The 57671-nt window shown below is 72.4% G+C and carries 47 protein-coding genes (1 of these 47 cut by a window edge); 27 read left to right on the top strand and 20 right to left on the bottom strand.

The window, feature by feature from the left end; all coding sequences use genetic code 11:
* The 3 genes from J2S46_RS25785 to J2S46_RS25775 form a co-directional block, all read left to right on the top strand.
* A protein-coding gene (locus tag J2S46_RS25785; protein WP_191289475.1) for a cyanobactin maturation protease PatG family protein crosses the window boundary here: on the top strand, positions 1-901 show its 3' portion. It extends 53 nt beyond the left edge of the window; 901 of the gene's 954 nt are visible here — the last part of the coding sequence; its start codon lies off the left edge, out of view; its stop codon occupies positions 899-901.
* Between the two features lie 39 nt (positions 902-940).
* Positions 941-1192, top strand: coding sequence for a hypothetical protein (locus tag J2S46_RS25780; protein WP_191289474.1), 252 nt, complete (start codon positions 941-943; stop codon positions 1190-1192).
* A 95-nt stretch (positions 1193-1287) separates the two neighbouring features.
* Positions 1288-2250 carry a S8 family serine peptidase gene (locus J2S46_RS25775; protein WP_307351310.1) on the top strand — a complete coding sequence of 321 codons (963 nt, stop codon included), beginning with the start codon at positions 1288-1290 and terminating at the stop codon, positions 2248-2250.
* Here the strand turns inward: J2S46_RS25775 and J2S46_RS25770 are convergent.
* Positions 2244-3239, bottom strand: coding sequence for a hypothetical protein (locus J2S46_RS25770; protein WP_191289473.1), 996 nt, complete (start codon positions 3237-3239; stop codon positions 2244-2246). The genes J2S46_RS25775 and J2S46_RS25770 overlap by 7 nt on opposite strands.
* Before the next feature lie 148 nt (positions 3240-3387).
* On the opposite strand from J2S46_RS25770, the gene J2S46_RS25765 reads away from it, so the two are divergent.
* The gene (locus tag J2S46_RS25765; RefSeq protein WP_191289472.1) at positions 3388-5691 is read left to right on the top strand and encodes an FdhF/YdeP family oxidoreductase; all 2304 of its coding nucleotides are present in this window, start codon (positions 3388-3390) and stop codon (positions 5689-5691) included.
* Positions 5692-5760: 69 nt separating this feature from the next.
* On the opposite strand, the gene J2S46_RS25760 is transcribed toward J2S46_RS25765, so the two are convergent.
* A complete protein-coding gene (locus tag J2S46_RS25760; protein ID WP_191289471.1) occupies positions 5761-7392 on the bottom strand; it encodes a C40 family peptidase in 1632 nt (543 codons plus the stop codon).
* Between the two features lie 337 nt (positions 7393-7729).
* Here J2S46_RS25760 and J2S46_RS25755 point away from each other — a divergent pair, with 337 nt between their 5' ends.
* Entirely contained in the window at positions 7730-8914 is a 1185-nt protein-coding gene (locus J2S46_RS25755) for an inorganic phosphate transporter (protein WP_191289470.1), read from the top strand.
* Between the two features lie 11 nt (positions 8915-8925).
* Positions 8926-9171: a hypothetical protein gene (locus J2S46_RS25750; RefSeq protein ID WP_191289469.1), complete on the top strand. Its 246-nt coding sequence runs from the start codon at positions 8926-8928 to the stop codon at positions 9169-9171.
* A gap of 287 nt (positions 9172-9458) precedes the next feature.
* Here the strand turns inward: J2S46_RS25750 and J2S46_RS25745 are convergent, their stop codons facing one another.
* Positions 9459-10961, bottom strand: coding sequence for an MDR family MFS transporter (locus tag J2S46_RS25745; RefSeq protein WP_191289595.1), 1503 nt, complete (start codon positions 10959-10961; stop codon positions 9459-9461).
* A gap of 277 nt (positions 10962-11238) precedes the next feature.
* Entirely contained in the window at positions 11239-11688 is a 450-nt protein-coding gene (locus J2S46_RS25740; protein ID WP_229912603.1) for a MarR family winged helix-turn-helix transcriptional regulator, read from the bottom strand.
* A 99-nt stretch (positions 11689-11787) separates the two neighbouring features.
* Here J2S46_RS25740 and J2S46_RS25735 point away from each other — a divergent pair, with 99 nt between their 5' ends.
* Positions 11788-12843 carry an ABC-2 transporter permease gene (locus J2S46_RS25735; RefSeq protein WP_307351301.1) on the top strand — a complete coding sequence of 352 codons (1056 nt, stop codon included), beginning with the start codon at positions 11788-11790 and terminating at the stop codon, positions 12841-12843.
* A gap of 50 nt (positions 12844-12893) precedes the next feature.
* Here the strand turns inward: J2S46_RS25735 and J2S46_RS25730 are convergent, their stop codons facing one another.
* The 5 genes from J2S46_RS25730 to J2S46_RS25710 form a co-directional block, all read right to left on the bottom strand.
* A complete protein-coding gene (locus J2S46_RS25730; protein ID WP_191289467.1) occupies positions 12894-14126 on the bottom strand; it encodes an ROK family transcriptional regulator in 1233 nt (410 codons plus the stop codon).
* 14 nt (positions 14127-14140) lie between these two features.
* On the bottom strand, positions 14141-14668 hold the full coding sequence (locus J2S46_RS25725) for a GtrA family protein (RefSeq protein WP_191289466.1): 528 nt from the start codon (positions 14666-14668) through the stop codon (positions 14141-14143).
* 115 nt (positions 14669-14783) lie between these two features.
* Complete coding sequence (locus tag J2S46_RS25720) at positions 14784-16229, bottom strand: NHL repeat-containing protein (protein WP_191289465.1); 1446 nt, start codon at positions 16227-16229, stop codon at positions 14784-14786.
* Between the two features lie 343 nt (positions 16230-16572).
* A complete protein-coding gene (lon, locus tag J2S46_RS25715) occupies positions 16573-18966 on the bottom strand; it encodes an endopeptidase La (protein WP_191289464.1) in 2394 nt (797 codons plus the stop codon).
* Positions 18967-19275: 309 nt separating this feature from the next.
* Positions 19276-20049 carry a rhomboid-like protein gene (locus J2S46_RS25710; protein ID WP_191289463.1) on the bottom strand — a complete coding sequence of 258 codons (774 nt, stop codon included), beginning with the start codon at positions 20047-20049 and terminating at the stop codon, positions 19276-19278.
* Between the two features lie 491 nt (positions 20050-20540).
* Between J2S46_RS25710 and J2S46_RS25705 the strand changes: the two genes are divergently transcribed.
* The 7 genes from J2S46_RS25705 to J2S46_RS25675 all read left to right on the top strand — a co-directional run bounded on the left by J2S46_RS25705 (position 20541) and on the right by J2S46_RS25675 (position 31272).
* Positions 20541-21275 carry a response regulator transcription factor gene (locus tag J2S46_RS25705; protein WP_190209456.1) on the top strand — a complete coding sequence of 245 codons (735 nt, stop codon included), beginning with the start codon at positions 20541-20543 and terminating at the stop codon, positions 21273-21275.
* A gap of 89 nt (positions 21276-21364) precedes the next feature.
* Positions 21365-22495 carry a sensor histidine kinase gene (locus J2S46_RS25700; protein ID WP_190209457.1) on the top strand — a complete coding sequence of 377 codons (1131 nt, stop codon included), beginning with the start codon at positions 21365-21367 and terminating at the stop codon, positions 22493-22495.
* Positions 22496-22838: 343 nt separating this feature from the next.
* On the top strand, positions 22839-26594 hold the full coding sequence (locus J2S46_RS25695; protein WP_073926168.1) for a multifunctional oxoglutarate decarboxylase/oxoglutarate dehydrogenase thiamine pyrophosphate-binding subunit/dihydrolipoyllysine-residue succinyltransferase subunit: 3756 nt from the start codon (positions 22839-22841) through the stop codon (positions 26592-26594).
* Positions 26595-26818: 224 nt separating this feature from the next.
* Positions 26819-28765 (top strand): serine/threonine-protein kinase, encoded by a 1947-nt coding sequence (locus tag J2S46_RS25690; protein ID WP_191289462.1) that lies wholly within the window; start codon positions 26819-26821, stop codon positions 28763-28765.
* Positions 28766-28843: 78 nt separating this feature from the next.
* Positions 28844-29023, top strand: a complete 180-nt coding sequence (locus tag J2S46_RS25685; protein WP_073926358.1) for a DUF6104 family protein — start codon at positions 28844-28846, stop codon at positions 29021-29023.
* A gap of 292 nt (positions 29024-29315) precedes the next feature.
* Positions 29316-30212 carry a DUF4097 family beta strand repeat-containing protein gene (locus tag J2S46_RS25680; RefSeq protein ID WP_073926170.1) on the top strand — a complete coding sequence of 299 codons (897 nt, stop codon included), beginning with the start codon at positions 29316-29318 and terminating at the stop codon, positions 30210-30212.
* 1 nt (position 30213) lies between these two features.
* Positions 30214-31272 (top strand): PadR family transcriptional regulator, encoded by a 1059-nt coding sequence (locus J2S46_RS25675; protein WP_191289461.1) that lies wholly within the window; start codon positions 30214-30216, stop codon positions 31270-31272.
* 94 nt (positions 31273-31366) lie between these two features.
* Here the strand turns inward: J2S46_RS25675 and J2S46_RS25670 are convergent, their stop codons facing one another.
* Positions 31367-32329 carry a zinc-binding dehydrogenase gene (locus J2S46_RS25670; RefSeq protein WP_191289460.1) on the bottom strand — a complete coding sequence of 321 codons (963 nt, stop codon included), beginning with the start codon at positions 32327-32329 and terminating at the stop codon, positions 31367-31369.
* A gap of 130 nt (positions 32330-32459) precedes the next feature.
* Positions 32460-33656, bottom strand: coding sequence for an NAD(P)-dependent malic enzyme (locus J2S46_RS25665; protein ID WP_191289459.1), 1197 nt, complete (start codon positions 33654-33656; stop codon positions 32460-32462).
* 578 nt (positions 33657-34234) lie between these two features.
* On the opposite strand from J2S46_RS25665, the gene J2S46_RS25660 reads away from it, so the two are divergent.
* From J2S46_RS25660 to J2S46_RS25640, 5 genes are all read left to right on the top strand, one after another.
* Positions 34235-35167 (top strand): ABC transporter substrate-binding protein, encoded by a 933-nt coding sequence (locus J2S46_RS25660; protein ID WP_191289458.1) that lies wholly within the window; start codon positions 34235-34237, stop codon positions 35165-35167.
* Between the two features lie 453 nt (positions 35168-35620).
* On the top strand, positions 35621-36559 hold the full coding sequence (locus J2S46_RS25655) for an ABC transporter substrate-binding protein (protein ID WP_073926175.1): 939 nt from the start codon (positions 35621-35623) through the stop codon (positions 36557-36559).
* Positions 36560-36722: 163 nt separating this feature from the next.
* Positions 36723-37592 (top strand): amino acid ABC transporter permease, encoded by an 870-nt coding sequence (locus J2S46_RS25650; RefSeq protein WP_191289593.1) that lies wholly within the window; start codon positions 36723-36725, stop codon positions 37590-37592.
* Complete coding sequence (locus tag J2S46_RS25645; RefSeq protein ID WP_370882243.1) at positions 37592-38392, top strand: amino acid ABC transporter ATP-binding protein; 801 nt, start codon at positions 37592-37594, stop codon at positions 38390-38392. The genes J2S46_RS25650 and J2S46_RS25645 overlap by 1 nt, the downstream gene beginning before the upstream one ends.
* Positions 38393-38531: 139 nt before the next feature.
* Positions 38532-39119 carry a CGNR zinc finger domain-containing protein gene (locus tag J2S46_RS25640; protein WP_073926178.1) on the top strand — a complete coding sequence of 196 codons (588 nt, stop codon included), beginning with the start codon at positions 38532-38534 and terminating at the stop codon, positions 39117-39119.
* A 36-nt stretch (positions 39120-39155) separates the two neighbouring features.
* Here J2S46_RS25640 and sodX read toward each other — a convergent pair whose 3' ends face one another.
* Positions 39156-39596: a nickel-type superoxide dismutase maturation protease gene (gene sodX / locus J2S46_RS25635; RefSeq protein ID WP_191289591.1), complete on the bottom strand. Its 441-nt coding sequence runs from the start codon at positions 39594-39596 to the stop codon at positions 39156-39158.
* 184 nt (positions 39597-39780) lie between these two features.
* Here sodX and sodN point away from each other — a divergent pair, with 184 nt between their 5' ends.
* From sodN to J2S46_RS25610, 5 genes are all read left to right on the top strand, one after another.
* A complete protein-coding gene (gene sodN, locus J2S46_RS25630) occupies positions 39781-40176 on the top strand; it encodes a superoxide dismutase, Ni (protein ID WP_191289457.1) in 396 nt (131 codons plus the stop codon).
* A gap of 515 nt (positions 40177-40691) precedes the next feature.
* The gene (locus J2S46_RS25625; RefSeq protein ID WP_191289456.1) at positions 40692-41066 is read left to right on the top strand and encodes a nuclear transport factor 2 family protein; all 375 of its coding nucleotides are present in this window, start codon (positions 40692-40694) and stop codon (positions 41064-41066) included.
* 66 nt (positions 41067-41132) lie between these two features.
* Positions 41133-41609 carry a GNAT family N-acetyltransferase gene (locus J2S46_RS25620; RefSeq protein WP_190209467.1) on the top strand — a complete coding sequence of 159 codons (477 nt, stop codon included), beginning with the start codon at positions 41133-41135 and terminating at the stop codon, positions 41607-41609.
* A 313-nt stretch (positions 41610-41922) separates the two neighbouring features.
* On the top strand, positions 41923-42336 hold the full coding sequence (locus J2S46_RS25615) for an ATP-binding protein (protein WP_190209468.1): 414 nt from the start codon (positions 41923-41925) through the stop codon (positions 42334-42336).
* Positions 42337-42513: 177 nt separating this feature from the next.
* Entirely contained in the window at positions 42514-43647 is a 1134-nt protein-coding gene (locus J2S46_RS25610) for an RNA polymerase sigma factor SigF (protein WP_370882242.1), read from the top strand.
* A gap of 87 nt (positions 43648-43734) precedes the next feature.
* Here the strand turns inward: J2S46_RS25610 and J2S46_RS25605 are convergent, their stop codons facing one another.
* On the bottom strand, positions 43735-44160 hold the full coding sequence (locus tag J2S46_RS25605) for a hypothetical protein (RefSeq protein WP_191289454.1): 426 nt from the start codon (positions 44158-44160) through the stop codon (positions 43735-43737).
* A 50-nt stretch (positions 44161-44210) separates the two neighbouring features.
* On the opposite strand from J2S46_RS25605, the gene J2S46_RS25600 reads away from it, so the two are divergent.
* Both J2S46_RS25600 and J2S46_RS25595 read left to right on the top strand, forming a co-directional pair.
* Positions 44211-45182: a diacylglycerol/lipid kinase family protein gene (locus tag J2S46_RS25600; RefSeq protein WP_073926185.1), complete on the top strand. Its 972-nt coding sequence runs from the start codon at positions 44211-44213 to the stop codon at positions 45180-45182.
* A 371-nt stretch (positions 45183-45553) separates the two neighbouring features.
* Entirely contained in the window at positions 45554-45805 is a 252-nt protein-coding gene (locus tag J2S46_RS25595) for a WhiB family transcriptional regulator (protein WP_014138019.1), read from the top strand.
* A 450-nt stretch (positions 45806-46255) separates the two neighbouring features.
* On the opposite strand, the gene J2S46_RS25590 is transcribed toward J2S46_RS25595, so the two are convergent.
* The 7 genes from J2S46_RS25590 to J2S46_RS25560 form a co-directional block, all read right to left on the bottom strand.
* Entirely contained in the window at positions 46256-47776 is a 1521-nt protein-coding gene (locus J2S46_RS25590) for a sensor histidine kinase (RefSeq protein ID WP_073926186.1), read from the bottom strand.
* 759 nt (positions 47777-48535) lie between these two features.
* Complete coding sequence (locus J2S46_RS25585) at positions 48536-49597, bottom strand: SIS domain-containing protein (protein ID WP_191289453.1); 1062 nt, start codon at positions 49595-49597, stop codon at positions 48536-48538.
* A 173-nt stretch (positions 49598-49770) separates the two neighbouring features.
* Positions 49771-51081, bottom strand: coding sequence for an extracellular solute-binding protein (locus J2S46_RS25580; RefSeq protein WP_191289452.1), 1311 nt, complete (start codon positions 51079-51081; stop codon positions 49771-49773).
* Positions 51082-51467: 386 nt separating this feature from the next.
* Positions 51468-53021: a glycoside hydrolase family 3 protein gene (locus tag J2S46_RS25575; RefSeq protein WP_229912601.1), complete on the bottom strand. Its 1554-nt coding sequence runs from the start codon at positions 53019-53021 to the stop codon at positions 51468-51470.
* A gap of 5 nt (positions 53022-53026) precedes the next feature.
* Positions 53027-53854 (bottom strand): carbohydrate ABC transporter permease, encoded by an 828-nt coding sequence (locus tag J2S46_RS25570; RefSeq protein WP_191289451.1) that lies wholly within the window; start codon positions 53852-53854, stop codon positions 53027-53029.
* Positions 53851-54816 carry a carbohydrate ABC transporter permease gene (locus J2S46_RS25565; protein ID WP_229912600.1) on the bottom strand — a complete coding sequence of 322 codons (966 nt, stop codon included), beginning with the start codon at positions 54814-54816 and terminating at the stop codon, positions 53851-53853. The genes J2S46_RS25570 and J2S46_RS25565 overlap by 4 nt, the downstream gene beginning before the upstream one ends.
* 145 nt (positions 54817-54961) lie before the next feature.
* The gene (locus J2S46_RS25560) at positions 54962-56230 is read right to left on the bottom strand and encodes an extracellular solute-binding protein (protein ID WP_191289449.1); all 1269 of its coding nucleotides are present in this window, start codon (positions 56228-56230) and stop codon (positions 54962-54964) included.
* Positions 56231-56565: 335 nt separating this feature from the next.
* Here J2S46_RS25560 and J2S46_RS25555 point away from each other — a divergent pair, with 335 nt between their 5' ends.
* Positions 56566-57354 carry a GntR family transcriptional regulator gene (locus tag J2S46_RS25555; RefSeq protein ID WP_073926360.1) on the top strand — a complete coding sequence of 263 codons (789 nt, stop codon included), beginning with the start codon at positions 56566-56568 and terminating at the stop codon, positions 57352-57354.
* Positions 57355-57671 lie beyond the last annotated feature (317 nt).

The raw sequence follows: 57671 nt of genomic DNA, 5'->3' as shown, positions 1-57671 counted from the left end.
CGAGGCCGGCCCGGGCGGGCCGGAGCCCGCCGGCCTGGAGCCGGCCGGAACCACGGACGACCTCCTACCGGCCTGCGGCGGCGGCTGCGGCTGCGGCTCCCGCACCACACGGGGCGGCCGCGAACCGGCACCCCCGTCCTTCGTGTACGCGCTGGGCCGGATCGACTTCCGCTACCCGAGCCTGGGGGTGGAGAAGGAGATCGCCCAGAACGCCGGCCGGGCCGCCACGAAGGGGATGACGGACCGGGAGGCCGTGCACCACCTCGTCTCGCAGCCCGAGAACCGCTACCTGGCGCGGCAGCTCTGCTGGGTGCTGAGCATCCAGGGCATCGAGACGTACCTGCTCAAGCCACGTGACCCGGTCGAACTCGGTCTGCTGGTCGACGCCGTCCGGACCGAGCCCGGGGCCGGCGACCTGGACGTGGTGATCGGGATCCGGGGCGGTCTCGCGCCGCCCGGGCTCTGCGGCGGCCTGACCCTTCCGGTGGTGGCCTACGACCAGATCTACTCCTTCGACAGCGAGGAACTGGTGCGAGCGCTGAAGCGGCCGGCGAAGACCGACGCGGCCGAGTTCGCCCGGTCCTCCCGGGACCTGCTCCGGCGGATCATGCAGCTGGGCGACAACGCCGGCGACACCGACGAGCACCGCGCCCTGAACTACGTCGCGGTCCGCAACCCGCGGATCTACCGGCGAACGGTCAAGGCCTACGCCAAGGGGTCGGCGCTGACCTCGGTCGAGTTCCGGGACTCCCGGCTGAGCGCGACCCGCAGGATCGTCGACATCGTGCTGTCCTACACCGGACGGCGGACGGACGTCACCGAGAAGTACTTCACGCGGGTCGACGTCACCGAGGAGTTCCCCTTCACGGTGACCGCGCTGTCGCCCTACTACGACCGCTGAGGCCGACCCGCGGACGCCCCCAGGAAGAGGTGAGCGGGCATGAGGATTCCAGGATTCACCGCCGAATCGACGCTCCGGCCGACGTGGGAGCACTACCCGGCCGAGCACCGGGGACGCCCCGGGGGCGGACCGGTCGTCCCGCAGGGCCGCGGGCCGGCCCTGCTGTCGGTCTGCGACCTGGAGTGCCGGCAGATCTGCCGGAACACCTGCACCAGGCACCCCGGGAGCGCCGCGTGCAACCGCTGCCGGACGACCTGCGTGAACGAGTGCGAGACACCCGTCCTCCGGTGAACGGACCGAGCCGGTACGCGGAGGAGGTCCGACCCGCGCCGGGCCGGTACCCGCCGGCCCCGCACGCGGCGGGCCCGTACGCACCGGGCGGCCCGGTGCCCGCGTCACCGTACGAGCTGGTCCGGCTCACGCCGCTGATGCGGCGCGGCCCGGGCCGGCCCGGGATCTCCGTGGCGGTGATCGACGGAGCCGTCGCCCGCGACCGTCCGGAGTTCGCCGGGCGGCGCCCGGTCGTCCTGGCCGACGCGGGCGGCACGGACGGTACGGGGGGCGCGGCAGGCGCCAGGAGCTGCGGCCGGGGTGATGTCTCCTGCCTGCACGGGACCTTCGTGGCCGGGCTGCTCGGCGCCCGTCGCTCCTGTGCCACGCCCGGCATCTGCCCGGGCTGCACCCTGCTGGTCCGCCCGATCTTCGCCGCGGCCGGCGCCGGCACCCGGTCGGCGCCCGCCGCGCGGGCGGAGGAACTGGCCGCGGCGATCGTCCGGAGCGTCGACGCGGGCGCCCGGGTGCTGAACCTCAGCGTGGCCCCGGCGCAGCCGTCCGGTTCGGGGCACCGGGCGCTGGAGGAGGCCCTGGACCACGCGGCGGGCCGGGGTGTGATCACCGTCGTCGCGGCGGGCAACCAGGGGGCGGTCGGGACGTCGGTGCTCACCCGGCACCCGTGGACGATCCCGGTCGTGGCCTACGACGCCCGGGGCCGGCCGATGGGCCTGTCGAACCTGAGCGGGGCGATCGGGACCCGCGGGGTGGGGGCGCCGGGCGAGCGCGTCATGAGCCTCGGCGCCGGTGCCCGTCCGCTCGTGCTCACCGGGACGAGCGCTGCCACTCCGTTCGTCACGGGGACGGTCGCGCTGCTGCTCTCCGAGTTCCCGGACGCGTCGGCGGCGGAGGTGCGGGCGGCCGTCGTCGGCTCGGGCCGGGCGGCCTTGGGCGGCTCGCGGCGGACGGTGGTCCCGCCGCTGCTGGACGCCTGGGGCGCCCGGTCGGCGCTGCTGACCGCCCGCCGCCCCCGCTCCGCCGGCCGGCGGGCACCGGCGCCCCTGGGCCGCTCTCAGTAGGCGGAGATCGGCGGCGGCTGCATCGGCGGGGGCGTCATCGGCGGCGGGGGCCCGGGGACGCCGAAGGCCATGGCGGCCACCTGCTCGGCCGTGAAGTGCTCCGGGGCGAGGAAGATCCGGTCCATCAAGTCCCTTGCCCCGGTGCGCCGTTCGAGTTCGCGCAGGCTGGCGTCGGCCTCCTTGTCGGTCTCGAAGTCCCAGACCAGCAGCCGGTGGACCATCGCCACCGCCTCCACCCAGCCCAGTCCGGTGCCCCGGCCGGCCGGGGTCAGCCCCCAGAGTTCCGCGTAGCGGCCGAGGTCCAGCCGGACCTCGGCGAGCAGCGGATGCCCCTCTCCCAGCATCTGCTGCACCAGCGGCACCAGCAGCCGCAGCTGGTTGAGCGCTCCGGCCACGTCCCCCGCGTCGGCGACCTGCAGAGCCAGGTCGTGCTGCGCCTTCAGCACCCGCTCGTCGTAGGGACCGAGCGTGGCGGCCAGCTGCGGGATCAGGGCGTGCAACTGCTGCGCGGCGCCCTGCGGGTCACCCGCCGTGCCGATGAGCACGGCCAGCTCGAAGCGGGCCTGCAGGGTGTCGGGGTCGGCGTGCCCGAGGGCCTGCACCAGGTCCGGGACGACCTGCCGCAGCAGCTGCAGGGCGCCGGCCGGGTCGCCGGCCGCGTCCCGGTACCAGGCCAGCTCGCGCCAGGTGGTGAGGGTGTCACGGTCGTACCGGCCGAGCCGGGCGACCATCTGCCGGGCCGTCCCGTCCAGCATCCCCACGGCCACCGCCGGCTCGACCCGCCGGGCCGCCTCCCGCTGCCGCAGCAGTTCCGCCCGGGCCTCCTCGGCCGGCGGGGCGGCGGCGACGGCGGAGGCGGAGGGCGGTGGCAGGAGCGGCGGCGACGGCGGGGCCGGGGGAACGGCCGGCGGCGGTCCGTAGCCGCCCGGGGGCTCCGGTGCGGTTCCGCTCAGCGGCATGGTCCACGGCTCCTCTGCGTCGGTCGGCACCGCACATTCTGTCCCGCCGCGCCCCGCCCGATCCAGGCGGCCGCCCCTTCCCCTCCCGGGCAGCCGTTCGAACATGGCGGGGTGAGTGGAAGGATGAGAGGACAGGGGCAGGCGACGAGGCGGCCCGCACGATCCGGAGGTGCCAGTCATGGCGAAGCAGGCCCCGCAGGGCGACCCGGCCCAGGACGCCCCGCAGGTGTCCGCCCCGCAGCACGCCGCGGCGGGGCTGCCGGCCGTGGGCCACAGCCTGCGGATGGCCGCCGAGCAGATGGGCGCCCGCCGCACCCTGGCCACCCTCAGCAAGGTCAACCAGCCGGACGGCTTCGACTGCCCCGGCTGCGCCTGGCCCGAGCCGGGGAAGACGCACGCCGCCGAGTTCTGCGAGAACGGCGCGAAGGCGGTCGCCGAGGAGGCCACCGAGCGGCGGATCACCGCCGGGTTCTTCGCCGCGCACCCGGTCGCGGAGCTGGCGGAGCGCTCCGGGTACTGGCTCGGGCAGCAGGGCCGCCTCACCGAACCGATGCTGCTCGACGAGGGCGCCTCGCACTACGTGCCGGTCTCCTGGGAGCGGGCGTTCTCGATCGTCGCCGAGGAGCTGAAGGCGCTGGACACCCCGGACGGGGCCGCCTTCTACACCTCGGGCCGGACCAGCAACGAGGCCGCCTTCGCCTACCAGCTGTTCGCCCGCCGGCTCGGCACCAACAACCTGCCGGACTGCTCCAACATGTGCCACGAGTCCTCCGGCTCGGCGCTGGTGGAGACGCTGGGCGTGGGCAAGGGCAGCGTCAGCCTGAAGGACCTCCACCAGGCCGACCTGATCATCGTGGCGGGCCAGAACCCGGGCACCAACCACCCCCGGATGCTGTCCGCCCTGGAGCGGGCCAAGCGGGCCGGCGCCAAGATCGTCAGCGTCAACCCGCTGCCCGAGGCCGGCCTGGAGCGGTTCAAGAACCCGCAGAACGCCCGGGGGCTGGCCGGCCACGGCACCAAGCTGACCGACCTGTTCCTGCAGATCCGGCTCGGCGGCGACCTGGCCCTGTTCCGGGCCGTGAACCAGCTGCTGCTGGCCGCCGAGGACAGGCACGGCAACGTGGTGGACCACGAGTTCGTCGAGCGGCACTGCCTGGGCTTCGAGGAGTGGGCGGCGGACGCCCGCACCACCGACCGCGACGCGGTGCTCGCCGCCACCGGCCTGCCGTACGCCCAGATCGAGGAACTCGTCTCGATGGTGCTGGCCTCCCGGAAGGTCATCGTCTGCTGGGCGATGGGCCTCACCCAGCACAAGCACGCCGTGCCGACCATCCGCGAGGTGGTCAACTTCCTGCTGCTGCGCGGCAACATCGGCCGCCCCGGCGCCGGGGTCTGCCCGGTGCGCGGGCACAGCAACGTGCAGGGCGACCGGACGATGGGCATCTTCGAGCGCCCGTCCCAGGCCTTCCTGGACGCGCTGGGCAAGGAGTTCGCCTTCGAGCCGCCGCGCGAGCACGGCTTCGACGCGGTGGACACCATCCGGGCGATGCGGGACGGCCGGGTGCGGGTATTCTTCGCGATGGGCGGCAACTTCGTCGCGGCCACGCCGGACACCGACGTCACCGAGGCCGCGATGCGCCGCTGCCGGCTCACCGTCCACGTCTCCACCAAGCTGAACCGCTCGCACGTGGTCACCGGCGCCCGCGCCCTGATCCTGCCGACCCTCGGCCGCACCGACCGGGACGTCACCGCCAAGGGCGCGCAGTTCGTCAGCGTCGAGGACTCGATGGGCATGGTGCACTCCTCTCGCGGCGGGCTGCGGCCGCCGGCCCGGGGGCTGCTCTCCGAGGTGGCGATCGTCTGCCGGCTGGCCCGTGCCACGCTCGGCCCGCAGGACAGCACGCCGTGGGAGGACTTCGCGGACGACTACGACAGCGTCCGGGACCGGATCGCCCGGGTCGTGCCCGGCTTCGAGGACTTCAACGAGAAGGTCCGCCGTCCCGGCGGCTTCGCCCTGCCGCACGGCCCGCGCGACAGCCGCTCCTTCCCCACCACGACCGGGAAGGCCAACTTCAGCGTCAACCCGCTGACCGCGCCCGAGGTCCCGGCGGGCCGGCTGCTGCTGCAGACGCTGCGCTCGCACGACCAGTACAACACCACGATCTACGGCCTGGACGACCGCTACCGCGGCATCACCGGCGGGCGCCGGGTGGTGCTGGTGAACCCGGCCGACGCCGCCGGGCTGGGCCTGACCGAGGGCGGCTACGTCGACCTGGTGAGCGAGTGGCGGGACGGCGTGGAGCGCCGCGCCCCGCACTTCATGGTGGTGCACTACCCGGTGGCACGGGGCGGCGCGGCCGCCTACTACCCGGAGACCAACGTGCTGGTGCCGCTGGACTCGACCGCCGACATCAGCAACACCCCGACCTCGAAGGCGGTCGTGGTGCGCTTCGAGCCCGACAGCGGCCTGCCCGGGGCCTGACCCGCGGGGCCCGGCCGCACCCCTCGTGGGGTGCGGCCGAGGGGTGCGGCCGGGAGTCGCGGTGCGGGCTCAGCGCACGCCGGAGGCGGAGGCCGAGGCGCTCTCCGGCCGCGCCGAGGCCGAGTTCGGCGCGGCGGAGGAGGTGGCCGAGGAGGCAGCGGTGCCGGGGGCGGACGGCGCGGTCGCGGACGGGTCCGGCGTGGCGGTGGACGGCGTACCGGTGCCGGACGGGCTGCCGGTGCCGGACGGGCTGCCGGTGCCGGACGGGGTGCCCGTCCCCGACGGGGTGCCCGTGCCGGACGGAGTACCCGTCCCGGAGGGCGTCCCCGGGTCGGTCGGGGTGCCGGACGGCGTACCGCTCGGGGTGCCGGTGGCGGGGTCGGTCGGCGAGGTCGTCGGCCCGGGCGTCCCCGGGGGCGTGGTGGGCGGCACGGTGGCGCCCGGCGCGGGCACCACGGGCGGCAGCGTGGCCGGCGGGGACGGCGCGATCGGGGTGACGGTGTCCCAGCCGGCGGGGAGGTCCGGCACCTTCCAGACGCCGCCCTGGTCGTCGGCCGCGGTCTCCGGGTCGGGGCGGACGGCCCCGAGGATCGGCATCGACCCGATCGGCGACACCTTGATGACGGCGCCGGGGCGCGGCGCCTGCACCACCAGGCCGCCGCCGATGTACAGGGCGATGTGGGTGGCACCGGCGTAGTAGACGACCAGGTCGCCGGGCCGCAGCTGGTTCAGCGGCACGTGCTGGAGCTGGGCCCACTGCTCCTGGCTGGTGCGCGGCACCGGCCGGCCGGCGTGCAGCCAGGCCTGCGAGGTCAGCCCCGAGCAGTCGAAGACGTCCGGCCCGGCGCCGCCCCAGACATAGGGCTTGCCGAGCTGCGCCAGCGCGTACGCCACGGCCGCGCGGCCGGCCTGCGACGGCGTCCGCTCGCCCTTGCCGAGCGCGCCGGAGGCGAGGAAGGCCAGCTGGGACTGGTCGGCCTGGGCCTTCTCCAGTGCGGCCAGTTCGGTGCGCTGGGCGCCGGTCAGCGAGGTGACCAGCTTCTCGACCTCGGCGAGCTGGGTGGCGACGGTGGCCTTGGCCGCGTCCTGCTGGACGGCCAGCGCCTGCGAGTCCTGGAGCGCCTTCTCGGCCTGCTTCTGCAGCTCGGCCAGGGTGGCTCGGTCCGCCTTGAGGTGGTCCAGGAAGGCCGACTGCGAGCGGCTGGCCTCGGCGAGCAGCTCGGCGATCGTCACCGCCTCGTACGGGTCCTCGGCGAGCAGCAGTTCGGCGTAGGCCGAGGCGCTGCCGTTGCGGTACTGGGCGGCGGCGAGCTGGGCGGCGACGTCGGTGCCGGCGTCCACCGCCTTCTGCTGGCGCTCCACCCGGCCGCGCAGGTCGGTCACGGTGGCCTGCTGCTCGGTGAGCCGGGCCACGGTGCCGTTGTACTGCTCGGTGGCCGCCTCGGCGTTGCCGTAGAGCAGGTGCAGCTGGTCGAGCAGCGGCCCGAGGGTGGCCTTGGCGTCGGCCAGCGGATCGGCGCCCGGCGAGACGGTGACGGCGCCGGCCGAGGGGCTCGCGGAGGGCTCCGGCGCGGCGAACGCGGCCTGGGTCGCGAAGGGCAGCGACAGGGCGGCCACCGCCAGGACGGCTCCGCACCTGAGCGCGGCCCGCACCCACGGCCGCATCGCACTCGACTCGGTGCGCCACAAAGCCCCGCCCATCGGCCCGCCCTCCCCCTCCGGCAGCTCTTCGGTTCGGCCTCCGGATCTCTGCCGAATCCTGTCACGGCGGCCCCGGCCGAGACAGACGGTGCCCGTACATATTGATGAATTCTTCAGAGACTGTGACCCAGATCTCAGCAAACCACCACGAAGTGGCGCGATCCGCTCAAAATGGGGGGTCGCTGACACTCCCTCCACACTTTCACGGGATCTCCGCAACCTCCCGGACATCCCAGGAACCACGACGCCCGACCCTGTTCACCTTCCGTTCATCCACCATCCCTACGGTCGCCCGTGACACCAACGTCAGTGCGACAACTACGACGATTGTTTGGGTATGGAACACATCTCGTTCCTGGTAGCCGTCGTGATCATCACGGCGCTCGCCTTCGACTTCACCAACGGGTTCCACGACACCGCCAACGCGATGGCCACCTCCATCGCCACCGGTGCCCTGCGGCCCAAGGTCGCGGTCACCATCGCGGCGGTCCTCAACTTCGCGGGCGCCTTCCTGTCCGTGAAGGTGGCCACCACCATCTCGGGTGGCATCGTCAACGAGAAGGCGGGCATCCACCCGTCGATCATCTTCGCCGCCCTGGTCGGCGCGATCCTGTGGAACCTGCTGACCTGGCTCAGAGGCCTCCCGTCGAGCTCCTCGCACGCCCTGTACGGCGGGCTGATCGGCGCCACCATCGTCGGTGTCGGCTTCAACGGCGTGAACTTCAACACCGTCGTGACCAAGATCCTCATCCCGGCCGTGGCCTCCCCGATCGTGGCCGGCCTGGCCGCCTGGGGCGCCACCAAACTGGCGTACGCGATCACCCGCCGGGGCAACGAGAAGACCACCACCAAGGCCTTCAAGACCGGCCAGATCGCCTCCTCCTCGCTGATCTCGCTGGCGCACGGCACCAACGACGCGCAGAAGACCATGGGCATCATCACGCTGACGCTGGTCTCGGTCGGCGCCCTGCCCAAGGGCGCGCTGCCCCCCACCTGGGTGATCGTCGGCGCCGGCGCGGCCATCGCGCTCGGCACCTACATGGGCGGCTGGCGGATCATCCGCTCGATGGGCAAGGGCCTGGCCGACATCCAGCCGCCGCAGGGCTTCTCCTCCGAGACGGCGGCCGCCGCGGTCATCCTGACCTCGTCGCACATGGGCTACGGCCTCTCCACCACCCAGGTCTGCTCCGGCGGCATCATGGGCGCCGGCCTCGGCGGCCCGAAGCGCGAGCTCAACTGGAGCATGGCCCGCCGGATGGTCTACACCTGGGGCCTGACCCTGCCCGCCGCCGCCACGGTGGCCGGCCTGGCCGCCTTCGTCGCCGACCAGGGCACCTGGGGCGTCGTCCTGGTGGGTGCGGCCCTGGTGGCCGGCTCCGGCGCGATGTACGTGGTCTCCCGCCGCCAGCCGGTGCATGCCGGCAACGTCCACGACACCGCGGCGGTCGAGGTCACCCCGGTGGCCACCCCGGCGGCTCCGGCCCCCGTCACGGCCCCCGTCGACGCCACCATCGCGGCCTGAGGAGCAACGCCATGAACATCAAGTGGAACGCGCTGGCCCAGACCGCCGGCATCAGCTTCGGCATCACCGTCGCCGTGGTGGCGGTCTTCGCCCTCGGCATCCTCGCCCTGTCGCGCCGGGAGGCCGTGCTGGAGGCCGCCGGCGGCTCCGGCGCCGGCGGCACGGGCCGGGCCAACGCGGTGCTGGCCGGTGCCACGGTCTGCTTCGCCGCCTGCGCGGCGGTGGTGGTCTACGGACTGTCGCTGATCGCGGGGTAGTCACACCCGTACGCCGAACGGCCGGGGCGGTCATCCGCCCCGGCCGTTCGGCGTTCCCGAGGTCGCCGCCCGGGCCCTGGCGCCCGTCGCGCCGTCGCGCCGGCCACAGGCGCCGGCACCGGCCCAGGCTCAGGCGCAGGCCCAGGCCCGGGCCCGGGCCCGGGCCACCCGAGAGTGCGGCCACCCGCCCGGCTCGTGATCGGCGTCCGCTCCGCGGCGGCGGCGACCGCCGGTACGGCGAAGGGCCGGCCGCGGATCTCTCCACGACCGGCCCGGGGGCACGGGTCTCAGCTCTGCGGGCCGCTGCGCAGCGGGATCTCCCGGATGAAGAGCACCACCAGGAAGGCCAGCAGCGCGAACGGCGCAGCCACCAGGAACACCACCCCGACGCCGTGCCCGAACGCGTCGGTCACCAGCGGGACGACCGGCGCGGGCAGCGTGTGCAGGTCCGGGATCTCGCCGCCGCCGGCCGCGCCGGCGTGCCCGGCCGGGACGCCCGCCGCGGCCAGGTTCTCGGTCAGGTAGTGCCCGACCCGGTTGGTCATCAGCGCACCGAGGGCCGAGACGCCCATCGCGCCGCCCATGGTGCGGAAGAAGGTGACCACCGAGCTGGCGGCGCCGAGCTCCTCCCTCGGCACGGTGTTCTGCACCGCGAGGACCAGGTTCTGCATGGTGAGGCCGAGGCCGATGCCGGCCAGCGCCATGTAGAGGGAGAGCGCGCCGTAGCCGGTGTCGTCCCGGACGGTGCCGAGCAGGCCGAAGCCGATCGCCAGCAGGAACGTTCCGGCGACCAGGTAGGCCTTCCACTTCCCGTAGCGGGTGATCAGCTTGCCGGCCACGGTGGAGGAGACGGCCAGGCCGAGGATCATCGGCAGCGTCATCAGCCCGGCCGCGGTGGGCGACTTCTCTCGGGCGAGCTGGAAGTACTGGCTGAGGAAGGTGGTCGCGCCGTACATCCCGACGCCGACCAGCACACTGGCGACGGCGGCCAGGGTGACGGTGCGGTGCCGGAAGAGCGAGAGCGGGATGATCGGCTCGGCCGCCCGGCTCTCGACCAGGACGGCGAGCGCGCCGAGCAGCAGGCCGCCGCCGACCATCGCCAGGGTCTGCCAGGAGAGCCAGGCGTAGTTCTTGCCGGCCAGCGTGATCCAGATCATCAGCAGGCTGACGGCGCCGGTGATGACTGTGGCACCGAGGTAGTCGATCTTCGCCTTGCGCCGGACCACCGGCAGCTTCAGGGTCCGCTGCAGGACGAGGATGGCGACCAGCGAGAACGGGATGCCGACGTAGAAGCACCAGCGCCAGCCGAGCCAGTCGGTGTCCACGATGACACCGCCGATCAGCGGGCCGCCGATGGTGGCGAGGGCGAAGACGGCACCGAAGTAGCCGCTGTAGCGTCCCCGCTGCCGCGGCGGAACCATCGCGGCCAGGCAGATCTGGGCCAGCGCGGTCACGCCGCCGGCGCCTGTCCCCTGCAGGACGCGGCAGGCGATCAGTTCGGCGGTGTTCTGGGAGAGCCCGGCGAGCGCCGAGGAGACGATGTAGATCACCAGGGCGATCTGGACCAGCAGCTTCTTGCTGACCAGGTCGGAGAGCTTGCCCCAGATCGGGGTGGATGCGGTCAGCGAGAGCAGGGCCGCGGTGATCACCCAGGTGTAGGCGGACTCGCCGCCGTGCAGGTCGGTGAGGATCCGCGGCAGGGCGTTGGAGACGACCGTCGAGGAGAGCACCGCGACGAAGAGCCCGAGCAGCAGCCCGGAGAGAGCCTCCAGGACCTGACGGTGGGTCATCGGGGCGTCGTCGTCGGCGACGGCTCCGGTCGGGGCGGGCGAGGTGACGGTCATCGGGGTCCTTCGGCTTTGACGCGAATTCGTTGCCTTGAGCAACCATAGGGTGGATGGTTGACTCGGGCAACTTTATTCAAGCCTAAGTAAAATCCTCGGCGGCCATGGCCCGCACCGATGGTTCGTCCCCGGCTGAGCCGCGACGGAGCGGCACGGCACCCGTGCCGGAACATCGCCGGTCGCCGCGGGCCGGGCCCCGACCGGGCCCGGAGGTGGCGCCGGGTCAGTCCTCCAGCGACTCGCCGGTCAGCTCGTTGAACCGCTCCAGCAGGTCGGCGAAGCGCAGCACGTCGTCCTGCGGCCAGGTCGCCAGCAGTTCGCGGAACCGTCCCGTCCGGGAGTCGCGGACCCTCAGGTAGCGCTCGGCGCCGTCCGCGGTGAGCGACACCAGCGACGCCCGGCGGTCCAGCGGGTCGGCCTCCCGGGCGACCAGGCCGATCTCCTCCAGTGCCTTGATCTGGCGGCTGACGGTGGCCTTGCCGACCGAGAAGTGCGCACCGATGTCGGTCAGCCGCACCCGGCCGGCCTGCTCCACGAAGCCGAGCATGCTGTACGCCATGCCCTCCAGCTCCGGGTGCACCTGACGGGACAGCTCCGCCACCTTGGCCCGGCCCCGCCGGAACAGCAGCGCAATCTCCCGCTCCACCGCCAGCAGAGCCTGCTCGTCACTCACCGGGCCAGTATCCCGCAGGCATCGGCGCGGGATTGGCGGGCAGGCAAGTGGTTGATGATACGAAGTATCCGATTGGTACCTAAAAGTGAGGAGATGTCGATGGCCGCCTCCGGGCAGGGGTTCGTCGCGGAGTTCAAGGACGCGGTGACCCCTCGCGCAGCACTGCTGGTGATCGCCGTCCTCCTGCTCCAGCTGGGCTTCATCGTGTCGTACGTCGGCGCCCTGCATCACCCGAGCCCGCATCAGCTCTCGATCTCGGTGGTCGCCCCGCCCCAGGTGCAGCCGAAGCTGGTCGCCGCCCTGGAGGCGGTGCCGGACGACGCGGTGAAGGCGGGGACGGTGGCCGACCCCGCCGAGGCGACCGCCCTGATCAAGGACCAGAAGATCTACGCGGCCCTGGTCTTCGACCCGGCGGGCACCCAGGACACCCTGCTGGTCGCCGACGCCCGCGGCCCGGCCGCCGCCCGGGCGGCCGAGGAGATCGCCACCGGCATCGCGAAGGGCCAGGGCCGCACGGTCGTCGTCCAGGACGTGGTGCCGCTCGCGCCGGGGGACGCCGAGGGCCTGTCCTCCTTCTACCTGGTGATCGGCTGGTGCGTCGGCGGCTACCTGGTCGCCTCGATCCTCGGCATCAGTGCCGGCTCCCGGCCCGCCAGCACCGGCCGCGCGGTGATCCGGCTGGGCACCCTGGCGCTCTACTCGGTCGCGGCCGGCATCGGCGGCGCACTGATCGTCGGCCCGGTGCTGGACGCGCTGCCCGGCTCCACCTGGGGACTGCTGGGGCTGGGCAGCCTGGTGGTGTTCGCGGTCGGCGCGTTCACCATGGCCCTGCAGTGCCTGTTCGGCATCGTCGGCATCGGGCTGGCGGTGCTGGTCTTCGTGGTGCTCGGCAACCCCAGTGCGGGCGGGGTCTTCCCGCCGCCGCTGATGCCGGCCTTCTGGCGGGCGATCGGCGCCTGGATCCCGAACGGCGCGGGCACCGACGTGGCCCGCTCGATCGCCTACTTCGACGCGACCGGGATCGCCGTACCGCTGATGGTGCTGGTGGCCTGGGCGGTGGTCGGCGTCGCCGTCACCCTGCTCGCGGTGTCCTTCCGGCCGGGGCGCCAGGAGGAGGCGCCGCCGGGCCGCGTCCAGGAGCCGGCCCCGCGCTGACGCGTCGACCGCCCGGGCCGCCCCGACGACGGGCGGGGCGGCCCGCCGGTTCAGACGGCGTCGCTCCCCCGGCCGGCGAAACGCCCCGGGTCCGCGACGATCGCCCGGACGACGCCGACCGCCGCGCCCAGCAGCGGGCCCCGGCGGCCGAGCGCGGAGACCGTCAGCCAGTCGTCCGACCAGGGACGCACGGTCACCCGGGCCGCCAGCTCGGCCCGCATCGCGGGGAGCAGCCAGGGCGCCAGCTCGGTGTAGCCGCCGCCGAGCACCAGCTCCGCCGGGTCCAGCAGGTTCACCGCGCCGGTGGCCGCGATGCCGAGCGCGGCGCCGGCGCCGGCCAGCGCCGCCAGCACGGTCTCGTCCCCGCCGGCGGCCCGGCCGGCGAGCAGCGCGACCCAGTCGCCCCGGACGTCGGCCAGGCCGGCCGCCCGCAGTACCGCCGCCTCGCCCGCGTACTGCTCCAGGCAGCCGCGCGCGCCGCAGGCGCACGGCGGACCGTCCGGGCGCACGGGGATGTGGCCCAGCTCGCCGGCGAAGCCACGCGCCCCGCGCAGCAGCCGCCCGCCGACCACGAGCGCGGAGCCGATGCCGGCCTCGGCCGACAGGTGGACGAAGTCGCCGGGCCGCCCGCCGAGCCAGAGTTCCGCCAGCCCGCCCAGGTTGGCCTCGTTGTCGACCTCGATCGGCAGGGCGGACAGCTCGGCCGCGCCGCAGGCGCGCAGGGCGAGCCGTAGTTCGGCGGCGGCCGGCAGGCCGGCCCAGCCGAGGTTGGGCGCCCGCTCGACCATCCCCTCGGCCGCGCCGACCAGCCCGGGCACGGCGAGGGTGAGCCCGGCGGGCCGCAGCCCGGACTCCTCGGCCGCGCGGCGGAGCAGTTCGGCGAGGTCGGCGAAGACCGCGGCGGGCTGCCGTCCCTGGTTGCGGATCTCCATCCGGTGCCAGCTGCGGACCTCGCCGCGCAGGTCCACCACGCAGGCGGCCAGGTGCTGGACGCCGATCTCGGCCCCGAGGCCGCCGGGGCCGTCCGGGGCCAGGCCCAGGGCGGTGCCGGGACGGCCGACCTTGCCGCTGGGCGTGGCGGGACCGGCCTCGGTGAGCAGCCCGGCGGCGAGCAGCTCCTCGGCCAGCGAGGAGACCGCGGCCCGGGTGAGCCCGGTGGCCGCGGCGACCTCGGCCCGGGAGCGCGGGCCCTCGGCGATCTGTCCGAGGACGAGGGCCAGGTTGGCCCGGCGCATGCCCTGCTGGCTGGCCGGCCCGGCCTGTCTGGGGTCCGTCTCGCGCATCGTTGTCGCCCCTTTCAGGCCTGCGGGACCCGCGCCGGCCGCTCCTGCGGGGCCGCCGGGGTTTCGGCCAGGTTCACGAAGACCCAGCGCTGCATCGCCCAGTAGCGGAACACCATGGCCAGCAGGGTGCCGACCACCATGCCGCTGAGGAAGTCCGCCGCCTCCTGGGTGAAGGCGCTGACGTCCGGCCTGCGCAGGTCGAGCACGTAGCGGGAGACGATCAGCGGCACGTCGTTGACCAGCACGGCCACCGCGCTGACGACGAAGAACAGGACGGCCTCACGCTGCTTGCCGTTCGCCCGGAAGGACCACTGCCGGTTCAGCACGTAGGAGACGGCGGTGGCGATCACGGTGGCGACGGTGAGCGCCACGACCGGCTTGTGCTGGAGCACGGTGAGCTTCAGCGAGAGGTTCACCACCACGGTCAGGACGAAGCAGGTGCTCCCGACCAGGAGGAACTTCACCAGCTTCCGGTGCTTCACCAGGACCGGGCGGAGCCGGGCCGGGACTCGGGCCAGGGCGCGCTGGGTGGGGGACGGCATCCTCGCAGTGTCCCACGGTGCCCGGCCCGGGCCGACATCCGAGAGCCCGGCCCGGCTCACGGCCGGGGCCGGGCGCCCCCGGTCCGCTCCCGTCCGCCCGGGCCCGGGCCGGTGTTCACTCCCCGGTGATCCGGAGCACGCCGGTGGTGGTGCCCTGGTAGACGACCCCGCCGGGCGCGATCGAGCCGACCATCTGCAGGGTGTCGAAGACGAAGCCGGCGCCGGTGTACCTGGTGCGCACCACCGCGCCGGTCGCCGGGTCGACCTCGGCGTAGTAGTAGGGGTCGAGCACCGAGGTCGCGTCGGTGCCGGGGATCACCGGGTTGCGCAGCACGGTGTGGATCAGCCCGTCGGCGGTGGACAGCCGGGGCACCGCGGCGGAGCGCACCCTGGTGTCCCAGACCAGGTCGCAGCCCGAGCCGTCCGCCCGGACGTCGACCCGGCTGAGGCCGCCGCGGAACGTGTCGGAGGCGGGCACGCCGGGGCCGGCGTCCTCCGGCAGCTTGGGGTACGGGTAGCCGTAGGTGCTGGCGACGAAGACGGCGTTGCCGACCGCGACCGGGGAGTTCTCGCTGCCGCTGCCGCCGGCCCTGAGCACCGGCACCGAGCAGACCTGGGCGCCGGTGTCGGTGCGGTGGACCAGCAGGTTCACGGTCGGCGCGGCGTTGTCGACGATGGTGACGTATTCGGTGCCGGTGCGCGGGCCGAAGAAGGTGGGGGTCGACCCGGTGCCCCAGCTGAGCTGGCCGGGCTTGCGTCCCGGGCCGCGGTCGTAGGCACGGCGCCAGGTGATCACGGGAGTTCCGTCGGCCCCGGCGGTCAGCAGGTAGGTGGCGTGCGTGGTGGAGACGGCGGTGCCCTGGGGGGCGGTGGAGATGCTGTTGGCGACCTTCTCGCCGGCCGGGAGCGCCAGGGTCCGGACGGTGCCGGTCCGGTCGTCGGCGGTGCCGACCACTCCCCCGCCGGTGGCGAACCAGACCCGGCCCTGCCAGTCGGGCGAGACCCCGGTGACGGCGTCCCCGGCCGGTACGGCGGCGCCCAGCGGGAGACGGCTGTCGACGTACAGCTCCCAGTCGCCGGCGGCGTCACGGCGGTGGGCGATCCGCAGCAGGTCCCCGTTGCCGTCGACGGCGACCAGCCGGTCGAGGTTGTCCAGGTAGGCGTAGACCCCGCCCAGCAGGGAGCCCTTGGCGAGCGGCAGTTCGGCGAGCGAGCCGCCGTCGGCCGGGTCGAGCAGGTGGACGGTCGGGGTGAGCCCGAAGATCGTGGTGCAGAGGGCGACGGGGAACCCGTCGGAGCCGACCAGGACGGTGGGGCAGGCGGACTGCAGGGCGATCCGGTCGGAGGAGAGCGGGCCGGCCTTCGGGCCGGGCAGCGGGGTGGCGTCGGAGGAGCCGGTGTCGCCGTGCATGGTGGCGGTGCCGGGCGGGCCGGCGTAGGGGTTGTGCGGGGGCAGCGGGCCGAAGGTGCCGGCCGCCGTGGCGGGCGTGGTCCCGCCGAGGGCGAGCAGCAGCGCGGCGGCGGAGAGCACGGCGGCGCGAAGGGGAGGCGCGAGGCGCATGGGTGTCCCGTCCTGGGTCGTGGTGGGCCCCTCCGGGGCGCGCCCGGGGAGCGGAGGACAGCGGTGCACGCCGCCCGGACGCTCACCCGGAACCAGGGGAGCCTCGGACAGGGAAGGACCCGGGCACGCCGGGCGGGGTCACCGCGCTGTCAGACGGCGCGGCGACAGATCGCGGAACACGCGTGAGCAAGGTCGACGTCGAGTCGACGGCTCAGGTGGGCGTGGCGATCCATGGGCCCCATGCTGGAGTACTGACGAGGCGTCTCACAAGGGCGTCCCAGTACGCGGACGCGCCCGACGGGACGTCATGTCCCGTCGGGCGCACCCGGACCCGGCCCGCCCGTCAGGCGGCGATCAGCACCTCGGCCGGCTCCAGGGCCAGCGCCAGCACCTCCCGGACGTCCGCCACCGGGTGGACGGTCAGCCGCTCCAGCACGTCGGCCGGGACGTCGTCCAGGTCCGGCTCGTTGCGCTTGGGAATGATCACCGTGGTGACCCCGGCCCGGTCGGCGGCGAGCAGCTTCTGCTTCACCCCGCCGATCGGCAGCACCCGGCCGGTGAGCGAGACCTCACCGGTCATCGCCACGTCGCCTCGGACCTTGCGGCCGGACAACAGCGAGGCCAGGGCGGTGGTCATGGTGATGCCCGCGCTCGGCCCGTCCTTGGGCACGGCCCCGGCCGGCACGTGCAGGTGCACCCCCCGGTCGCGCAGCGAGGTGACCGGCAGCTCCAGCTCGGCGCCGCGCGAGCGCAGGTAGGAGAGCGCGATGTGCGCCGACTCCTTCATCACGTCGCCCAGCTGCCCGGTGAGGGTCAGGCCGGTGCCGCCGGTCTCGGCGTCGGCGAGCGAGGCCTCGATGTAGAGGACGTCGCCGCCCGCGCCGGTGACCGCGAGCCCGGTCGCCACCCCGGGGACGGCGGTCCGCCGCTCGGCCGGCTCCTGGGCCGCCTCCGGGGTGTGGTGCGGGCGCCCGATCAGGGCCCGCAGGTCGTCGCCGCCGATCGCCACCGGCAGCTCGCGCTCGCCGAGCTCGCTCTGCGCGGCCACCTTGCGCAGCACCCGGGCGATCGCGCGCTCCAGGTTCCGCACGCCGGCCTCCCGGGTGTACTCCCCGGCGAGCAGCCGCAGGGCCTCCTCGGTCAGCGAGGCCTCCTCGCCGGTGAGGCCGGCCTTCTCCAGCTGGCGCGGGAGCAGGTGGTCCCGGGCGATGACGACCTTCTCGTCCTCGGTGTAGCCGTCCAGGCGCACCAGCTCCATCCGGTCGAGCAGGGCCTCGGGGATGGCCTCGACCACGTTGGCGGTGGCCAGGAAGACCACGTCGGAGAGGTCGAGCTCGACCTCCAGGTAGTGGTCGCGGAAGGTGTGGTTCTGCGCCGGGTCGAGCACTTCGAGCAGCGCGGCGGCCGGGTCGCCCCGGTAGTCGGAGCCGACCTTGTCGATCTCGTCGAGCAGCACGACCGGGTTCATCGAGCCGGCCTCCTTGATCGCCCGGACGATCCGGCCGGGCAGCGCGCCGACGTAGGTGCGGCGGTGGCCGCGGATCTCCGCCTCGTCCCGGACGCCGCCGAGCGCGACCCGGACGAAGGAGCGGCCCATCGCGCGGGCCACCGACTCGCCCAGGGAGGTCTTGCCGACCCCGGGCGGGCCGGTGAGCGCCAGCACGGCGCCCCCTCGGCGGCCGCCGATCAGGCCGAGCCCCTGGTCGGCCCGGCGCTTGCGGACGGCCAGGTACTCGACGATGCGGTCCTTCACGTCGGCGAGCCCGGCGTGGTCGGCGTCGAGGACGGCGCGGGCCCCGGCGATGTCGTACGCGTCCTCGGAGCGCTCGTTCCAGGGCAGCTCCAGCACGGTGTCCAGCCAGGTGCGGATCCAGCTGCCCTCGGGCGACTGGTCGGAGGCGCGCTCCAGCTTGTCGACCTCCTTGAGGGCCGCCTCGCGCACCTTCTCCGGCAGGTCGGCGGCCTCGACCCGGGCGCGGTAGTCGCCCTCCTCGTCGGCCGGGTCGCCGTTCAGCTCGGCCAGCTCCTTGCGGACGGCCTCCAGCTGGCGCCGGAGCAGGAACTCCTTCTGCTGCTTGGCGACGCCCTCCTCGACGTCCTTGCGGATGGTGTCGTTGACCTCCTCCTCCGCGAGGTGCTCGCGCAGCAGGGTGAGCGCGTACTCCAGGCGGGCCACCTGGTCGGCCTCCAGCAGCACCTTGAGCTTCTGCTCGGCGGTGGCGAAGGGCGCGTAGCCGATGTTGTCGGCCAGCTCGCCGACACCCTCGATCTGGGCCACCCGGTCGACGATCTGCCAGGCGCCGCGCTTGCGCAGCCACTGGGTGGAGACCGCCTTGTACTCCTTGACCAGCTCCGCGGCCCGGCCGGTCAGCGGGGTCTGCACGGCGGACTCGCGGAACGGGGTGGTCTCCACCCAGAGCGCGGCGCCGGGGCCGGTGGTGCCGACGCCGATCCGGACCCGGCGGACGGCCCGGACCAGCGCCGCCGGGTCGCCGTCGGCGAGCCGGCCGACCTGCTCGACGGTGGCGAGGGTGCCGGCCGCCGCGTACGAGCCGTCCACCCGCGGAACCAGCAGGACCTGGGGCTTCTGGGTGCCGACGGCCGCCGACCTGGCGGCCTCGACGGCGGCGCGCACCTCGGTGTCCGACAGGTCCAGCGGGACGACCATGCCCGGCAGCACGACGTCGTCGTCGAGCGGCAGGACGGGCAGGGTGAGCGGTGTGGACGTCGATGCCATGATCTCTCCCCAGTCAGTGAAGTTGAGCTGACCTGACTAAGGTTTGGCGGGCGCCCGTTGTTCCCAGCCCCTTGTTCGCCAGCAGCGAAAGGGGAGAACGTCCCGGTCGGGGGCGCGTCAAACGGCCCGCCGGGGCAACCGGGCCGGGCGCGGGGACGCGAGGGCGGCCCCGCGGAAGGGCCGGCCGGACCGGTGGCGCCGGCGCGAGGGAGGGCGGACGGGGAGGGCGAGCGGGAGGGCGAGCGGGCGGGAGGGCGAGCGGGAGGGAGGCCGAGCGGGAGGCACGGAGCCGAGCGGCGGGCGACGGGCCTACGCCCGGTCGAGCACGGCCCGGCCGCGCGAGGCCTCCGTACGCGACCGCTCCCCGGCCGGGTGCCGGCCGCGGGCCCGGCGGGGCGGCCGGGTCCGGCGCCGCAGCCGGCACCCGAGCAGCACGCCGAGGAGCAGCGCGGCCGGGTGGCCCACTCCGGTGACGAGGTCCTGGTCGGTGGCGACCTGGTCGGCGACCAGCAGCCCGGCCCCGGCCAGCACCAGCAGCCGCCCGGGCCGCGGGAGCAGCGCGGCGAGCGCCCCCAGGCTGGCCAGTACGCCGTAGCTGACGCCTATGTCGAGCGTGTCCAGCGCGTCGGGGCCGAGCCGCCCGGCCCGGACGGCGGTCGCCACCACGCCCTGCGACAGCAGGGTCGCCAGCACGTGTCCGGCGGCGAAGACCCCGGCGGCCCTGGCCGGTCCGACCCGGCGCTCCAGCGGGGCCACGGTGAAGGCGAAGGCCCACAGGTAGGGCATCCAGACCGGCCCGGCCACCCAGAACCCGCTGAGCAGCAGGGACTGCAGCGGGTGCCGCAGCAGGTTGTGGCCGTCCGTGCTTGACAGCTCCTGGAGGTGGCGGACCAGCTCCGGATCGGCCTGCCGGGAAAAGACCGTGGTGGCGCCCAGGGTGGCGAGGAAGGCCAGCGTGAAGGGGGTGCGCCGGGGCGTGGGGACCCGCCGGAGCACCCAGCCGGCCGGGCCCGCGCGCAGCCCGAGCCGCAGTCCGCCGTAGGGCGGTCCGGGAGTGACGGACTCCCGTCGTACGCCTGGCACTGCACCTCCCTTCCGGGCCGGCCGGCATCCCTGCCACACTTGTCGTGCTCACGTTACGTCGAGGATCTGAGTGTTCGCTGGGAACAGGACGTGAAGATCGAACGCGTACGGTGGGGCACCTGCCCGAGATGGTCCGGACCAACCCTCTGTTTACGCACGAGTAGCGACTCCTGAAGGGGAGTCTGTCATCACCTTGGGTGCATACGCACCGTTACGGGGGAAATTCTGGGCGGGTAAGGTATCGGCCCGTGCCAACTCCGGACCAGGCCGGATCCCGCTCCGCGGGCCGGAAATGCCTGGTCCATCTGCCGGGATACGCCCGCTGTCCGTACGCTGCGGTGTGCGGAAGGGGTGAGCGGTCCACACCTGCGAACCCCTCCGCACCTGCGGGGACGGCGGACCCGGCACAGTCCACGACGGAACAAGACTACGAGCGGAGCCCGCCGTCCCACCGACGGCCGGCCCGCAGCCCTGGGGGCGGTGGCGTGACCGTGACAGAAATTCAGCAGGACAACAACACCAGCAACGCGGTGAGCAGCCAGCGCAGAGTGCTGGTGGTTGAGGACGAGCCGACGATCGCCGAGTCGATCGCGGCCCGGCTGGGCGCGGAGGGCTTCAAGGTCGCCGTGGCCCACGACGGCCCGGGCGCCGTCGACGGCTTCCACACCTGGCAGCCGGACCTCGTCGTGCTCGACATCATGCTGCCCGGCTTCGACGGCCTGGAGGTGTGCCGCCGGATCCAGGCACAGCGCCCGGTCCCGGTGCTGATGCTGACCGCCCGCGACGACGAGACCGACCTGCTGGTCGGCCTCGGGGTCGGCGCGGACGACTACATGACCAAGCCCTTCTCGATGCGCGAGCTGGCGGCCCGGGTCAACGTGCTGCTGCGCCGCGTGGAGCGCGCCCAGCAGGCGGCCAGGACGCCGACGCTCGGCAGCCTGCGCTTCGGCGAGCTGGAGATCGACCACGTCCAGCGGCGGGTCCGGCTGGCCTCGGGCGACGTCCACCTCACGCCGACCGAGTTCGACCTGCTCGCCTGCCTGGCGGCCCAGCCGCGCGCGGTGCTCACCCGCGAACAGCTGCTCGCCGAGGTCTGGGACTGGACGGACGCCTCCGGCACCCGCACCGTCGACAGCCACGTGAAGGCCCTGCGCCGCAAGATCGGCGCGAGCTGGATCCGCACCGTCCACGGCGTGGGGTACGCGCTGGAGGCACCGGCCGCCTGACGGCCGGACGAACAACCAGCGGCTGGGCCTCCGGGGGGCCCACGCCGTGCACGCACACGGGGGGCTCGCGGGGATCAGTCAGGGGACTCATGACCTTTCCACAGCAACGCAACGGGGACACCGACACCACCCGGCCGCCGACTCTGGCCGCCCGGGCGGCGCGCCGCGTCTGGGCCGACATCCGCCCGCTGGACCCGGTGCGCTCGATCAAGGGCAAGCTCGCCCTGCTCGTGATCGTCTCGGTCTTCCTGGCCAGCGGCATGGTCGTGGTCGCGATCCGGTCCGAGACCCAGATCCGGATCATCATGATCTTCTCGATGATCGCCTCCCTGCTCTTCATGCAGTTCCTCGCGCACGGGCTGACCGCCCCGCTGCGCGACATGACGCTCGCCGCCCGCGAGATGGCCGGCGGCGACTACAGCCGCCGGGTCGAGGTGTCCTCCCGCGACGAGATCGGCGAGCTGGCCGCGACCTTCAACCAGATGGCAGCAGACCTGGAGGCCGCCGACCGGCACCGCCGCGAGCTGGTCGCCAACGTCTCGCACGAGCTGCGCACGCCGATCGCCGCGCTGCGCGCCGTGCTGGAGAACGTGGTCGACGGCGTGGTGCAGCCGAACCCGGCCACCCTGGGCGCGGCCCTGGAACAGACCGAACGCCTGGGCCGGCTGGTCACCCACCTGCTGGACCTCTCCAAGCTGGACGGCGGCGTGGTGCCGCTGGACGCCCGCCCGTTCGAGGTGCGGACCTTCCTGGACGGCGTGCTGCGCGGGGTCACGGTGGACGGCGCGACGGCCGGCGGGGCCTTCTCCCGCCGCGGCGACGTCCGGCTGGCGCTGGAGGTGCGGCCGTCCGGGCTGACCGGCGTGGCGGACCCGGAGCGGCTCCACCAGGTGGTCGCCAACCTGGTCGACAACGCATGCAAGCACTCCCCGCCCGGCGGCACCGTGACCGTCCGGGCACGCCCGTCGGCGGACCCGGGCGGCCTGCTCCTGGAGGTCGAGGACGAGGGGCCTGGCATCCCGCTGCAGGACCGCAGCCGGGTCTTCGAGCGGTTCAGCCGCAGCGGCGCCGCCACCGCGCAGGGGCCGGGCAGCGACGGCGGCACGGGCCTGGGCCTGGCGATCGCCCGCTGGGCGGTGGACCTGCACGGCGGGCAGATCGAGGTGGCGGAGGCGGCCCGCGGCTGCCGGATCGAGGTCCGGCTGCCCGGGCAGCGCTAGACCGCTCCTGGTCCGCCCCGCGCCGGCCCCGCCCCGCCGGGAGCAAGCGGGGCAACTGTCACACAATCGGGACAGAGCCTCCGGGCTCGTGCGGCTGTCCGCCATGCGGACAGCCGCACTCCCGGTTTTGTCCGGTTTTACTGGGGTAAGACCACTGATCGGAACCGATCGCTTCCCCTGACCACGGAACTTCTAACGCACTTTTTCGGCCAAATTGCAGGTCATGACTGTGATCTGGGTGACGCCTGGGCTGTTGGGACTACGCGATCACTGGTCAGGGGCGTAGCCTTAATCCCCGCTGTCCAACCATCCCAAAAGGAAGCGGAAGAGGGCGGTTGCCGCCGTGTCGCCACAGTCCCCTGAAACCCCCAACAGCTCGGCCCCACGCACTACGACGGAGCCCTCGGGCTTCGGCCCCAATGAGTGGCTCGTCGACGAGATCTACCAGCAGTACCTCCAGGATCCCAACTCGGTCGACCGAGCCTGGTGGGACTTTTTCGCCGACTACAAGCCCGGTACCGAGGTGACTCCAGTGACCCAGGCCGCGACCCAGGTCGGCCCCACGCCGACTCCCGTTGCCGCCCCTGCCCCTGCTGCCGTTCCGGCGGCGCCCGCGCCCGCAGCACCGGCCGCTCCGGCGCCCGTGCAGCAGGCTCCCGCGCCGCTGGCCGCAGCACCGGCCGCTCCGCCGGCTCCCAAGGCCGCCGCCCCGGCCGCGGCCCCGGCCGCCACCACGGGCCCCGAGCTGATCCCGCTGCGCGGCCCGGCGAAGGCCGTCGCCACCAACATGGACGCCTCGCTGGAGGTGCCGACCGCGACCTCCGTGCGCGCCGTGCCCGCCAAGTTGCTGATCGACAACCGCATCGTCATCAACAACCACCTGCAGCGCGCCCGCGGCGGCAAGGTCTCCTTCACGCACCTGATCGGTTACGCCCTGGTGCAGGCCGTCAAGGCCAGCCCGGGCATGAACCACAGCTACCAGGTCAAGGACGGCAAGCCGTTCCTGGTGAAGCCGGACCACGTGAACCTGGGCCTGGCGATCGACCTGGTGAAGCCCAACGGCGACCGCCAGCTCGTGGTCGCGGCCATCAAGAAGGCCGAGACCCTCGACTTCTTCGGCTTCTGGCAGGCCTACGAGGACATCGTCCGCCGGGCCCGCGCCAACAAGCTCACGATGGACGACTTCACCGGCGTCACCGTCTCGCTGACGAACCCCGGCGGCATCGGCACCGTGCACTCCGTGCCGCGCCTGATGCAGAACCAGGGCACCATCGTCGGCGTCGGCGCGATGGAGTACCCGGCCGAGTTCCAGGGCTCGTCCCCGGACACCCTGGCCAAGCTGGGCATCTCCAAGATCATGACGCTCACCTCGACCTACGACCACCGGGTCATCCAGGGCGCGGCGTCCGGCGAGTTCCTGCGCACCATCCACCAGCTCCTGCTGGGCGAGCACGGCTTCTACGACGAGATCTTCGAGTCGCTGCGGATCCCGTACGAGCCGGTCCGCTGGGCGACCGACGTCGCCGCCACCCACGACGACGAGGTCAACAAGACCGCGCGCGTCATGGAGCTGATCCACTCCTACCGGGTCCGCGGCCACCTGATGGCCGACACCGACCCGCTGGAGTACAAGCAGCGCAAGCACCCCGACCTGGACGTCGTGGAGCACGGGCTGACCCTGTGGGACCTGGAGCGCGAGTTCGCCGTCGGCGGCTTCGGCGGCCAGAAGATGATGAAGCTCCGCGACATCCTCGGCCTGCTGCGCGCCTCGTACTGCCGCACCGTCGGCATCGAGTACATGCACATCCAGGACCCGAAGCAGCGCAAGTGGCTGCAGCAGCGCCTGGAGAAGCCGTACACCAAGCCGGAGCGCGAGGAGCAGCTGCGCATCCTGCGCCGGCTCAACTCGGCCGAGGCCTTCGAGACCTTCCTGCAGACGAAGTACGTCGGCCAGAAGCGCTTCTCGCTGGAGGGCGGCGAGTCGCTGATCCCGCTGCTGGACGCCACCATCGACGCCGCCGCCGAGCACCGCCTCGACGAGGCCGTGATCGGCATGGCCCACCGCGGCCGCCTCAACGTGCTCGCCAACATCGTCGGCAAGCCGTACGGCAAGATCTTCGGCGAGTTCGAGGGCAACCTCGACCCGAAGTCGATGCACGGCTCCGGCGACGTCAAGTACCACCTGGGCTCCGAGGGCACCTTCACCGGCCTGGACGGGGAGACCATCAAGGTCTCGCTGGCCGCGAACCCCTCCCACCTGGAGACGGTCGACCCGGTCGTCGAGGGCATCGCCCGCGCCAAGCAGGACGTCCTGGACCTGGCCGGCACCTCCTTCCCGGTGCTGCCGATCCAGATCCACGGCGACGCGGCCTTCGCGGGCCAGGGCGTAGTCGCGGAGACCCTGAACATGTCGCAGCTGCGCGGCTACCGCACCGGCGGCACCGTGCACGTCGTGGTGAACAACCAGGTCGGCTTCACCGCCGCCCCGGCTTCCTCGCGCTCCTCGATGTACTGCACCGACGTGGCCCGGATGATCGAGGCCCCGATCTTCCACGTGAACGGCGACGACCCGGAGGCCGTGGTCCGCGTCGCGCGCCTCGCCTTCGAGTTCCGCCAGGAGTTCCACAAGGACGTCGTGATCGACCTCATCTGCTACCGCCGCCGCGGTCACAACGAGGCCGACAACCCGTCGTTCACCCAGCCGCTGATGTACGACCTGATCGACAAGAAGCGCTCGGTGCGCAAGCTCTACACCGAGGGCCTGATCGGCCGCGGCGACATCACCATGGAAGAGGCGGAGCAGGCGCTCCAGGACTTCCAGGGCCAGCTGGAGAAGGTCTTCTCCGAGGTCCGCGACGCCGCGCAGACGCCGGTCTCGGCGGCCGGCGGCAAGCCGCAGGCCGACTTCCCGGTCAACATCCAGACCGGCATCTCCCAGGAGATGGTCAAGCGGATCGCCGCCTCGCAGGTCAACCTGCCGGACTGGCTGACCGTCCACCCGCGCCTGCTGCCCCAGCTGCAGCGCCGCGCGGCCTCGGTCGAGGACAACACCATCGACTGGGCCATGGGCGAGACGCTCGCCATCGGCTCGCTGCTGATGGAGGGCCACCCCGTCCGCCTGGCCGGCCAGGACAGCCGCCGCGGCACCTTCGGCCAGCGCCACGCGGTGCTGATCGACCGGGTCACCGGCGAGGACTACACCCCGCTGCTGTACCTGACCGAGGACCAGGCTCGCTACACCGTCTACGACAGCCTGCTGTCGGAGTACGCGGCGATGGGCTTCGAGTACGGCTACTCGCTGACCCGGCCGAACGCGCTGGTCATGTGGGAGGCGCAGTTCGGTGACTTCGTCAACGGCGCGCAGACCGTCGTCGACGAGTACATCGCCTCCGCCGAGCAGAAGTGGGGCCAGCACTCCGGCGTCACCCTGCTGCTGCCGCACGGCTACGAGGGCCAGGGACCGGACCACTCGTCCGCCCGCCCGGAGCGCTTCCTGCAGCTGTGCGCGCAGAACAACATGACGGTCGCGATGCCGACCCTGCCGTCGAACTACTTCCACCTGCTGCGCTGGCAGGCGCACAACCCGCACCACAAGCCGCTGATCGTCTTCACCCCGAAGTCGATGCTGCGTCTGAAGGCCGCGGCGAGTGCCACCGAGGAGTTCACCTCCGGCTCGTTCCGCCCGGTCATCGGTGACACCACCGTCGACCCGGCGAACGTCCGCAAGGTGGTCATCACGGCGGGCAAGTTCTACTACGACGTGGCGGCGGCCCGCGCCGAGCGCGGGGTCACCGACACCGCGATCGTCCGGGTCGAGCGGCTCTACCCGCTGCCGGTGGCCGAGCTCCAGGAGGAGCTGGGCCGGTACGGCGACGACGTCCAGTTCATCTGGGCGCAGGAGGAGCCGGCCAACCAGGGTGCCTGGCCGTTCATCGCGATGAACCTGGTCGACCACCTGCAGGTCGTCGTCGGCCGCAGCGCGGGCGGCGCCCGCCTGCGCCGGGTGGCACGCACCGCCTCGTCCGCCCCGGCGGTCGGCTCGGCCAAGCGCCACGCCGCCGAGCAGCAGGCGCTGCTGGAGGAGATCTTCACCCTCTGACCCCGGTCGGCCCGAAGGCCCGGCATCCGCACTCGCGTGCGGATGCCGGGCCTTCGGCGTTCCCCCGACATCTCGTCAAAGTCGCAGCTGTGCAACCAAATGGCGGACGGCTTGGGGTGCGGCCTGACGGGTCGATAGGTTGTGGCGGTCACACCGCCGTCCGCGTGCCCGTCACACGCCAGGAGGCGGCCGCAGCTCAACGCTCGTACCAGGGGGACACCCGAATGACCGCCGACACTCCCCGGGACGCCGCAGTCCCGCCGCTCCCACCGATCTTCCAGCCGCTGCTGCCCGAGGACCCGCGCGAGGTCGGCGGCTACCGCCTGTTCGCCCGGCTGGGCGCGGGCGGAATGGGCCGGGTCTACCTGTCCTACACGCCGGGCGGCCGTCCGGTCGCGCTGAAGGTGGTCCGCCCGGAGTTCGCCGAGGACGTGGAGTTCCGGCGCCGCTTCGCCCAGGAGGTCACCAACGCCCAGCGGATCCACGGGCTGTACACCGCCCAGGTGATCGATTCCGGCGTGGACGCCGACGCCCCCTGGCTGGTCACCGCGTACGTGCCGGGCCCCTCGCTGCAGCAGGTGATCCGCGAGCACGGCGCGCTGCCGGTGCGGACCGTCCTGCTGCTGATGGGCGGCATCGCGGAGGCGCTGCAGGCGATCCACAGCGTCGAGGTGGTGCACCGCGACCTCAAGCCCGCCAACGTGCTGGTGGCCGGCGACGGCCCGCGGGTGATCGACTTCGGCATCGCCCGCGCGGCCGACGCCACCGCGCTGACCGGCACCGGGTTCCGGATCGGATCCCCCGCCTTCATGGCGCCCGAGCAGGCCCAGGGCCGGGCCGTCACCCCGGCCACCGACATCTTCGCGCTGGGCGCGCTGGCCGCGTACGTCGCGGGCGGCATCCCGCCGTTCGGCGAGGGCCCGGAGACGGCGGTGCTGTACCGGGTGGTGCACGAGCCGCCGGAGCTGGACGCCGTCCCGGCCGACCTGCGCGAGCTGCTGCTGCGCTGCCTGGCGAAGAACCCGGAGGACCGCCCGAGGCCCGCCGAGATCATCGAGATCGCCCGCAACCACCCGACGGTCGGCGGCCAGCTGCGGTTCGCCGACGACTGGCTGCCCAAGCAGATCAACACCGAGATCACCCGCCGCTCGGACCTGCCGAAGACGCCGCCGACCCCGCTGCCGGTGCCCCCGGCCACCGCGCCCTCCTTCGGGCCGCCGGCCACCGCGCCGTCCTTCCCCCCGCCGCCGGCCGGCGCGCCGGGCTTCGGGCCGCCCCCGGCGGCGGCGCCGCAGCACCACCAGCAGACGCAGCCCCCGCAGCCCGGCTTCGTGCCGCCGCCGCTAGGCTCGTACGGCGTCCCGCAGCCGGCCAACGAGGCGCCGACCGGGCCGGTGCTGCCCTCGCCGCCCACCATGCAGCTGCACCAGCAGCCCTCGTTCGACACCCCGCCCCCCGGCCCCGTCGTCACGGACGCTGCGCCCGCCGTGCCGGAGCCCCGCCGCAAGGGCGTCTCCTGGAAGGCCCTGCTCGCCGTCGCCCTGGTGATGGCGGTCGGCGGGACGGCCGGCGGGGTGGTGCTGATGAAGAAGCTCGACGACGGCAAGGCCAAGGGCACCGTGGCGGGCGGCGCCACCAACTCGCCGGCAGCCGACCCGAGCACCCCGCAGGCGGCCCCCACCCAGTCCGCCCCCGCCGCCCCGGTGGCCGGCGACAGCCCCTCGCCGTCGAAGGGCACCGGGGCCGGCGCGTCCAAGTCGCCGTCGGCCACCGCGAGCACCCCCCGCGGGGCGGCCGTCTACACCCCCGTCTACCAGGACCGCGAGCTGGGCACCCCGGACTACAACTACGGCTACGACCTGGCCGAGGGCAAGGTGGTGAACTCCTCCGCCAACCCGTCCTGGGAGCTGGAGACCGGCTACTCCTCCTTCTCGTGGAACGGCACCGACGCGTACATCACCCTGGACGCGCAGCTGACGCCGGAGCAGTGCTCGTCCGCCATCGACCGGCAGCCGACCGGCGCGCTGCGCTACGACGCGCTGCCGCCCGGCCGGATCTTCTGCCTGCGCCACCGCGCCAGCGGCAGCATCGTGGTCGCCAAGGTGCTGACCCAGGGCAACTCCAACGGTGCCACCAAGCTCTCGATCACCTACTACCGCAACGACGGCTGACCGGCGGGACCGGGCCGGCGGCAGGCCGGCCCGGTCTATCCTGACCTGGTCGAAAATCCCACCGGACCGGAGCGCACCGTGTACTTCACCGACCGTGGCATCGAGGAGCTGGCAAGCCGGCGTGGCGACGAGGAGGTCACCTTCGAGTGGCTGGCCGAGCGCCTGCGCGAGTTCGTGGACCTCAACCCCGACTTCGAGATCCCGGTCGAGCGGCTGGCCACCTGGCTGGCCCGGCTCGACGACGAGGACGACGAGTAGGCGCCACCGCACCGGCCACGGCCGGACGAGAGGCCCGGGAGGCGATCGCCTCCCGGGCCTCTCGCGTGCCGCGGGGCGCCGGGCCCGCGGCACGGGCCCTCCCGGGGGCTCCCCGATCGGTTCCCGGCCCCGGCCCCGAGCTCCCCCTGAGCCGCCCCCGACCGCTCCCCCGACCCCGTCCCTGAGCCCACCCCGGCTTCCCCGAGGCGTGCTTGACTTCCCCTGCACGCGATATATCGTGTTCAACAAGGGAACGCGATACATCGCGAATCGCAACGGGAGGCGGCACACCATGAGCCAGTGGACGGTCAGCGAACCTGACAGGATCACCATCGACGAGCCGGTCGGCACCCTGCACGTGCGGATCATCGACGGCGCCGTGAACGTCGTCGCCGCCGAGGGCCCCGCCCGGCTGGAGGTCACCGAGCTGGAGGGCGAGCCGCTGCACGTCACCCTGGAGAACGGGGTGCTCACGGTGACCTACAAGAACCTCAACTGGGGCGAGCTCGGCGAGGCCGTGAAGTCCGTCCAGTCCGTCAAGGAGCTCTTCAGCTCACTGCGGAAGAAGCGCCGGGCCGTGGTCTCGCTGGCCGTCCCGGCCGGCTCCGAGGTGAAGATCGGCACCGTCTCGGCGGACAGCACCGTCTCCGGTGTGGCCGGCCACGTCGCCGTGCACGGCGCCAGCGGCGCCACCACCCTGGTCGGCCTCTCCGGCCGCACCGAGGCCAACTCGGTCTCCGGTGACGTCGACGCCCAGTCCGTCTCCGGCGAGCTCAAGGTGAAGACCGTCTCCGGCGGGATCACCGTGGTGGCCGGCACCGCCGACCGCCTCTCCGCCAACTCGGTCAGCGGCGCCGTCACCCTCGACCTGGACGTGGAGACCCCGTCCGACATCAAGGTCAACACGGTCAGCGGCGCGGTCGGCGTCCGGCTGCCCTCGCTCGCCGACGCCAAGGTCGAGGCCGGCACCAACAGCGGCGACGTGTCCAGCACCTTCGAGCAGCTCAAGGTCAACGGCACCTGGGGGGCGAAGAAGCTCTCCGGCCAGCTCGGCGACGGCAAGGGCAGCCTGCAGGTGACCACCGTCTCCGGCGCCGTCACGGTGCTGCACCGCCCCGACACCGAGGACGAGGGCCCGGTCGTCGTCAAGGAGCTCCCGGCGGGCCCCGACCTCACCAAGGAGGCCTGAGATGACCCCCGTCTTCGGCCACGGCCGCCTGCGCCTGTACCTGCTCAAGCTGCTGGACGAGTCGCCCCGGCACGGCTACGAGGTGATCCGCCTGCTGGAGGAGCGCTTCGAGGGCCTGTACGCGCCCTCCGCCGGCACGGTGTACCCCCGGCTCTCGAAGCTGGAGCAGGAGGGCCTGGTCACCCACAGCACCGAGGGCGGCCGCAAGGTCTACCGGCTGACCGACGCCGGCCGGGCCGAGCTGGCGTCCCGCCAGGGCGAGATCGCCGAGCTGGAGGTCGAGATCCGGGACTCGGTGGCGCAGCTGGCCGGCGCGATCCGCGAGGACGTCCGGGACAGCGCCAAGGACCTGCGCGAGGAGCTGTGGGGCGCGGCCAAGCAGGCCCCCCGGGCCGAGCCGTCCGCCGGCGGGGACCCGTGGGCCGGCCCGTGGGGTGACAAGGAGAGCTGGCAGCGGGCCAAGGAGGAGTTCGCCCAGTTCAAGGCGCAGGCCAAGGAGCAGGCCAAGCGCGCCAAGGAGCAGGAGAAGGCCGCCAAGGCGAAGGCGAAGGCCGCCGAGGAGGAGGCCCGCCGGCTGCGCGAGCAGTCCCGGGCGGCCCGCACCGCCGCGCAGCAGGAGGCGCTGCGGATCAAGCGCCGGGTCGAGCAGCAGGTCCGCGAGCACGCCGCGCGCGGGGACTGGCCGACCGGCCTGGCCGAGGGCATCTCGGAGCTGACGAAGGGTCTGGCCGGGCTGGCGGACGCCGCCAGGTGGGGCCATCCGGCCGCCGACGCCCCGGCGGGCGGCCCGGCGGCGGGCGAGGAGATCCGGGTCACCCGGATCGACCTCGACAAGGAGGACGCCGACGGCGGGTCCGCGACGGCTCCGGCCGACCTCCCCGGCTGGACGGCGACCGACCCCGCCGGCGATCCGGCCCGCGAGCTGGAGCGGCTGCTCGACCGGTTCCGCGACCAGGTCAGGGACGCCGCCCGGGACAGCGGTGTGACGGCGGCCCAGCTGGAGGGCTCCCGCGGCGCGCTGGCGGCCGCCGCCGAGCGGCTGCGGAGGCTGCTGGGCTGACCGCCCGCGGCACCGGGCCCGGCACTCCCCTCGGGGTGCCGGGCCCGCCGTCCTTCACGGCGTCAGGGCCGGGGAACGTCGGCGCATCGGCGCTTCACGGCGTCAGGACGATCTTGCCGAAGACGTCGCCCTTGGCGAGCCGGGCGAAGCCCTCCCGGGCGTCGGCCAGCGGCAGCACCGAGTCGATCACGGGCCGGACGCCGGAGTTGGCGCAGAGCGCCAGCAGCCCGGCCAGTTCCTCCTTGCTGCCCATGGTGGAGCCGACCACCTTGAGCTCCAGGAAGAAGATCCGGTTGAGCTCGGCGGCCTTGGGGCTGGCCCCCGAGGTGGCCCCCGAGATGACGATCGTCCCGCCGGGGCGCAGCGACTTGACGGAGTGCGACCAGGTGGCGGCGCCGACCGTCTCCATCACGGCGTCCACCCGCTCGGGCAGCCTGGCCCCGCTCTCGAACGCCGCGTCGGCTCCCAGTTCGACCGCCCGGGCGCGCTTGGCCTCGTCCCGGCCGGTGACCCAGACCCGCAGCCCGGCGGCCTTGCCGAGCACCACCAGGGCGGTCGAGACGCCGCCGCCGGCACCCTGCACCAGCACGGTGTCGCCGGGGCGCACCCCCGCGTTGGTGAAGAGCATCCGGTACGCCGTCAGCCAGGCGGTGGGCAGGCAGGCCGCCTCGGCGAAGGAGAGTTCGGCGGGCTTGGGCAGCAGGTTCCAGGTGGGAACGGCCACCTTCTGCGCGAAGGTGCCCTGGTAGCGCTCGGTCAGGATGGAGCGGGGTTCGGCCGGTCCGACGCCGTGGCCGCTCTGGCCGATCACGGAGTGGATGACCACCTCGTTGCCGTCCTCGTCGACACCGGCGGCGTCGCAGCCGAGGATCATCGGCAGCCGCTCGGCGGGCAGGCCGACCCCGCGCAGCGACCAGAGGTCGTGGTGGTTGAGGGTGGCGGCACGGACCGTCACCACGCTCCAGCCGGGCCGGGCCTGCGGCTCGGGGAGTTCGCCGACCTCCAGTCCGCTCAGCGGGTCGTCGGCATCGATACGTGCGGCGTAGGCAGCGAACATGCCACGGACGATAGCGCCGGACGGCCGAGGCCCGGAACCACGCGACGGTGTGACCTCCACCGCGTGTCCCGGGCCCTCGAAAGCTGCTACCGGCGCTGCCGGCCGTCGGCCGGACCTGCCAGGACGCGGCCTAGCGGCGGGCGACGCCCTCGCGCCGGGCGGCCTCGGCCACCGCCTTGGTGACGGCCGGGGCGACCCGCTCGTCGAACGGCGACGGGATGACCTTCTGCGCCGTCAGCTCGTCGGCGACCACGCCGGCCAGCGCCTGGGCGGCGGCCAGCTTCATGCCCTCGGTGATCCGGGTGGCCCGCACCTGGAGCGCGCCGGCGAAGATGCCGGGGAAGGCCAGCACGTTGTTGATCTGGTTCGGGAAGTCGCTGCGGCCGGTGGCGACCACGGCGGCGTACTTGTGCGCGACCTCCGGGTGGATCTCCGGGGTGGGGTTGGCCATCGCGAAGATGAAGCAGCCCTTCGCCATGGTGGCGACGGCCTCCTCCGGCACGGTGCCGCCGGAGACGCCGATGAAGACGTCCGCGCCGTTCAGGGCGTCGGCGAGGGAGCCCTTGAGGCCGGCCTTGTTGGTGACGGCGGCGATCTCGGCCTTGACGTCGGTCAGGTCGCCCCGGCCGTCGTACACCACGCCGCGGCGGTCGCAGACGGAGACGTCGCCGATGCCGGCGGCCACCAGCATCTTGGCGATGGCGATGCCGGCCGCGCCGGCGCCGGAGATGACGGCCCGCAGCTCGCCGATCTCGCGGCCGGTCACCTTGGCGGCGTTCCACAGGGCGGCGGTGGAGACGATCGCGGTGCCGTGCTGGTCGTCGTGGAAGATCGGGATGTCCAGGGCGTCCTGGAGCCGGCGCTCGATCTCGAAGCAGCGGGGTGCCGAGATGTCCTCCAGGTTGACGCCGCCGAAGGAGGGCGCCATCCGGACCACGGTCTCGACGATCTCGTCCACGTCGGTGCAGGCCAGCGCGATCGGCACGGCGTCGACGCCGCCGAACTGCTTGAACAGGATCGCCTTGCCCTCCATCACGGGGAGCGAGGCCTCGGGACCGATGTCGCCGAGCCCGAGCACCGCGGTGCCGTCGGTGACGACCGCGACCACGTTGGACTTCCAGGTGTAGTCGTTGACCAGCTCGGGCTGCTCCGCGATGGCGGTGCAGACCCGGGCGACACCCGGGGTGTAGGCGAGGGACAGATCGTCCGCGTCGCGCACCGGCACCGTTGCCCGGACCTCCATCTTGCCGCCGCGGTGGAGCGCGAAAACGGCGTCGACGGGGTCGACGGTGTCCTGGGTGTTGGGGTGGATGATCTCCGCTGCCACGATGACCTCTTCGTCATTGATCAGCGAGAGCGCGGTCCGACGGGCGGTCGACCCCGTCCAGGGAAACTGGAAACCGGGTACGCCGAAGCGGACCCGGATCGGGGTCGGGGCGCTGCCGTCGGGCGGCGCCCTCGGGGTGAGGGTTTTTGGGTCTGGTTGTCTGCGCTGTGCTTCCGGGCCGAGCGTAGGTCGGACGAAGGCATCGCACCTATGCCTTTTTGTCCTCGTCACGTGCTCTTCATCCCATTGCCGGTCACTTGACAGGCCAGGTTTCGGAAGTACCCGGCCCGGCGGCGGCAAGGAGGAAGGAACACGCACACCCGTGGGAGTGAACGCAGACACGGAGGGGAGCCGGTGTTCGGGATACGGAGCCGGCGTTCCCGGCTTCCGTTCCTTCGCACCCCGGGCCTGTCGCGGCCCGGCGGCCTGTGTTCGGGGTCGGGGGTCACCCGATAGCAGATTCTGACACACCCGCCGCCCGGCGCATCAGGGCGGGATGGGAGGATCCCCCTTTCTGGTCACTTCCGCGCCCTCGCGGACGCCGGTCGCACCACCTCGCCCCCCAGAGGAGCACCACCTTGCACCACCTCCCTTGCCTGCTCCCCGGCCGCCGGGCCCTGCCGGCCGCCGCCGCCCTCACCACCGCCTCCGCCCTGCTGCTCACCGGTTGCGGCGGCCAGGAGGCCTCGAAGGACCCCGCCGACGTGGTCAAGGCGGCCGTCCCCAAGGCGCAGCGCACCGCCGGGGTGCTGCGGATCGGCTCCGACCTGAACTACGCGCCGGTGGAGTTCCGCGGCGCGGACGGCAAGCCGGACGGCCTCGACCCCGACCTGGCCAACGCCCTGGGGAAGGCCCTCGGCCTGCGGGTCGAGATCGTCGACACGCCGTTCGACAAGCTGATACCGGGCCTCAACGGCAGGCAGTTCGACGTGGCGATGTCCGCGATCAGCGACACGCCCCAGCGCCGTGACGCGCTCGGCGAGGACGGCAAGCCGACCGGTCAGCCGGGCGTGGACTTCGTGGACTACTTCATCGCCGGCACCTCGATCATCGTGCAGAAGGGCAACCCGAAGGGGATCCGGACGCTGGACGACATCTGCGGCCGCACGGTCGCGCTGCAGCGGGGCACCACCCAGGACGAGATCATCGGCCGCCAGGTCGCCGCCTGCAGCCGGCAGGGCAAGCCGCTGCAGGTCCACCGCTTCGACAGCGACAGCCAGGCCCTCGCCGAGGTGGCGGCCGGCACGGCGGTGGCCGGTTTCAACGACTTCCCGGTGGCGGCGTACGCGGCCAAGACCACCGACGACGGGAACCGCTTCGAGGTGACGGGCTCGCAGTCGCAGTCCAGCCCGTACGGGATCGCGGTGAACAAGAGCGACACGGCCCTGCGCGACGCGGTGGCGAAGGGGCTGGACCAGCTGATCCGCAGCGGCGAGTACGACAAGATCCTCGCGAAGTGGAACGTCAGCGCGGGCGCCGCCCAGGCGGCGGCGATCAACGGGGGGCTGTGACCCGGGGTCACGCGGGGTGACGAAGGGCGTCGGCGATCCGGCCGCGCGGGGGGCTGTGCAGCGGGCGCGGGCGGGTCGCCGGGCCGGGCGCGAACAGATCTGCATACTTATACACAGGGTGACAGGGACGCGGTATTCGTCCGAATAGCGGACACCAAGACCCCTCGTTATCCGATTTTGATCTGGATGAGGGCATTCTGGCGGTCATCTGATGACAGGATTCCCATCAACTCGGATCGAGCCGGCCACTGGTCGAGGCGGTTCGGTCGACGTCCACCTCGGCGGAGGGTGGCGGATCAGTACCCGGCACCACCTGCAGACCTTGAGCACCACCGGCTCGGCCCGTACGACGAGCGCAGCCCGTACAGCGCAGTACGGACAGCCGGCCCACGGTGTGCCGTACCCCCGACGGCGCACTCCGCCCGACCTCTCCATCAGGAGGAGACCCCCCTCATGACCGCTCGTACCCCGCGCACCCGCCTTCTCGCGGCCTGCGCCGTCCTCGCCTCCGCCACGCTCGCCCTGACCGCCTGCGGCAGCAGCGGCGACTCCACCTCGGGCTCCGGCTCCACCGGTGCGAGCGCGGGCGCCACGGTCAAGGCCGTCACGGCCGACCCCGCCCTGGCGGCACTCGTCCCGGCCGACATCAAGTCGGGCGGCAAGCTGGTCGTCGGTTCCGACGCCTCCTACGCCCCGAACGAGTTCCAGGACGACAAGGGCACCATCGTCGGCATGGACGTCGACCTGGCCAACGCCATCGCCGCGAAGCTCGGCCTCAAGGCCGAGGTCCAGAACGCCGGCTTCACCGCGATCATCCCGGGCATCGGCGCGAACAAGTACCAGCTCGGCATGAGCTCCTTCACGGACACCAAGGAGCGCGAGCAGACCGTCGACATGGTCACCTACTTCACCGCGGGCACCGCCTCCGCGGTCAAGAAGGGCAACCCGGACAAGATCTCCGCCGACGACCTCTGCGGCAAGAAGATCGCCGTCCAGACCGGCACCACCCAGGCCGACGCGATCGTCGACGTCATCAACCCGGCGTGCGTGAAGGCCGGCAAGCCGACCGTCCCGAACGACGGCGACAAGTTCGACCTGCAGACGGACGTCACCAACGCCGTGGTCTCCGGCCGCGACCAGGTCATGATGGCGGACTCCCCGGTCATCGACTACGCCCTCAAGCAGACCGGCGGCCAGCTGGAGAAGCTCGGTGCCACCACCGACTCCGCGCCGTACGGCATCGCGCTCGCCAAGGGCTCCGCGCTGACCCCGGCCGTCCAGAAGGCCGTCCAGGCGCTGATGGACGACGGCACGTACAAGGAGATCCTGCAGAAGTGGGGTGTCGACGCCGGTGCGATCGACAAGGCTCAGCTCAACGGCGCCACCAGCTGACCCTCGCCGTCCTCGTTCCACGCGACCCCCCCTCTGAGGCCACAAAGTGAACTCTCTCCACAAGGGGCCGGCTGCCCCGGGACGGCCTGATGTCATCAAGGCCGTCCCGGTCCGCCACCCCGGACGCTGGGTCGGAGCCGCAGTCATCCTGCTGCTCACGGCCATGCTGATCCACGCCGTCGTGACCGTCCCCGCCTTCAAGTGGGATCTCGTCGGGCACTACCTCTTCGACGACCGCATCCTGCACGGCCTGGTGGTCACGCTGGAGCTGACCGCGCTCGCCATGATCATGGGCGTGATCGGCGGCATCCTGCTCGCGGTGATGCGGCTCTCGCCGAACCCGCTGCTCTCCGGCACGGCCTGGGTCTACATCTGGGTGTTCCGCGGGACACCCGTGCTGGTCCAGCTGGTGTTCTGGAACTTCCTCGGCGTGCTCTGGGCCAAGCTCTCGATCGGCATCCCGTTCGGCCCGGCCTTCTGGTCGGAGCAGACCAACGTCCTGATCCCGACCTTCGTCGCCGCGCTGCTGGGCCTCGGCCTGAACGAGGCCGCGTACATGGCGGAGATCGTCCGCGGCGGCATCCAGTCGGTGGACGAGGGGCAGCTGGAGGCGTCCCAGGCGCTGGGAATGAACCGGTTCGACGCGATGCGCCGGATCATCCTGCCGCAGGCCATGCGAGTGATCATCCCGCCGACCGGCAACGAGACCATCTCGATGCTGAAGACCACCTCCCTGGTCAGCGTCATCGCCCTGGAGGAGCTCTTCCGGGCCGGTCAGAACATCTACTCGCGCAACTTCCAGAGCATCCCGCTGCTGATCGTGGTCAGCCTCTGGTACCTGTTCCTCACCTCGATCCTCACCGTGGGCCAGTACTACATCGAGCGGCACTACGCCCGCGGCTCCAACCGCTCGCTGCCGCCGACCCCGCTGCAGCGCTTGAGCGGCCTGTTCAAGGGCATCAAGTCCACACCGGCACCGAAGCCCGCCGACGCGGCACCCCACGGCGGCGGCGGCGAAGGAGGCGGTCTGTGATGGCCGATCTGACGAAGACCCCCGCCGAGGGCGGTCCGGCCGGCCCGATGGTCAGGGCCGAGTCCGTGCACAAGTCCTACGGCCTGGTCGAGGTGCTCAAGGGCATCGACCTGGAGGTCAAGCAGGGCGAGGTGTTCTGCCTGGTCGGCCCGTCCGGCTCGGGCAAGTCGACCTTCCTGCGGTGCATCAACCACCTGGAGAAGGTCAACGGCGGTCGCCTCTGGGTGGACGGCGAGCTGGTGGGCTACCGCCAGAAGGGCGACAAGCTCTACGAGCTCAAGGACCGCGAGGTCGCCATGAAGCGCCGGGACATCGGCATGGTCTTCCAGCGCTTCAACCTCTTCCCGCACATGACCGCGATCGAGAACGTCATCGAGGCGCCGGTCCAGGTCAAGGGCGAGAGCAAGGGCGACGCCCGGGAGCGGGCGATGGCCCTGCTGGAGCGGGTCGGACTGGCCGACAAGGCCAAGAACTACCCGTCCCAGCTCTCCGGCGGACAGCAGCAGCGGGTGGCGATCGCCCGCGCGCTGGCGATGAAGCCGAAGCTGATGCTCTTCGACGAGCCCACCTCCGCGCTCGACCCCGAGCTGGTCGGCGACGTCCTGGACGTCATGCGCGGCCTGGCCGAGGAGGGCATGACGATGATCGTCGTGACCCACGAGATGGGCTTCGCCCGCGAGGTCGGCGACGCGCTGGTGTTCATGGACGGCGGCGTGGTCGTCGAGTCCGGCAACCCGCGCGAGGTGCTCACCAACCCGCAGCACGAGCGGACCAGGGCGTTCCTCTCCAAGGTGCTCTGACCCCCGCGCCGGAGCAGCGCCTCCGGTCCGGGCGGGTCCGGCGCCCGGCAGGTCCCATCCTGCCGGGCGCCGCCGCGTTTCCCCCCAAAAGTAATAGGCTGGAGCCAGCTCACCCGTTACCGGCCCTGGAAGGACCACCGTGGAGCTCGCCTCGTACGCCGACTTCGCCGTCCGGCTCGTCAACAGCGAGCAGCCCTGGCGCGGCACCGACCAGCTGACGTCGGTGGACGCCGTACGGAGCCTGTTCGGCAGCCCGTCCCGGGCCGCCTCGCTCGCCGACGAGTCCGACCTGCCCCGGCTGCGGGCCGCCCGGACCAGGCTGCGCGGGGTCTTCGAGGCCGCCGCCGAGGGCGACGAGGTACGCGGCGTCGACCTGCTGAACAGCCTGATGATCGAGTACCCGGTCAGCCCGCTGGTCTCCGGTCACGACTACCTCGACGAGAACGGCCGCCCGCGCTGGCACCTGCACCTCGCCGACAACGCGCCCACCGCCGCCGCCAACTACACCGCGGTGGCCTGCATGGGCCTGGCCATCCACCTGACCGAGCTCGGCGCCGACCGGCTCGGCATCTGCCAGGCCGCCCCCTGCCGCAACGCCTACCTGGACACCTCGACCAACCGCTCGCGCCGCTACTGCTCCGACCGCTGCGCCACCCGCGCCAATGTCGCCGCGTACCGGGCCCGCAAGCGCCAGGAGGCCCTGGAGGCTACGGCCGCCCAGGCCTGAGCCGGCCGGGCCGGAGCGCCGGGGCGGGCGCGACGGTCACGGTTCCGGGCTGAGCCAGACCCCCAGCCGCCGGGCCAGCCCCGGCACCCGGGCCAGCGGCCCTGCCAGCAGCGCCCGCTCCAGCCACCGCGACGGCGCCAGCCAGGCCGGTCCGGGACGCACCCTCAGCAGCACCCGGCCGAGCACCAACTCGTCCGGCACCGCGCCGAACTGACGGCTGTCGCTGTCCACCGGCCGGTTGTCCGAGAGCAGCCACCAGCCGCCCCCGCGCCGCCCGTCCGCGCGCTTCACCAGGCGCAGGTCCTGCTGCAGCGGGTGCCGGAACAGCACCACCGCGCCCGGCCTGATCCGCGCCCCGTACCGGACCACCACCAGGTCGCCGTCGTGCAGCGTCGGCACCATCGACGGCCCCGCGACGTCGACCACGCCGAACGGCAGCAGACCGCCGCCGGGCACACCGCCCGTCGGCTCCTCCATCGGGCCCACGCCTACCTCCTCCGGTTGACCGCGTCCAGTGTCCCGCACCGGACGTCGCCCGCCCGTGTCCGAAATCAACCGGTTCAGGCTCCGCCTTTGGCCCTAGGCCCCCGGGGCCACCGCGAAAGCCGCCGTCCGGCGGGGTAATCTCAGCCGCGGGAAGACGATCTAAGGAAGGACTCCCATGTTCTCTCGTCTGTTTGCACCTCGCGCCACCGCCCAGGCCCACTGCGACCTGCCCTGCGGCGTCTACGACCCGGCCCAGGCCCGGATCGAGGCCGAGTCCGTCAAGGCCACGCAGGAGAAGTACCAGGCCAACGAGGACTCGCACTTCCGCGCTCGCGCCATCATCATCAAGGAGCAGCGCGCCGAGGCCGTCAAGCACCACATCTCGGTGCTCTGGAGCGACTACTTCAAGGCCCCGCACTTCGAGAAGTACCCGCAGCTGCACCAGCTCATCAACGACACCCTGAAGGCCGCCTCGGCCACCAAGGCGTCGACGGACCCGGCCACCGGCCAGGCCCTGCTCGACCTCATCGCCGAGGTCGACAAGATCTTCTGGGAGACCAAGCAGGCCTGACGCCTGATCGGACCCCGCGCCACGACGCCCCCCGCTCGCCCGACGAGCGGGGGGCGTCGCGCTGCCCGTCGCCGGATGCCCGTGGCCGGGCGGCGCCGGTGCGGCGGGCCGGACCTGAGCCGGACACACATGACGTCCGGTCAGTCTCCCCGCCGCGGCGCCGCCCTGCCGTCCGGCGGCATGCGGGTGGCCCGCTCCCCCGGCCCACTCCCCCGGCCCACTCCCCCGGCCCGCTCGGGGGCCGGCGCCCCTCCGGCCCGGGGCGGCGGCCCCCGAGCGGGAGGCGCCCGCTCCGGCGGCCGGCGGGCCCGGTCCGGCCCGCCGGAGGCCTCGCCGACCCGACTCGGGGCGGGCCCGACGTGTCGCGGGAGGGACGTGTCGCGGGCCCGAGGCCGTCGGCCCGCACGGCCCGCCGGGTCCTCGGCCGGGCGCCCCGTCCGTGCACGGTGGGGCCCGGTCGAAGGCCCGGGCGTAGGCTCGTTGGTATCACCGGATTCAACCGGAGGAGGGACATCATGGGCACCACGGCGGCACCGACCGCCTTCGACACCGGAGCGCTCCGCGAGGGCATCGAGCACCGGGACGCGGACACGCTGCTCGCGCTGTACGCGGACGACGCCGAGCTCCGCATGGTCGACCACAAGACCCAGCCGAGCCACCCCCTGGTCATGCACGGCCGCTCGGAGATCAGTGCGATGCTGGCCGACGTCTACGGCCGGGAGATGACCCACAAGCTGGAGCAGGTCGTGGTCCAGGGCGACCACGTGGCCTTCATGGAGTCCTGCCTGTACCCGGACGGGGTCAGGGTGCTCTGCACCTCGGTCGCCGACCTCAGGGACGGCCGGATCGTCGACCAGACGTCCATCCAGGCCTGGGACGAGCAGGAGTGAGCCGCCCGCCGGCCCCGCCGGATCGGCACATCCCGCCCGGCCGGCACTTTGAGTACCCTCGACAACATGATCCGTACCGCCGCCATAACCGATGTCCCGGTCATCCACGCCATGATCCGCGAGCTCGCGGACTACGAGAAGGCGCTGCACGAGGCGCAGGCGACCGAGGAGCAACTGCGTGAGGCGCTGTTCGGCGCGAACCCGGCACTGTTCGGCCTGATCGCCGAGGACGACAGCACCGGCGAGCCGGTCGGCTTCGCCCTGTGGTTCCTCAACTTCTCCACCTGGCGCGGCACCCACGGCATCTACCTGGAGGACCTGTACGTCAGCCCGGCCTCCCGGGGCGGCGGCCACGGCAAGGCCCTGCTGCTGGAGCTGGCCCGGATCGCGGTGGAGCGCGGCTACTCGCGGGTGGAGTGGTCGGTGCTCGACTGGAACGAGCCGTCGATCAACTTCTACAAGTCGCTCGGCGCGGTGCCGATGGACGGCTGGACCGTCTACCGGCTGACCGACGAGGCCCTGGCGGAGGCCGGCCGCCGCTGACCGGCCGCCGCCGGTCCGCCCGAAAGCCGGTGGCGCCGACCCCTGCCACCCTGCGTCGCGAGGGCTTACCATGAGTGACCCTTGGTTCCGGAGTCGCTCGTTCCCGTGACGACGGTCAAGGATCGCGACATCCGCCCACTGATCGCGGTAACGTCTCGGGCGGATGCGCGGCGTCCGGCCACCCCTACCGGGGTATGAACCGGTACGTACCGCACCACCCCTCTGGACAGTTGGGGCGAAGCAGTTGAGCCAAGCAACAGACAGTGCCGCGGCCTCGGGGCCGGAAGCACAGCGCGTCACCCAGGAGGTGAGGGTGTCCCAGATCGACGGCGAGCCCGGAGTGAAGGACTTCGTGGAAGTCCGGCTGCCCGCGGCGGGGGCCTACCTCTCGGTGCTGCGAACAGCAACGGCGGGCCTCGCGGCCCGGCTGGACTTCACCCTGGACGAGATCGAGGATCTCCGGATCGCGGTGGACGAGGCCTGCGCCATCCTGCTCCAGCAGGCGGTGCCGGGTTCGGTCCTCTCCTGCGAGTTCCGGCTGGTCGGCGACTCGCTCAGGGTCACCGTCTCGGCGCCGACCACCGACGGCCGGGCCCCCGAGCGGGACACCTTCGCCTGGACGGTGCTCTCCGCACTGGCCGGCGAGGTGGACTCCTCGGTCGCCGACGACAGGACAGTGTCGATCAGCCTGCACAAGAAGCGCGGTGGATCCCCGGCCCAGCCGTAGCGGCGCCGCGCGCGAGCGCGGCGCACGACGCACCACCGAGCAAGGGCCGTACGCCCGGCGCCGCACCCGGGCCGCGCGTACGGCTCCCGGTACCGCCCATCGCGGTACGACCAACGAGATGACTCCGGGGCCGCGACCGCGGCTCCGGCGCTCCCGGAACGGAACGGGGGAATGGCCGTGAGTGATCTGGACCGTACGGGTACCGACCGGCGAACGGCCGGCTCCGCCGAAGCGGCTGCCGACGCCGTCGCGCAGGCCCGCGCCCTCGCGACGGCCGGACGGGCCGTACCGCCCCAGGCGAGCGTTCCCGGCCTCGCCGCCCACGACGACGCGCACCCGAAGGACGCCCACCGGATGAGCCAGCCGACCGAGCCGACGTCCGATCCGTCGACGCCGCCGCCGTCGACCGAGCCCGCGGCCGAGCCGTCGGCCGAAACGGCGGCCGCGCTGCCGGACGAGGACACCACGGACGTCCCGGACGCCGAGGCGGCCGAGGCGGCCGGCACCGCGGTGCGCGCCGCCGTGCCGGCGCAGCCCACCCCGCACCGGTCCGGGGCCCCGGACCGGGAGGCCGCCCGGGCGCTGTTCGTGCGGCTCTCCGCCCTGCCCGAGGGCTCGGCCGAGCGGGTGGAACTGCGCAACCAGCTGGTCCGGATGCACATCCCGCTGGTGGAGCACCTGGCCCGGCGCTTCCGCAACCGCGGCGAGCCGCTGGACGACCTCACCCAGGTCGCCACCATCGGCCTGATCAAGTCGGTGGACCGCTTCGACCACGAGCGCGGGGTGGAGTTCTCCACCTACGCGACGCCGACCATCGTGGGCGAGATCAAGCGGCACTTCCGCGACAAGGGCTGGGCCGTCCGGGTCCCGCGCCGGCTGCAGGAGCTGCGGCTGTCGCTGACCACGGCGACCAGCGAGCTCTCCCAGCGGCACGGACGCTCCCCCACGGTGCACGAGCTGGCGGAGCACCTGGGGATCTCCGAGGAGGACGTGCTGGAGGGCCTGGAGTCCGCCAACGCGTACAGCACGCTCTCGCTGGACGTCCCGGACAGCGACGACGAGTCGCCGGCCGTGGCGGACACCCTGGGGACGACCGACGAGGCGCTGGAGGGCGTCGAGTACCGGGAGTCGCTCAAGCCGCTGCTGGCCCAACTCCCGCCCCGCGAGCAGAAGATCCTCGTCCTGCGGTTCTTCAGGAACATGACGCAGTCGCAGATCGCCACCGAGGTCGGCATCTCCCAGATGCACGTCTCCCGGCTGCTCGCCCGGACCCTGGCGCAACTGCGGGAGAAGCTCCTCGTCGAGGAGTAGCGCCCCGCGGACGCCGAACGCCGGCACACCCTCGGGTGTGCCGGCGTTCGGCGTCTCCCGCCCCGCTGCCGGCCCTCGCCGGGCCGCTCAGGCCTCGCGCGGCGGGTACAGCACGGCGGTCACCGTCGGGTTCAGCAGCGCGCCGATGCCGACGATCCCGAACAGCGCCACGAGCACCGCCAGCACCGCCATCACGCCGCCGCTCTGCCACATGTAGTAGGCCACCGGCAGGCAGATCGAACTGGTCAGCACCGCCGGGCTCCGGCCCCAGCTGCGGAGCTTCAGCAGACCGCGGGCGGCGAGCAGCGGCATCGCGCCGAGCAGCAGGATGACGAAGCCGCCGAACACGCTCAGCCCCCGGTCGATCGGGTCCCCGACCAGCGCGGCGATCATGTCGTAGCCGCCCCAGACGACCAGGGCCGCGCCCTGGAGCGCGGCGATCGCCGCGCCGACGATCAGCGAGGTGGGGCGGGTGGCGGTGGCGGGCGTCCGGCCGGCGGTTTCTGCGGTCACTCAAGCAGGGTAGCCGCCGCCCTCCGGGTACCGACCCGTAGGCTGGGCCCATGCGCGCTCTCCTGGTCGTGAATCCGAAGGCGACCACCACCAGTGCCCGCACCAGGGACGTCCTCACCCATGCGCTGCGCAGCGACCTCAAGCTGGAGGTCGCCCACACCCAGTACCGCGGGCACGCCCGCGACCTGGCCCGGCAGGCGGCGGACGACGGCGCGGTGGACCTCGTGGTGGCCCTGGGCGGCGACGGCACGGTCAACGAGGTGGTGAACGGCCTCCTGGCGCACGGCCCCGGCGAGCGGGTGCCGCGGCTCGCGGTGGTTCCCGGCGGCAGCACCAACGTGTTCGCCCGCGCGCTCGGGCTGCCCAACCACCCGGTGGAGGCCACCGGGGTGCTGCTGGACGCCCTGGACCAGCGCCGGGAGCGCCCGGTCGGTCTGGGCAAGGCGATGACCGAGGGCCTGCCGGACCGCTGGTTCACCTTCACCGCGGGCCTGGGCTTCGACGCCGGCGTGGTGGGCCGGGTGGAGGAGCAGCGCAGGGCGGGGCGCAAGTCCACCCACGCGCTCTACGTCGGGCAGGCACTGCGGCACTACGTCACCGAGCGTGAACACCGCCGGGCGGGCCAGGTGACCCTTGAGATTCCGGGCCGGGCGCCGACCCCGGGCCTGGTGCTGACCATAGTCAGCAACACCTCGCCGTGGACCTTCCTCGGGAATCGTCCGGTGTATCCCTCCCCGCTCGCTTCCTTCGACACGGACTTGGACGTTTTCGGCATCACCCGGATGACGGCGTTCGGAACCGCTCGAACGGTCCGTCAGATCCTGCGGTCACACACGCCTTCGAAGGACGACGCGCAGGCGGCGGGGCCGCTGGGCAAACACGCCATCTCCTATCACGACGTCCGGCACTTCACCTTGGTTTCACAGGAACCGGCCCCGTTTCAGGTCGACGGGGACCACCTTGGAGACAGGAGTCGCGTCAGTTTCACAGGCGTTCGGCGGGCACTGCGTGTGATTGTGTGACCAGAAGAGGGTTTCGCCCTTCTTCTCGAACGCACAAGCCCCCTTCACTCCATAGAAGTACGGGCTGTGAGCTAGGCGACACCGAAGAATCAAAAATTCCTGCTCGAAGGGGGTTGTATCCGGGCCCGAGGTTTGCGAACCTCTACATGGCGATCGGGACGCATCGCAGCGGCAACAACGTCAGAGCCTGACGGACGTGGCCGGGGCGCTTCCCCTGAATCACCCGAACCCCACCCCAGCACAGACCACCCGGGCCCGATGGGCCTTTGGTCCCTTTTGCTGTTGAGGGATTCGTGAAAGCGTTCACATTCACAAGCCCATCGATTGCGCCGGCCGGGCCACCGCCTGCCGGCAGGAGGAGTTGGACGACCATGGACTGGCGCCACCGCGCTGTCTGCCGCGAAGAGGACCCGGAGCTTTTCTTCCCGATCGGGAACACCGGTCCTGCTCTGCTGCAGATCGAGGAAGCCAAGGCCGTGTGCCGCCGCTGTCCCGTAATGGAGCAGTGCCTGCAGTGGGCTCTTGAGACCGGCCAGGACGCCGGCGTCTGGGGCGGTATGAGCGAGGACGAGCGTCGCGCGATGAAGCGCCGCGCTGCCCGCAACCGCGCCCGCACCGCCTGATCGAAGCACCAACAGCCGTCGGGTCACCCGGCGGCCGCACGACCCGATCAACCCATGATCAAGGGCTTCCCTGCCTCTTCTGGCGAAGCCTTCCGCATGAGGGGCCGCACTCCGGTGAGGTTCCGCGACGCCGAGCGGCCCAGGTACTTGATACTGCTCACTGAGAGCAATATTGTGGGCCTAGGGCGCTCACCGTGCGCAACGCGTCGGTGAACGTCGCATCACCCAGAGCCCCCGTTCCGGCCGACTCCCCCCGACGGCCGGAACGGGTTGAGAGGCCCTGTCGACCCACCCCCCCCCGGTCGACAGGGCCTCGTTTTTGTCTCTGCGATGCCCCGCCCAGGCGCCCACCGGCCACGAGGGGCGCCCGCGGCAGTTGCGCGCGCCCCCAACTTCCCTGCCCCGGACCGCCGTTCACCCCCCCCCGGGGGAGAAGTCGCGGCCGGCCGGTCAGCGGACCGGGATCTCCAGCACCACCTTCGTGCCGCCGTCCGGCGCCGCCACCATGTCGAAGGTGCCGCCCAGCTCGCCGGTCGCCAGCGTCCGGACGATCTGCAGGCCCAGGTTGCCCGCCTGCTGCGGGTCGAACCCCTCGGGCATCCCCCGACCGTCGTCCTGCACCGTGATCAGCAGGTACTCCTCCGGCTTCGCCCCGCCGTTCCAGCTGTCCGACCAGCCCATCCCGGTGGCCGGCGCCCGCCCGCGCAGGGCGCTCACCTCCAGGTTCCCGGCGTCCTTGCCGCCGAAGGCGTGCTCCAGCGCGTTCTGCAGCAGCTCGGTCAGCACCATCGCCAGCGGCGTCGCCACCTCGGCGGACAGGATGCCGAAGCTGCCGCTGCGGCGGGTCGCGACCCGGCCGTCCTGGGACAGCTCCATGACCATCGCCAGCACCCGGTCGGCGATCTCGTCGAAGGCGACCTGCTCGTCCAGCGTCTGCGACAGCGTCTCGTGCACGATCGCGATCGAACCGACCCGGCGCACCGCCTCGTCCAGCGCGGCCCGCCCGGCGTCCGAGTCCATCCGGCGGGACTGCAGCCGCAGCAGCGCCGCGACCGTCTGCAGGTTGTTCTTCACCCGGTGGTGGATCTCCCGGATGGTGGCGTCCTTGGTCATCAGCTCGCGGTCGCGCCGGCGCAGCTCGGTGACGTCCCGGGCCAGCACCAGCGAGCCGGTGAGCACCCCCTTGGGCTTGAGCGGGATGGCCCGCAGGGTCACCACTCCCCCCTGCGCCTCCACCTCGGTCTGCCGGGGCGCCCACCCGCTGGCCAGCTTCACCAGCGCCTCGTGCACCGCGCCGCGCGAGGGCGGCGCCAGCTCGGCGGTGCTGCGACCCAGGTGACTGCCCACCAGGTCGGTGGTCAGTCCGAGCCGGTGGTACGCCGAGAGCGCGTTGGGGCTGGCGTAGGTGACGATGCCGTCCGCGTCCAGCCTGATCAGGCCGTCGCCGACCCGGGGCGCCGCGTCCATGTCGGTCTGCTCCACGCCCGGGTAGGGGAAGGAGCCGGCCGCGATCATCTGGGCAAGGTCCGAGGCGCTCTGCAGGTAGGTGAGCTCCAGCCGGCTGGGCGTGCGGACGGTCAGCAGGTTGGTGTTGCGGGCGATCACCCCCAGCACCTTGCCCTCGCGCCGGACGGGGATCGACTCGACCCGCACCGGCACCTCCTCGCGCCACTCCGGGTCGCCCTCGCGGACGATCCGGCCCTCGTCGAAGGCGGCGTCCAGCAGCGGGCGCCGGCCGCGCGGCACCAGGTGGCCGACCATGTCGTCCTGGTACGACGTCGGGCCGGTGTTGGGCCGCATCTGGGCCACCGAGACGTACCGGATGCCGTCCCAGGTGGGGATCCAGAGCACCAGGTCGGCGAAGGAGAGGTCGGAGAGCAGCTGCCACTCCGAGACCAGCATGTGGAGCCACTCCACATCGGCACCGGTCAGGGTGGTGTGGCGGCGGACGAGTTCATTCAGCGAGGGCACAGGGCCGAGCGTAGTCGCAGCGCGGCCGCCGGGCCCTGCCGGAGGCCCCCACCGGGTTGTCCAGACCAATTCGGGCCGGGCCCTGGACAAGCCAGATTGGTCTAGTCCACAATGAAGAAGCACCAAGGAGAGGCCCCCGCGCAAACTGCCCTGACCGCGCGCGGCCGCTCCTCGGTCGGACATCGCCGAGCGAGGACCCCGCACAGTTCTCGGTCGAAACCGGCGTCCGACGACAGCTCCGGGCTGCGGTGCCGCATGGGTTGAGGGTCCCGTGTCGGCGCCGTGGCCCGTAGTGCTTTTCCCCTCAGGTCGCCAGGCGTCCGACGACAGCTCCGGGCCGCGGTGCCATGGGCCCCACCTCGTCGCCGGCGGGCGAGGAGGGAGGGTTGAGGGTCCCGTGTCGGCGCCGTGGCCCGTAGTGCTTTTCCCCTCAGGTCGCCAGGCGTCCGACGACAGCTCCGGGCCGCGGTGCCATGGGCCCCACCTCGTCGCCGGCGGGCGAGGAGGGAGGGTTGAGGGTCCCGTGTCGGCGCCGTGGCCCGTAGTGCTTTTCCCCTCAGGTCGCCAGGCGTCCGACGACAGCTCCGGGCCGCGGTGCCATGGGCCCCACCTCGTCGCCGGCGGGCGAGGAGGGAGGGTTGAGGGTCCCGTGTCGGCGCCGTGGCCCGTAGTGCTTCCCCGGCACCCGAGCAGCACCCCCGTCATGCCGAAGCGCCCGTCCACAGGCTGTGGACGGGCGCTTCGTCGTGCTGCCGGGCGTCAGTGGGTCTCGGTGACCTTCGCCAGGGCGCGCGGGGCGTCCGGGTCCTGCCCGCGGGCGATGGTGACCTCGTAGGCCAGCAGCTGCAGCGGCAGGATCTCCAGGATCGTCTGGACCTCCTCGGGCACGCCGGCCGGCAGCGCGAAGCCCGCGGAGGCGGCGTCGACCTGGTTCTGCTGGCCGATCACCACCAGGTCCGCACCCCGGCCGCGCAGGCGGTCCAGGACGGGTTGCAGGGCCTCCCCGCCCTTGCCGTCCGGCACGATCGCGATGACCGGGGAGACGTTGTCCACCATCGCCAGCGGGCCGTGCAGGAGGTCCGCCCCGGAGAACGGCGAGGCCGGGATGTAGGTGGTCTCCATCAGCTTGAGGGCCGCCTCGCGGGCCGTCGGGTAGCCGTAGCCCCGCGAGGTGATGACCAGGCGCTGGGCGAACCGGTAGCGCTCGGCCAGCGCCTTGATCTCGGCCTGCCGGGCCAGGATGCCGGCGGCCAGGCCCGGCAGCGCCTTGGCGGCCGAGCCGTCCCCGCCGCGCAGGCCCTCGACCAGCAGGTAGAGCGCGAGCAGCTCGGCGGTGTAGGTCTTGGTGGCCGGCAGCGCCTTCTCCGGGCCGGCCAGCACGTCGATGTGGAACTCGGAGACCTCGGCGAGCGGGGACGCGGCGTTGTTGGTCACGGCCAGCGTGATGGCGCCGGCCTCGCGGGCCGCCTTCGTGGAGGCGACCAGGTCGGGCGAGCCGCCGGACTGGCTGACGGTGACGACCAGGACGTCGGTGAGGTCCGGCTTGGCGCCGTAGGCGGTGGTGGTGGACATCGAGGTGAGGCCGGCGGGCTTGCCCAGCAGGATCTCGATCAGGTACTTCGCGTACAGCGCCGCGTTGTCGGACGTGCCGCGGGCGGTCAGCAGGACGAAGCGCGGGTTGCGGGACGCGATCTCGGCGGCGATCTCCCGGATCTTGGGGGCGCCCTCGTCGAGGATGCGTTGCAGGACGGCCGGCTGCTCGGCCATCTCCGCCGCCATGATCCGGCCGGGGACGGCTGAGAGGGTCTGCGGGTCGGACATCTGGATGCCTCCGATGAGATGGTTCAACCCCTGCGGGCGGCTGCCCGGCGGGGACCTCTACGGCGGCGAGTCCGCACACTCGCTGCGGTGATTGCGCTGCAATCCTACGGGGGCGCCCGCGGCGGGCGCAGCCGGGAGCGCCGTCCGGGGGCCCGGACGGCGCTCGCGCAGGGTCAGGCCGGGTTGTTGATCAACTGGTTGATCAAGGCGTCGGCCTCCTTGGTGGCCTGGTCCACCGACTTGCCCTTGAAGATCGAGTTCAGCATGTTGACCAGCACGTTCTGCTTCTCGATCGCGCCCCAGCCCGGCGCCAGCGGGGTGAACCAGGCGTCCGGCACGGCGTTGGCCGCGGCCGCCGTGGCGGGCTTGCTCTTCAGCGGCTCCAGCTGGCTCAGGTTGTTCGGCAGGATGTCCTTGTCCGCGAGGAACTGCTCGGACTTGGTGCTGGTGAACATCCGGATCCAGTCCGCGGCGAGGTCCCGGACGGGCGACTTGGCGGTGACCGCCAGGTCGGAGCCGCCGATGAAGGAGGGCAGCGGCTTGCCGCCCGGGCCGGGCATGGTGGCCACCTTGACCGCGTCCTTCAGGGTCGGGTCGCCGGTGACCGGGGCGACGGCGCTGCCAGCCTCCCAGCCGTTGCCGTAGAGCACGGCGGCACGCTTGCGGGCGAGGACGGTGGCCTGGCCGCTCTCGTTGACCGTCAGGTCGTTGTGGTTGTACTTCTGCACCAGGTCGACGAAGTGCTGGACGCCCTGCTGGGACTTGGGGTCGTTGAGCGTCCCGTGCCAGTTCCCGGCGCTGTCGAAGCGGGCGATGGCACCGCCGTAGGCGGCGACGTAGCTCATGGCCGCGTACCAGTAGGGGCCGGGCAGGTAGAGCGCGGAGTAGGTCTTGTCGGCCTTGTTCTTGTCCGCGACCTTGTCGAGCGCGGCGCGCAGGTCGTCCTCGTTCTGCGGGAGGTCCGCGGAGCCGGTGGCCTGCTGGAGCATCGCCGAGTTGTAGATGCCGACGCGGGCACCGGCGTAGTACGGGACGCAGAACAGCTTGTCCTGGTAGGTGCAGGTGTTGACCAGGCCGCGGATCCAGTTGTCGGCGTTGTCGAAGCTGGCCTTGTCGACCGGCGCGAGCGAGCCGTTGAGGATGTACTTCATCGTCTCGGTGTTGCCGAGCTCGACCACGTCGGGGGCGGCGCCCTGCTCCAGCGCGCCGTCCAGCTTGGCGACCTTCTGGGTCCACTCCTGGTAGGCCAGCTTCAGGGTGACCTTCGGGTACTTGGCGGCGAAGTCGTCGTTGACCCGCTGCACCAGCTCCGGCCAGCTGGTCTGTGCGTCGTTCATCAGCCAGACGGTGACGGTGCCCGTCATCTGCTTGGGGTCCGCCGCCTTGGTGGCCCCGTCCTGCGCGGGGCCGGCTCCGGAACCGCATCCCGCGACCGAGGCGGCGAGCGCCGCGATCCCGAACATCGCCATGAGCTGACGCTTCACGTCATCCTCCCGAGGGTGCAAAAAAATGTGCCCACCGACGGCGTGTTCGAGCCACCGGGATCACCGAGGTGGGCAGCGCGGAGCCTGGGAGGGTCAATACCACATCCGGCCAGGATTGGTTCAGACCAGATTCCTGGAGCTTGGCCTAGACCACTCCGGGTGTCAACGCTCAAATGGCCTACTGCAACGTGCCGTTGCAGACCTGTTGTGAGCCGTTGCCCTCCGTCGCCGCATCATCACCATAAGTAGAACTTAAGGCAGCCTTAAGGCCCACTTGAGGGAACACCGTCACACCGGGATGGGAGGAACGTCACAGAGCGCCGAAAACGGACCAGGGGCCGTCGGAGGAATCCTCCGACGGCCCCTGGCCTGAATGAGACGTTTCGTCAGCTCGCGGTCTGCGGCTGGCCGGTGAGCACCTCCACCGCGGCGAGTCCGCAGACCCGCGCGGCACCGTGGGTGGCGATGTGCAGCGCGCCGACCGGAGCGGCCTGCGGCACCCCCATCTCCACCACCAGCGCGTCCGGACGGGCCGTCACCAGCCGGTGCAGCGCCGCGGACATCCAGTCGTGCCGGTGGGTGTCACGGACCATCAGCACCAGCCGGCGGTCCTGGGCGCCCGCGAGCACCCTGGCGACCAGCGCGTCCAGCCGCTCCGGAGCCGCGTCCGCCGGGCCGAAGTTCTCCGCCCGGGTGCCGGGCAGGCGCGCGGCGAGCATGCCCGCCACGCCCCACGGGGTCTCGTCGCCGACCGCCACGTTCGCCTGCGGGGAGAACGAGGCGACGTACGGACGGTCCGTCACCGGGGCCACCGGGCGCCCGGGCGCCCGGACCACCCGCAGGGCCCGCCGGGCGGCCTGCAGGCCGATCGACAGGTCCGGCTCACGGCGCTCGCCCTGGGCCTCGATCCGGGCCCAGCTGCCGAGCCTGCGGACCCGGTCCGCGGCGTCGGCCAGGCGCTCCTCGGAGAGCCGGCCGGAGCGCACCGCCGCCACGATGGCGTCGTGCAGCTGCAGGACGGTCTCCTCGTCGGCGTGCTCGCCGCCGACGCAGATCGCGTCCGCGCCGGCCTCCAGGGCCAGCAGGGTGCCCTCGGAGGTGCCGTAGGTGTCCGCGATGGCACCCATCTCGATCGCGTCGGTGACGATCAGGCCGTCGTAGCCGAGGCCGCCGTCCTCCGGCCGGGCCCGCAGCAGGCCGCTGAGCACGGCCTTGCTCAGGGTGGCCGGCAGGCTCGGGTCGAGCACCGGGACCATGATGTGGGCCGTCATCACGGCCTTGGCACCGGCCGCGATCGCCGCCTTGAACGGGACGAGGTCGCGCGAACGCAGCAGGTCGACGTCCACGTCGACCACGGGCAGGCCGTGGTGCGAGTCGACGGCGGTGTCGCCGTGGCCGGGGAAGTGCTTGGCGCAGGCCGCCACACCCACCGACTGCAGGCCCTCGACCCAGGCGGCGGTGTGCCGCGCGCAGAGCTCGGGGTCGGCGCCGAAGGAACGGACCCCGATGACCGGGTTGCCCGGGTTGGAGTTCACGTCCGCGGACGGCGCCCAGTTGTAGTTCACGCCGCAGGCGGCCAGGGCCCGGCCGAGCTCGCGGGCGACGTCCCGGGTCAGCGCCGGGTCGTCGACGGCGCCGAGCGCGAGGTTGCCCGGCCAGGACGAGCCGGAGCCCGTCTCCAGGCGGGTGACGTCGCCGCCCTCCTCGTCGATGGCGACCAGGATGTCCGGGTTCTCCGCGCGCAGGGCGGCGGTGAGCTCGGCGAGCTGGGCGGTGTCCGTGACGTTGCGCCCGAACAGCGCCACCGAGCCGAGGCCCGCCGCCAGGTGCCGGCGGATCCAGTCGGGCGGCGTGGTGCCCACGAAGCCGGGCTGGAGCACGGCGAGGGCGTCGCGGTGCAGCTGGTCGTTGACCGTGCCGCTGGGGATCAGGATGCTCACGGTCGTCAGCCCTTCACGGCGCCGGCGGTCATCCCGCCGACGGCCTTGCGCTGCAGGAAGACGAACAGGATCAGGACCGGGACGGCGAACAGCGAGGAGGCCGCCATGGTCGCGCCCCAGTCGTCGCCGAACGCGCTGCGGAATCCGGTCAGCCAGAGCGGCAGGGTCTGGCCGCCCTGCTTGTTCAGGATCAGGACCAGCGGGTACTCGTTCCAGGCGGTGATGAAGCCGAACAGCGAGGTCGACATCAGGCCGGGGGCGAGCAGCGGGAAGACCACCTTGACGAAGGCCTGGACCCGGGTGCAGCCGTCCACCATCGCGGACTCCTCCAGCTCCTTGGGCACCGCGGCGATGAAGCCGCGCAGCGTCCAGATCGTGAAGGGCAGCACCATCATCATGTAGAAGATGGTCAGCGGGAGCAGGCTGTTGAGCATGTCGTTGTCGCGGGCGATCAGGTAGACGGAGATCGTCATGACCTCCCAGGGCGCCATCTGGGCCGCCATGATCACCAGCACGAAGGTCTTGCGGCCGCGGAACTTCATCCGGGCGACGGCGAAGGACGCCAGGGTGGCGATCACCAGCGAGGCGAGCACCGCGCCGACCGTCACCACGAAGCTGTTGCCGACCATCGTCCAGAAGCCGTCGGCGTGCACGGCCCGGTCGAAGTGCTCCAGGGTGCCGTTCAGCGGCACGAACACCGGGGTCTTGCTGACGATGTCCGTGTTCTGCTTGAAGGCCGTGGAGACCATCCAGTAGACCGGGAAGATGAAGAAGACGAAGAGGACGACGGCGATGGCGTTGGGCCAGCTGCGTCCGATGATCGAGCGCCTCACAGCTCGTCCTCCTGCTTCAGAATGATCCGGAAGTAGTACGCCATGAGCGCGCCGAGCATCAGGATCGTGAGCACGGCGATCGCGGATCCGGTGCCGTAGTGGTTGTTGCTGACGCCTTCGATGAAGGCGTAGACGGGGAGGGTCTCGGTGAGCCGCTGGGGACCGCCCATGTTCATCGCGAACACCTGGGTGAAGGCCTTGAAGACCCAGATGACCTCAAGGAAGGTCGTGGCCAGGAAGAACGGCTTCAGGCTGGGGAAGATCACCGAGCTGAAGATCTTCAGCGAGCCGGCGCCGTCCATCCGGGCCGCCTCGTAGAGCTCGGTCGGGATGGTGGTCAGGCCCGCGTACATGTTGAAGGCCACGAACGGGATCGAGCCCCACACGATCAGCAGGATGATCACGAAGAAGGTCGAGTACTGGTCGCTGAACCAGTTGTAGTCGAGCATCCCGTGGAAGCCGAGCTTGTCCAGGAGCCAGTTGACCACGCCGTACTTCTGGTCGAAGAGCCAGGTGTAGACGGTGGTGCTGGCGACGATCGGCATCGCCCAGGCCAGGATCAGCGAGGCGGACAGGAAGAGCCGCATCCACTTGCCGAGGCGGTTGAGCAGCAGCCCGACCAGCGTCCCGCCGACCATGATCAGGACGACGTTGACGACGGTGAAGGCGACCGAGCGGCCGGTGGTGTGCCAGAACTCACCGTTGGACAGCTGCTCGGTGTAGTTCTCGAAGCCGTTCCACTCCGTCAGGTGCTGCACGAGCTGGCGGCTGTTGAGGTTCTGGAACGAGACCAGGACCGTCTTCAGCAGCGGATAGCCGAGCAGGAACAGCGTGGCCAGGATGGCCGGCAGCAGCAGCAGGTACGGCGCGATGCGGGTCAGCAGGCGCGGACCGGCCGTGGGTCTGCCGTTCGTGGGGGTGCCGCCCGCGGTGGGCGGGGCGATCTGCTCAGTGGCGGCCATGTCAGCCTTCCCTGATTCCGGGGACCGTGTCTGCACCCGCTCCGAATGCACAGCCATCGTTCTCTCTTCCTAACAACCTGGCCACGACGGGTAGGCGGCGCCGCTCACCGGTCCGTGGGGGACCGGTGAGCGGCGCCGCTCAGTGTTACTGCTTCGCCGCGAGGCGCTTGGTGATCTCCTCGTCGTACTTCTTGGCCGTGGCGTCGTAGTCGCCGCCCTGGAGCACGGCGGTCATGAACTCCTTGATCGGGTTCGGGTTGTTCTCGACCCCGGCCCAGGCCGCGATGTTCGGGGTGGTGGCGCCGTTGGCGGAGGCCGCCAGGGCCGCCTTCGCGAAGTCGCCGACGACCTGGCTGTTCAGCGAGGCCTTGTTCGGGATGAGGCCGGAGGCGGCCATCTGGCCCTCGAACTTGTCCGAGAGGGCGATCTTCAGGAAGCCCTTGGCCAGGTCCTGGTTCTTGCTCGCCTGGGCGACGGCCAGGTTCGAGCCACCGAGGAACACGCCGGACGGCTTGTCGGCGGTCTTGCCCGGGAGCGGGAAGACGCCCCACTTGTCGGCGGTCATGTCCTTGGCCGCCGGGGCCTCCCAGCCGAGGCCGATCATGGAGGCGATGTCACCCTTGGGGAAGAGCGTCATCTGCTGCGGGTTGGCCTCGTCCTTGTCCTTCGGGGCGGTGGAGAAGCTGGCCAGCTTCTGGTAGGTCGCGAACGCGGCCTTCGCCTCGGGGGAGGACAGGTTGCCGACGTACTTGTCGCCGTCCTTCTTGACGAGCTTGCCACCCTCGCTGGTGATCAGGCCGAAGTAGGTGTACCACTCCTGGCCCGGCAGGTAGATGGCCTGGGAGACGCCCGGGGTCGCCTTGAGCTTCTCCAGGTCGGCGTAGTACTCGTCCAGGGTCTTCGGCGGGGCGGCGATGCCGGCCTTGGTCCACAGCTCCTTGTTGTAGATCACGGAGCGGTTGGTGAAGTACCACGGGGCGGCGTACTGCTTGCCCTCCAGCACCGAGGACTCGTTCAGGTTGGCGGCCCAGTCGCTGCCGCCCAGGGTGGCCTTGTCCTTGGTGAGGTCGACGAGGCCGCCGGTGGCGGCGTAGCCGGCCGTCTGGGTGTTGCCGAGCTCCAGGACGTCGACCGAGCCCTCGGAGAGCGCGGTGGTGACCTTCGGGCCGATGCCGTCCCACTTCTGGACCTGGATGTTGAGCTTGGCGCCCGGGAACTCCTTCTCGAAGTCCGCCTTGACGCCGTCCTGCCATGCCTGCGGCGCAGAACCGTCCATGAACCACGCGGTCAGAGTCTTGCCGTTGTAGTCCTTCGGCTTGGCCGCGTCATCGGCCTTCTTGCCGTCGGAGCCACAGGCCGCCAGACCGACGACCATTGCTGCGACGCCGACCGCCGCGATGAGCTGACGCTTCACGCCATCCTCCTGAGGGATGCCAGGGTTTCCCCCCATCGGTGGCAACGGCAGACCCACGCAAAGCGGTAGGAATGGTGCCGCGGACCCATGGGACGGGTTGGGATTCATAGCTGCTGGCCTGCAGTGGTGTAGACCAACTGCCTGGAGCTTGGCCTAGACCAATGGGCGTGTCAACGGTCCTCGGACCAATCCGGACCACCTGTTATCAAGCCGACACCGCTCATCGTTCATCGTGTGATGAGGTATTCGTTCCCCGGGCATACATGCAACGATGTGTGCCGTTGAACAAGGTGGCGGGGCCGGTGCGGCTCCGCGAGGAGCAGGAGATACGGCCGATGACCACCGACGGGGGCAGCACAGCCCAGGTGAACGACCCCCAGGCGAAGAGCCTCGCGGTGCAGCCCTCCCCCGCGGGCGCCCGGGTTCCCAAGTACTACGGCCTCAAGCGGCACCTGCTCCAGCTCACCGAGACCCAGCCGGCCGGCACCCCGGTGCCCCCCGAGCGGGCCCTCGCGGCACAGTTCGACACCTCCCGGACCACCGTCCGGCAGGCCCTGCAGGAGCTGGTGGTCGAGGGGCGGCTGGAGCGCATCCAGGGCAAGGGGACGTTCGTCGCCAAGCCCAAGGTCGCCCAGGCGCTGCAGCTCACCTCGTACACCGAGGACATGCGCGCGCAAGGCCTGGAGCCCACCTCCCGGCTGATCGAGGTCGGCTACATCACTGCGGACGACCGGCTCGCCCCGCTGCTGGACATCAAGCCCGGCGGCCGGGTGCTGCGGATCGAGCGTCTGCGGCTGGCCAACGGCGACCCGATGGCGATCGAGGTCGCGCATCTGTCCGCCAAGCGCTTCCCGGCCCTGCGCCGGAACCTGGTCAAGCACAACTCGCTCTACACCGCACTGCGCGAGGTGTACGGGGTCACCGTGGCCGAGGCCGAGGAGACCATCGAGACCACGCTGGCCAACCCGCGCGAGGCCGGCCTGCTCGGCTCCGACCTCGGCCTGCCGATGCTGCAGCTCTCCCGGCACTCCTTCGACGCCGAGGGCGCCCCGGTGGAGTGGGTCCGGTCGATCTACCGCGGCGACCGGTACAAGTTCATCACCCGCCTGCAGCGACCGGAGTAGCCGGCCCCGGGGACTCCCCCGGCAGCACTCCCGCACTGCCTCCCCCGGCGCGCGGACCGTCCCCCGGTCCGCGCGCCGGCGCGTTCCCGGCCCGCGCGCCGGGAAGGCGGACGGGCCGCGGACGGGCCGCGGAGCGGGCACCGGGCCCGGCACGCGGTGCCAGGGCGCACCCGGGCGGACACCGATAGTGGGGGAGTTCCGTGAATCGGGTGACATGGGTCACGCCGTGCTCTACATTCCGCAGCTGTAGTGACTGCCGATCACCAGTGGTGCTGCTCGGCGGGTCCAGGGTGCCCAGGTGCCCGGGACTGCGGCGC

Origin of the sequence: Kitasatospora herbaricolor (assembly GCF_030813695.1) — a bacterium.
Classification (GTDB): domain Bacteria; phylum Actinomycetota; class Actinomycetes; order Streptomycetales; family Streptomycetaceae; genus Kitasatospora; species Kitasatospora herbaricolor.
The sequence above is the reverse complement of the archived record's forward strand: the minus strand, read 5'-3'. Positions and strand labels throughout refer to the sequence as shown.

Bases quoted from the DNA above. Each gene is read 5' to 3' on its own strand.
- J2S46_RS25680 (WP_073926170.1), top strand. From the start codon at position 29,316: ATGAGCCAGTGGACGGTCAGCGAACCTGACAGGATCACCATCGACGAG.
- J2S46_RS25730 (WP_191289467.1), bottom strand. From the start codon at position 14,126: ATGCGCGAGACGGACCCCAGACAGGCCGGGCCGGCCAGCCAGCAGGGC.
- J2S46_RS25650 (WP_191289593.1), top strand. From the start codon at position 36,723: ATGCTGATCCACGCCGTCGTGACCGTCCCCGCCTTCAAGTGGGATCTC.
- J2S46_RS25620 (WP_190209467.1), top strand. From the start codon at position 41,133: ATGATCCGTACCGCCGCCATAACCGATGTCCCGGTCATCCACGCCATG.
- sodN (WP_191289457.1), top strand. From the start codon at position 39,781: ATGTTCTCTCGTCTGTTTGCACCTCGCGCCACCGCCCAGGCCCACTGC.
- J2S46_RS25690 (WP_191289462.1), top strand. From the start codon at position 26,819: ATGACCGCCGACACTCCCCGGGACGCCGCAGTCCCGCCGCTCCCACCG.
- J2S46_RS25675 (WP_191289461.1), top strand. From the start codon at position 30,214: ATGACCCCCGTCTTCGGCCACGGCCGCCTGCGCCTGTACCTGCTCAAG.
- J2S46_RS25565 (WP_229912600.1), bottom strand. From the start codon at position 54,816: ATGGCCGCCACTGAGCAGATCGCCCCGCCCACCGCGGGCGGCACCCCC.
- J2S46_RS25670 (WP_191289460.1), bottom strand. From the start codon at position 32,329: ATGTTCGCTGCCTACGCCGCACGTATCGATGCCGACGACCCGCTGAGC.
- J2S46_RS25600 (WP_073926185.1), top strand. From the start codon at position 44,211: ATGCGCGCTCTCCTGGTCGTGAATCCGAAGGCGACCACCACCAGTGCC.
- J2S46_RS25735 (WP_307351301.1), top strand. From the start codon at position 11,788: ATGGCCGCCTCCGGGCAGGGGTTCGTCGCGGAGTTCAAGGACGCGGTG.
- J2S46_RS25765 (WP_191289472.1), top strand. From the start codon at position 3,388: ATGGCGAAGCAGGCCCCGCAGGGCGACCCGGCCCAGGACGCCCCGCAG.
- J2S46_RS25625 (WP_191289456.1), top strand. From the start codon at position 40,692: ATGGGCACCACGGCGGCACCGACCGCCTTCGACACCGGAGCGCTCCGC.
- sodX (WP_191289591.1), bottom strand. From the start codon at position 39,596: ATGGAGGAGCCGACGGGCGGTGTGCCCGGCGGCGGTCTGCTGCCGTTC.
- J2S46_RS25760 (WP_191289471.1), bottom strand. From the start codon at position 7,392: ATGGGCGGGGCTTTGTGGCGCACCGAGTCGAGTGCGATGCGGCCGTGG.
- J2S46_RS25655 (WP_073926175.1), top strand. From the start codon at position 35,621: ATGACCGCTCGTACCCCGCGCACCCGCCTTCTCGCGGCCTGCGCCGTC.
- J2S46_RS25700 (WP_190209457.1), top strand. From the start codon at position 21,365: ATGACCTTTCCACAGCAACGCAACGGGGACACCGACACCACCCGGCCG.
- J2S46_RS25725 (WP_191289466.1), bottom strand. From the start codon at position 14,668: ATGCCGTCCCCCACCCAGCGCGCCCTGGCCCGAGTCCCGGCCCGGCTC.
- J2S46_RS25750 (WP_191289469.1), top strand. From the start codon at position 8,926: ATGAACATCAAGTGGAACGCGCTGGCCCAGACCGCCGGCATCAGCTTC.
- J2S46_RS25720 (WP_191289465.1), bottom strand. From the start codon at position 16,229: ATGCGCCTCGCGCCTCCCCTTCGCGCCGCCGTGCTCTCCGCCGCCGCG.
- J2S46_RS25555 (WP_073926360.1), top strand. From the start codon at position 56,566: ATGACCACCGACGGGGGCAGCACAGCCCAGGTGAACGACCCCCAGGCG.
- J2S46_RS25745 (WP_191289595.1), bottom strand. From the start codon at position 10,961: ATGACCCACCGTCAGGTCCTGGAGGCTCTCTCCGGGCTGCTGCTCGGG.
- J2S46_RS25780 (WP_191289474.1), top strand. From the start codon at position 941: ATGAGGATTCCAGGATTCACCGCCGAATCGACGCTCCGGCCGACGTGG.
- J2S46_RS25645 (WP_370882243.1), top strand. From the start codon at position 37,592: ATGGCCGATCTGACGAAGACCCCCGCCGAGGGCGGTCCGGCCGGCCCG.
- J2S46_RS25595 (WP_014138019.1), top strand. From the start codon at position 45,554: ATGGACTGGCGCCACCGCGCTGTCTGCCGCGAAGAGGACCCGGAGCTT.
- J2S46_RS25585 (WP_191289453.1), bottom strand. From the start codon at position 49,597: ATGTCCGACCCGCAGACCCTCTCAGCCGTCCCCGGCCGGATCATGGCG.
- J2S46_RS25755 (WP_191289470.1), top strand. From the start codon at position 7,730: ATGGAACACATCTCGTTCCTGGTAGCCGTCGTGATCATCACGGCGCTC.
- lon (WP_191289464.1), bottom strand. From the start codon at position 18,966: ATGGCATCGACGTCCACACCGCTCACCCTGCCCGTCCTGCCGCTCGAC.